Genomic DNA, 51143 nt, shown 5'->3' on the forward strand with positions numbered 1-51143 from the left:
GCCGCATTATCTGGGGCGGTCGTCACGCCGTGCGCAGGGTGGTCTATATGGCTGCCCTCACCGCCAGTCGCTCAAATCCCGTCCTCAAGGCCTTCCACCAGCGTCTCATCGCCAAGGGCAAGGAGCCGAAGGTCGCTCTCGTCGCCGTGGCACGAAAGATCCTGACCATCCTCAGCGCGATGATCCAAAACAACGAACCTTGGAATCCAAACAGGTCCTGACGAACACAGTTGCTCATCCGACCTCGCTTCGCGAGGCCACCTTCTCCCACAGGGGGAGAAGGTGAGTCCGCGCCTCACCCCTTCCCCATCCTCTCCACCTCCTGCGCCGACAGAAACCGCAGCACCACGTCCGACATGCCCAAGAGCGGCGTGAACGTCACGATCGTTATCCCGCCTGTCGCGTTGGTGCGCGTCAGGCCCTCGCTATAGATGTCCAGCGGCGGCTCCTCGTCGAACCAGACGCCGTGCAGGGTCTCGCCCTGCCATTTCTCGCGGCCCTTCTCGTAGGACTTGAAGGAGAGCACGCTCTCGGAGGCCTGGACGTCACCGCCGCCGCCCCAACGCACGACGACGCTGTCCAGCGCCCCCGGTGCGCCCCGTCCCATCACGGTATGGGCGATCGCGTCGGCGGGGATCATGCCGGTGCCCCAGTCGGCCTGCTGCTGCGGCGGGCCGATGAGCACGCGCTGCGGGTTGTCGCGCGTTCCCTCGCCGGTGACGCCGGCGGCCCAAAGCCGCACGGCCGTGTCGAACACCTTGCCACGCCACCAGTCCGGATAGCGTCCGGTGAGATGCACCGCCCATTCGGCGCCGCCTGCCCTGGTCTTGCCGAGCTGGTTGCCGGCCATGAACAGGCGCTCGCGGTTCAAGGCGCCCGCGGCATGGAACTCCGCCTGCCTGGGATACGGCCGGTAGGCGGCCAAAAGGTTAGCGCGGCGGCGGCGCTCCAGCTCCGTCAGCAGCGCCAGGTACTGCGTCCCCGAGGAACGGCCTGACGATCGCTTCGAGGGCGCGGATGCGGGCGCGGATCTGCTCATCGCTCAGCGTGTCCAGAGTGTTGGCATCGGGGTCCTTCGGGCCGGGCAGCACCGACAGCACGATCTTCAGATACTGGTCCGGCTTTTCCGCCCTGACCTTGGCGATGACCCCGGCGCCATGATCGCGAAAATCCTGGCGCAAAGCGGCGGTGAAATCATCGCCGATGGTTCTTTTCGTCCGCTTCGGGCGGCCAGCAACGCCCGCCGGCTCGCGCGCGCGGCGCGACCGCAACGGCGCATCAGCCATGGGACCCGTCCGGTTCGTTGCTGCCGGGCGCAGCTGCGACCGCCGGCTTGGCGGTTTTGCCGGCCGGCTTCCGGCGCTTGCCGGATTTGGCGCGCCTTGGCCTGGCCGGCTTGCGCACCGGCTTGGGCGCATCGCCCTCGGCAGATGCCGCCGCGCCGGTCGGCGCGGCTTCGATCGGGGCGGCGGCCGGCTCGCGCCTGTCGGGCCTCGCCATCCTGGCGATGCCGATCATTCGACCGCCCTGCGCCCCCAACGGAAAACCGAAACCGCCGACCGGGTCGACCGGCCCGCCGCGCACCATGCCGATCAGCACGCCCGGCGCGACTTCCTCGACGCATCCGGGGCGCAGCGGCCTGGCGGCGCCCTCGAAGATGCCGATGGCGCTGACGGTGTCGCTTCCGTCGTCGGCAGTGATGATGGTGGCGTAGCGGGGCATGGGGCGCTCGTGGGTGGTGTGGATTGATCTGAGAGGCGCGGTCCTTCGCACCCCCTCTGTCCTGCCGGCCATCTCCCCCACGGGTGGGAGATCAGCAATCATGACGGCCTTCGCCAACCTCCAAGGTCGCAAAGGTGAGAGCCGGCGGCAAAGCTGCCAATCTCCCCCCTCGTGGGGGAGATGTCCGGCAGGACAGAGGGGGGCGCTGTCCCGCCAGCTTTGACCCGGAGGGCTAAGATCGAGGAAGGCTGAAACACAAAACCCGCCTCGCGGCGGGTCGTTGGCGCAAATCAGCACCATGGACAAAAGAGTAGCATAGCTGCCTGCAGCGGGCAATAGGTTATGGGTAAATTTTCCTAGGAATAATTGCTCCCCCCTCACCGCCCCTGCTGGCACTGCGGTATTCACAACATGGTTTTGACCCCGTCTGGCCATTAGCCGGCGCTTATGGGATCATTTTGCCCCGGAGACTCGGGGGAAGCAGCATGGACAGACCCGCCATGGCATCCGTCTTCAGGATGCGGCATCAGCCGGCAATCATTTCTGGCGTTCGCAGTCTTGGCACGGGCCAGGCCGATCCGGTCTTCCACTCGAGGCCGCTCGGCGAGGCGATCCGCTTCATCGTCCGGTCCGACGGCCAGTACGACCTCAGCGCCGTCGCCATCTCCTACGGCGACCGCGCCACCCCGCCGCTCGGCGGCCGCGAGGTCAGGGCGCTCTGGCAGGAATATGGCGAGCGCCTGCTGGAGGCGTAGGGTGAGCCACCCACCCACATCGGATCGGAAACGCCCCTTCGCGCGTTAAAGCGCAAACCAATGGGGAGGAACCGCCATGAACGTCGCCAATCTGCAGCTCGAGGGCCTGTTGATGGCCGTCGCGTCGATCAACCAGGTGCTGGTGCGCAAGGGAGTGCTGACCGTCGATGAGATCGACATCGCCTTGCGCCGGGCCGAGGCCAGCGAGACCGGCGAGGAACGCTCCGAAGGCATGTCGGCATCGAGCCGCGATGCCGTCAACTTCCCGATCCGGCTCCTGGAGCTCGCCAACCGCTGCCAGCCGGAGGCGGACATGCCGTCCTTCTCGAAGCTCGCCCGCATGGTCGGCCAGATGAAGGAACCTTACAACGATCAGATGTGAGGGAGTGGGTGCATCTCGGGGCGGCCAACTGTCGATGCCGGCGCGGCCCCTCATCCGCCCTTCGGGCACCTTCTCCCCGTTAACGGGGAGAAGGAATGAGTTTCACGCCCTGCCCGGCCAGCCCTGGCGCAGCGAAAGCACGCTGCCCGGTCCGTGAACGGCGGCGAAGAGCAGGCCGGCGGCGAACGGGAAATGCGACATGAAGGCGCCGAACTCGGCCTGGTTGCCGGCCCAGTGCGAAGGGCCGTGGAAGGCAAAGCCGAGAAAGGTGACGTAGACCGCGCCGATCAGCGCCGCCGGGGTCAGCAAGGCGCCGGTCAGGAAGGCGATCACCAGCAGCGTCTCCAATATCGCCGCGCACCAGGCCAGGAACAGCGGGAACGGGAAGCCGGCGGCGGCGATGTAGCCGGCAGTGGCGCCGATATCCATGAGTTTGAAGGCCACGCCCATCGCGAACATGGCGGCGAAGATCAGGCGGGCGATGAGGATGACTGCGGTCTGCCAGGTCGATTGAACATTTTCCACGATAGTCCTCCGGATTGAAGCTTGTTGATGCTCCAAGGACGGAGGAAGGGCGATGGTTCCGACAGGGTCGGGAAATTTTGTTGCCCTTGAGGCCAAACAAGGCCGACGTCGGCGGGACAGCGCCCCCTCTGTCCTGCCGGACAGATCCCCCACAAGGGGGGAGATCAGATGTGACGCCAGCTTTCGCCAATCGCCAACGTTGCAGGACAAGCGGGGGCGCCGAAACAGCTAATCTCCCCCCAAGTGGGGGAGATGTCCGGCAGGACAGAGGGGGGCGCGAAGGAACTCGGCGTACGATCGTCTCGCGCCGCCGCCCTACCCCGCCTTCGCGTGCGGACAATGGCTGATCGACTCCCTGACCGTGCCGTACTCGGCGCCCCAGCGGTCGGTCATGTCGCAGCGTATATCCCACAGCTCGGGGAAGAAGCGGTGCCGGGCGCCGCCTTCCAGCATCTCCACCGGGCGGCCCTTCAGCGACCTGGAGCCGAGCCCGATCGAACGGTGGATAAGGTAGAGGTGGTTGGCGCGGAATTTCTGGAACAGTTCGTCGAACTCGATCAACGCCTCGGCGACGACATAGGCGTCGCCATGATCGTAACGCGCGTCATAGACATCCTCCACGGAAAGCCCGCGGCCGTCGAGATAAGCAGCCTTGAAGGCCCGCCAGAGGTCCGGCGGCATGCGCAAGAGCAGCTTGAAGCCGGGCGATTCCTGGCCGCTTCCATTGCCAAGCTGCAGGCGGATCTGCTGGTACTCCTTGGGCGACATGGTTTCGAGCACGTCGAGCTGCGCCGTCATCAGCCGCATCAGCCGGTGCACGCGGCCCATCAGGGTGACGATGCGGTGCGTGTCCGCCTTCTCCAGATAGTCGAGGACGTCGGCCAGCGTGTAGGCGATGAGCTTCATCCACAGCTCCTCGACCTGGTGCACGATCTGGAACTGCAGCTCGTCGGCATTGACCATTTCGGCCAGCGGCTTCTGGCATTGCAGAAGCTTGTCGCACTGCAGATAGACACCGTAGTCGCGCATCTCCGGCGTCTCGATGCGGGCGTGATATTCCGACTTCAGCATGGTTCTTCTCCCTGCCCGGCCCGGGGCATGTGTTGGATCCTTAGATCGAAGATAGACCCTTTGGGCTTGAACATTGTTCCTTTCTGTTATCCAAATAGCAAAAATTGAAGGACGAATGCCTTCAATCTGGCGATATCTGGAGAACGATCCATGCTGGATACCCTCGACCGCAAGATCGTCGCGGCGCTCGAGCGCGACGCACGCCTGTCCTTCGGCGAGCTGGCCGAGTCGGTGGGGCTGAGCAAGACGCCGTGCTGGAAGCGGGTCAAGGCGCTGGAGGAGGCCGGCGTCATCCGCGGCTATTCCACCCGCGTCGATCCGGCGGCAATCGGCTTCGGCATCGAGGCCTTCATCCAGGTGTCGATCGACTTCGAGGTGTCGGATGCCTTCGAGGCGGCGGTGAAGCGGCACCCCCTGATCCGCCGCTGCTACGCCACGACCGGCGAGGCCGACTATCTGTTGCAGATCGTGACCGTCGACATGATGGCGCTCGACCGCATGCTGCGCGAGGAGCTCAGCCGGCTGCCCGGCGTGCGCCGTACCATCACCTCGATGGCGATGCGCGAGATCAAGGGCGATATCTCGTTTGCCGATGCGGCGACGCATGCGCTGAGGAGATGAGCGCACAAACCAGATGACTTGAGAGCAGCATCCCCCTGTCCGCCAGGAAAATGGCCCAAGGCCGGCCTGAGGCCCGATCTCACCCCGGACCAGCCGCGGATGCCGGCCGCACGGGCCCGCGTCGAGCCCTGACTTTTTCTGGGAGGGTTTCGGAACGGGCGTTGAACCGGTCTATGTAGGGACGGGGATTCGCGGGTGGTGGATGTGATCTCGATCAGAATGAGTGCGGAGCCTGCCGGTCGGGCGATGACAGGACTGCCGCGGCTTTTCGCATTCAAGGCGAATGCCATCAACGCGCGCCGTGCACTGGCGGCGGCGCTGCTCGCGTCGACCATGCTGCTGCCGACGGCACCTCGGGCGGCGTCGGTCCTGCCGGGGCCGCGCGACGGATTCCAACGGTCGATGGATCAGGCTGCCCGGTTGCAGGAGGCCAAGCGCGCACTTCTGGCGCAAGCCGCAGGCGGTAATGGTGGCGACGCGGGTGGAAATGGCGGGAACGGCGGCAACGGTGGCTCCGCAGGTGGCAATGGCGGAAACGGTGGCAACGGCGGGAACGGCGGCTCCGGTGGAAACGGTGGTTCCGGCGGAAACGGTGGGTCCGGCGGCAACGGCGGTTCCGGAGGAAACGGCAGTTCCGGAGGAAACGGCGGCTCCAGCGGGAACGGTGGTTCCGGCGGTAATGGCAGCTCAGGAGGAAACGGCAGCTCGGGTGGCAACGGCAACTCCGGCGGCCATGGCGGCAGCCGTCACGATACCGGCCATTCGGATGGCGGCCCGCGTTCCTGCGCAACCTCCCAGGGATCGTCTTGCTGATCCGGCCTGTCCTTGACGGGCGTCGCGCGTAAGCGGGTGCGGATGACGCGCTTCAGGTTCCTGTTTTGATGCATGGCGCCCGTGCAGCCGCGCGACAAACATCAGGCTCCCGGAACCCGGGCGAACGTCGGAACGCGGCGGGTCGCTCCCTGGACCGCTAGCGACCCGTGCGGTAGGCGAAATCGTCGATCGCCGCCTGCCAGTAATGCAGTGTCCGGATCTCGAGCCGCGTGATGCGTCTGTAGTCGGCCGCGAAGTAGACCTGACCGTTCGCCGACAGCACGAACTGATCCTCATATGCGGGCTCATCGCCCCGCCAGGCCTTGACGATAAGCGTCTCGCCCTCCGCGTCGTCCCAGCCCACGCCGAAATAGGCGCCTGTGAAATCGAACGGCTTATCGCTGAACACCTGCGCCGGGTGCCCCGAGCTGTTGTAGGCGATGAATTCGCCCGACATGGTGGTGTTGATGTAGCCCGGGCCAGCGGTGAAGCTCTGGTGCATGGCAACGAGGTTGTACCAGTTGAGCCCGCCATAACCGGACGGAATTTCGAACACGCCGGGCGACGTCATCAGGTCGTCGAAGCCGACAATATGCTGGTTGGGCAGCGGCTCCTCCTCAGGTCCGCCTTTGCCCGAGACCGCTGAGATCACCACCGGCGCCGCGCCGACGACAATGCGCCGGCGCTGCGTCGCCCCGCCGACCGACACGTCGACCAGCCATTCGCCCGATGTCGCGGGTGCGCTGAAGCGCCCGTCTGGACCGACCTTGGCGGCGGCCGTGACGCCGTCCGGCCCTGTCAAGGAAACGCGCGATCCGGCGGCGACCGCGCCGCTGATCGTCAGATCCGCCGCGAGCCCGACCGGGTGTGTCGTGCGCAGCGCGATCATGTCGCCCGGCGATCCGGGCGAAACGACATAGTCGCTTTCCTGCGAGGCGTTGCCGGTGGTGACGGAGAAGCCCGGCGGAGGCACGACCCGGAACGCGTAATGTCCGGGGTCGACGACTTCGAGATCGCGCTGGATGACCGACATCCGGAAATTGGCGAAGCCGTCGACATTGGTCAACCGCATGATGGTGCTGCCGTTCGGCCTGTCGAGCTCGACGGCCGCGCGCGACATAGGCCGGTCGCCGAGATCGTAGACGCCGTTCCTGTTGAGGTCGCGGAACACGAGCAGCGACGTGTTCATCTGGCCGCCGTTGAAGGACCCCCACGCGCGCTTGGGATAATAGGCCTCAGCACTGCCGGCACGGGCCGCGCCGCAGATCATGGCCAGACCGATGGCCCCCGCGGCCACGAGAGCGCCCGAAAACAACAAACCACGCTTCACGAAATTTCCTCTCCGGCAGTCCTTGCCATTCCGATCCCCTCGAGACGCGCAATGACCTTGTCGACGGCATCGGCATCGAAATAGGCGAGATAGAGCAACGCCATGGTGGCGCTGAACGTATAGACCGGCAGCGTCAGATAGATGATGGCGTGAAAGGCCAGGCCCGGCAGGATCAGATAGCGCCTGCTGCGGCGAAACGGCAGGCCGAAGGCAAGGCAGTATTCGAGCGCGACCACGGCGACGGACACGATGATTGCGATCCAGGCAAGGCCGGCCGGATAGTCCGAGCCGGCGTAGTACCAGAGGAATATCTGCTCGATCCGCGCGCCGCTCAAAAAGGCGTAGCTCGACTTGTCGAAGGCGGCGAAGAAATAGAGCACCGAGAGCTGCACCACGATCAGCCGCAGCCCCCACAGATTGCCGCGTTCCGCCGGCGGTGGCAGGCCGGCGCGTTCGGCGCGCATCACCGCCAGGTAGCGGTCCAGCGAGTAGGAGCGGCCGCAGGGGGTGAGCGCGATCAGAAGGGCTGCGATGGCTAGCAGATAGACATGATGGTGGGTCCAGGGCTCGTGGCCAAGCTGGAAGCCGAAATAATAGTACATCGCCAGCCCGACCGAGCCGGCCCAGACGGCGGCGATGCGGCTGTGATAGCCAACGAAGAGCAGCGCTGTCGCCATGAAGAAGTTGACGGCCAGAAAGAGGCCGGCCGGCGATTGGTCGATGTAGAGCAGCAGTTCGCCCGCCCAGCGCGACCAGAACAGCATTGCCAGACCGATACGGATCAACGCGGACGAACGCGACGAGCCCTCGGTGTCGACCGCCCAGCCGACGAAGCGTGCCGCCACGGCATCGATCGGACGCCAGCCGGCGATGGCGTCAGTCGGCGCAGGCATTTTCGGCATCGGTATGGATGATCTGCCAGCCGCCGCGGGTGGCCTGGCGCGCGCGGACACGGATGTCGGCGCCCTGCCCGGCGGCCGTGCAGAGCCGCTTGATGACGGAAGCGAGTTCGTCACGGCTTTCGATCCGCTTAAGCCTGCCGTTGCGAGAGGCGCCGAGCATCTCGAAGCGGTCGAGCGGGACAAGCGCGCCGTCGGGCAGGCGGATTTCGAAGGAAGCGTCGATCACGCCCATCCCGATCGCGCTGAACATGGTCCAGGACCGCAGCCATGCCGATCGGACCCCGAAGACCTGCTCCGCTACCGGTCCGGCGATCATGAACGCGGCGATGGCGATGAATGCGAACAACCGCAAGCGCCCTGCCGACAGCCGCCCGGCAGGCTCCGCACTCACCCTGATCGAGACGATATCCGTCACCCGCGCACCCCCGCCCCGATATAGACCGGTTCGACGCCCGTTTTTCAACTCCCCCCAGAAAAAGTCAGGGCTCGAGGCCGCGTTTGTGGCCGATGCGCGGTGCGCCACTGGCGGCGGTAGACTGCACCTCGGCGCTCATCTCATGACCAGCTCCCGCCCCAGCCGCTTCGGCGGCTCGGCCCGCAGCACCACATTCGTGGTCACCGCGCCGTAGCGGCCGATGCCATCGACGATTGCCTCGAGATCGGGCGGCGACGGGACGAGCACCTTGACCAGGAAACAGTCCTCCCCGGTCACGCGCAGGACCTCGATCACCTCCGGCATCTGCGCGAATTTCTTCAGGCAGGCCTGGATGTGCTCATGCGTGGTGCGCAGGCGGATGACGGCCATGGTGCCGAGCCCGAGGGCGGTCGGGTCGACCACCGCGCGATAGCCGGAGACGATGCCGCGCTCTTCCAGCCGCTTCACCCGCTCGGAAGTAGCGGGCTGGGACAGGCCGACACGCCGGCCAAGCGCGGAAATGCCGATGCGGCCGTCCTCCTGCAGGATCTCCACGATCGCCATGTCGGTGGGGTCGAGCCTCGCTCTTGTCTCGCCGTTTGCCATGCCTGCCTTCAATCCATCGGGAAACCTGCCTGCTTTCCGATGATCTCTCATTCCGCCGGCTGGCGGAAGGCCTAGAATTGCCGGCATCGCATCGACAGGAATAGGCAGTCCATGAACGAATTCATCATCGTGCCCGGCATCGGCGGATCGGGCGAAGCACACTGGCAGACGCGCTGGCAGCGGGCGAACCCGGCCATGCGCCGCTTCAGCCCGGCAAGTTGGGAGCAGCCGGATCTCGACGACTGGATCGGCGCCCTCGACGCTGCGGTGGCGGCGGCGAATGCCCCGCCTGTGCTGATTTCCCACAGCCTCGGCTGCCTGCTGGTCGCGCATTGGCAGCTTGTCTCGAAGGATGCCTGCGCCGGCGCCTTCCTGGTCGCGGTTCCCGATCCGGCGAGCCAGGCCTTTCCGGCCTCGGTGCGCGGTTTTGCCGGCGCGCCGGCGGGACGGCTCCGCTTTCCCTCGCTCATCGTCGCCAGCAGCGACGACCCCTACGGCTCGCTCGATCATGCCGAGACAAAGGCCGCGCAATGGGGAAGCGGCCTCCATGTTGCGGGAGCGCTCGGCCACATCAATGGCGACAGCGGACTGGGTGATTGGGCCGAGGGAATGAAACTGTTGGCGGCTTTCGCGAGCGAGGCCGGGCGAACTGCGCTGCTGGATGCAGGCACGGATTGACCGGGCCGATGCTAGCCGGACGGGACCTTCGAATTCTGGGCCTCGCGCCTGGCAGCCTCCTCCTTCTGCTTCTCGGCATCGGCCTTGCGCTTCGGGCAATCCTCGAAATCGTGGTCGCGGCCGCCGCAGTAGGAGCAGCATTTCGCAGGCGTTTCGGGGTAGAGCATCGTGGCCATTCCCAAGAATGCACGAAAAGCTTTCCGGTTGCAGCAATTCGTGATGCGCACGAAGCTGCCCGCCCATGCTCCGATACTCTTGGAATTGCTTCAAAGGAGCTCGCCGCTCGCGCGGCGGGCTCCCAGTTAATCACCCGTCACGCATGCGCGTGCGGATGATGGACATCCCAGACCGCCCAGGCCGATGCGGCAACCACCAGAATGCCGAGGACAACATGGGTCGCCATCGCGTTGGCGTTTGCCATGAAGCCCAGCAGCCAGGGTGAGACGATCAGCCAAAGGCCGAGGACGAGATTGACCCATTCTTCCCACTCCGCGAACACCGAAAGCGTCGCCAAGGCCAGCGCGCCGAGCGCAACGCCTACGATCCAGGCGTTCCACGCGGGCATCGTCTCAGCGGCGAACCCGATGATCCAGGGGGAGATGAACAGGCAGATCGCGAGGACAAGATTGATCCAATCCTGGCCCCTCTTTCCTTCCATCATCATTGCCATAGACAACCTCCATGAAGATGAAGCTTGACCAAAGCACTACGTTTCGCGTGCAAGAGCACGCTTAGTCATTGATATAATTACGTTTCAAAATCCTTCAAGGTTTAGGCTACTTTTGCCTGACCCGCGGCCTCCGTGCCGCCGGCTGGAGATGCGTCGCTTTTTTGGAGGAGCCCTCGGGCCATCAGCACGTTCGCCCATGACCGCATTGCAAATAGCAAAAATTTGCATTGGCAAACAAAGTTGCCATATTAGCTGACTAAACGATTCGTGGTATCGTGAACCGATGGCCAAGAAGAAACCAAGACCGATGCTTTCCGCGATCCCGGCCGCCTCCGCGGCCGAGGCCTATGAGGCATCCTACTTCGCCCGCAAATGCGGCCTGACCCGCGACGAGGCGCTCCGGATAATGCGCGAGGCGCAGGTCGTCGTGAAGGCACCCTCCGAAGGCAAGGGCAAGGGTTAGGCCAGACGGCAATCCCCTCCCGAAACTTTTTCGATGCGCAGGCACCCGCGCTTGCCAGCGGCTGACCCCATCAATAGCCGCCGACGATCGGCAGGATCTCGCCGGTGATGTAGCTTGAGCATTGCGGCGAGGCGAGGAACACATAGGCCGGCGCGATCTCCTCCGGCTGGGCCGGCCGCTTCATCGGCGTCTTGGCGCCGAACTGGGCGACATCCTCGGCCTCCTTCTCCGAAGGGTTGAGCGGCGTCCAGACCGGGCCCGGCGCCACCGCGTTGACGCGGATGCCCTTGCCGATCAGGTTGCCCGACAGAGCGCGGGTGAAGGCGTGGATGCCGCCCTTGGTCATCGAATAGTCGACCAGATGCTTCGACCCCTCGATGCCGGTGACCGAACCGGTGTTGATGATGGCCGAGCCCGGCTTCATGCGCGGCACGGCCTCCTGCGCCATATGGAAATAGCCGTAGAGATTGGTCTTCAGCGTGGTGTCGAAATGCTCCTCGGTGAGGTCGGCGAAATCGGTCGAATGAATCTGGAAGGCAGCGTTGTTGACCAGCACGTCGAGGCCACCCAATGCCTTCACCGTCTGCTCGACCGCCTTGCGGCAGAAGGCGCGCTTGGCGACGTCGCCGCGCAGCGCCAGGCAGCGCCTGCCCTCGGCCTCGACGGCGCGCTTCGTCGTCTCCGCGTCGCGATCCTCGCTGAGATAGGCGATGGCGACGTCGGCGCCTTCGCGCGCGAACAGCACCGCCACGGCGCGACCGATGCCGGAATCGCCGCCGGTGATCAGCGCCACCTTGCCGTCGAGTTTCTTCGAGCCCTGCCAGAACGGCGCGTCGTAGAGCGGCGCCGGCTCGATCGCCCACTCCTGGCCGGGCTTCGGATGATGCTGCTTCGGAAAAGGCGGTTCGGGATAGCGGCGTGCGCCGGCCTGCATGGCGGCCGGCTCCTTAGCCTTCGGGCTGCGGCGGTCGCGGGCGTCGACCTTGCGCTGCACCCGGCGCTGCTTCTGGGCGGCTTTCGACGTGTCGGACCTTGTCAGCATCGGTTTCTCCTTCGGTTCGAAGGGACAACGCATGCCGGCCGAAAAGGTTGGCGGGCGAAAACCTGGTCGCAAATGAACCGGGTCCACCCGTCCGACGGATACATCAAAGTTAAATGCGGCCGACAGGCGTGAGGTGGTAGGTCACTGGCGGCGGGGGGCACTGGGAGGAGCCCATGGACGTTCGAAATCTGATCGGCAGATTGTCCTCCACCTTGCTGCGCCAGCGCGCGGCCGCGTCGCCGGCTGCCTTCAGGCCGAGCCGCGACGCGCTCGCCGACGTCCCGCTGAAGCCGCGACCGCGGCCACCATTTCGGCCGCAGCCGCCGATCCGGCCGGCAAGCAACATGTAGCCACCGACGCAGCCAAGGCGGAGACAAGCAGACCATGAAATGGGCAGGCATGAAATCGGCAGAGATGAAATCGGCAAACATGAGATCGCTTGAGATGACTCATCCGCTTCTGGTGCTTGGCATCGCCGCCTTCACGATCGCGCCCTTCGCGGGGCTGCTGTGGCGAACGAGGGAGTGGTTCGGCTGGTGAACGGCGATGAGCCGGTTCCTGCCCCTGACGATCAGGTTCGCCGACGGCGGCTCGATGGTCGTTTCATCCATCGCCGAGGCGAAGAAGGCACTCGCCAGGGCATGGAAGGACAAGGACGCGCCGGCCTATGTCGCAGCGGCGCGTCTGGTGGATGACGCGCTCGAAGGGATCTGCCGGCCCGCCGTCGCCTTCGCAGCGTTCAAGAAGGCCGCCGCCGAGCAAGGACTACTGAGGCCGGCCGCACCGAGTGCCGCGCTTACCATGCTGGACCAGTTGTGGTCGCCGGGCAGCAAGCCCGACCGAGAGCCCGATTGAACCACGCCATGGCCTGGGATGTACGGATCGGCGACGAAGTGATCGTGAACGCCACCGTGCTTACGCTGCTCGGCAGCGGTCGCGCGCGGGTCCGCATCCCGACTCACAATTATCCCTGTGCGATCGACCCGCCGGCCGGCGCCAAGGCCGGCGATCGGATCACCATCGCGGGTCACGTCACTGAGGTCGACCACGACAAAGGCAGGGTGACGTTCAAGGCGGGCGGCCTGGTCACCGTCGACATAGCGTCGGTCGCTGCCTGGAAGTCGGTGCTTCGCGATCCGCCCTGACGCCTATCGCGGCTCGCGGTTCATGCTGAGATAGGTCGGGTCGAACTCGGCCATCGCCACCAGCAGATCCCAGTCGAGGATGGTCACGGTATAGTTCGACCAGCTGACCAGGCCGATATTGCGCAGCATGCCGATGACCCGGTTCATATGGACGACCGAAAGCCCAAGCACGTCGGCCAGTTCGGCTTGCGACAAGGGAAGCTGGAAGCTCATCCCGGACGTGCGCTTGACGACCTGGAGGCGGACGAACAGCTCGCAGATGAGATGGGCGAGATGCGAGGTCTTCGAACGCCGGCCCATGGCGACGATCCACTCTCGGTGAATGGCGCCGTCGACGAGCGTGTCCAGCCACAGGAGCCGGGTGAGATGGGGCGCCTGCTCGGTGATGGCGCGCAGCTTGGCGTGGTCGGCGGCGGCGACATGGCAGGGCGAGAGCGCGATGATGCCATGGTCCATTGTCTTCAGCAGGAAGGCGTGAAGGTCGACGAAATCGCCGGGGACCTGCAGTGAGGTGAACTGCCGTCCGCCATCCTCCAGCACCTTGTAGCGCGCGGCGATGCCGTCGAGGATAAGGGTGCTGTGGATCGGCCTCGACCCTTCGGAAACGATGTCCTGCCCCGTGGCGACATGTCGTTCGGTCGAGATGGCACCCGCCAGCAATTCCTTTTCCGCCTCCGAGAGGAGGTCGTGCTGGCCAAGGTTCAGATAGAGGGATTCGAGCATTCGGTTCCGATCCTGCGTGCACCGCCAAGAGCAAACGCCGCAGCCGGCGCCTGGTTGCAGCCAGCGCGGCTGACGATCGGCAGGCGCGCCGGGAGACTTGCAGACAGGAGAGCCGTCCAGACCTGCGCGCCGGGCGCCGTCCACGACTTGGGTTCACGAAATATTTCGGATGGAACATCCGTTCCCGGCCGCGCTTATCGTGATGCAAGGAAACGGCGCTTGCGATTTCACGAGCGCCGTTTCTTTGCCCCCTCAAGTCGCATCAAACGATGGAGCAAAGTGATGGCAAGGAAGAATTCGTCTGGCGCGGCGAACGGCCTGGAGAGCCTGTTCGTGGACGGCCTGAAGGACATCTACTACGCGGAAAAGAAGATCCTGAAGACGTTGCCCAAGCTGGCGAAGGCCGCCCAGTCGAAGGAACTGAGCGCAGCCTTCGAGAAGCATCGCATGGAAACAGAGGGACAGGTCGATCGCCTGGAACAAGTGTTCGAGCTGATGGGCAAGGCTGCAAGGGGCAAGACCTGTCCGGCGATCGACGGCATCCTCGAAGAAGGCTCGGAAATCCTCGAGGAGTACCAGGACGAGCCGGCGCTCGACGCGGGCCTGGTGGCGGCCGCCCAGGCCGTCGAGCATTATGAAATAGCCCGCTACGGCACGCTGGTCGCCTGGGCGGAGCAACTGGGCCTCAAGGACGCAGTGCCGTTGCTGCGCGAAACGCTGGCGCAGGAGTCCGCCACCGACGAGGCGCTCAGCGCTTTGGGCGAAAGTGGCGCGAACCAGCGGGCGTTGCAGGCGGCCGCCTGAACCGCCGCGCACGCGATCGTCCGCAATTGCGGTCCCGGTCGGCGCCGGGGCCGCGTGCGATCACCAGGATTCCATGAACAACCGGGCGTATCGGCCGCAAACCTGCTGCCGACGGGCTCAAGCTTTGGCACGACGCCATCGAGCATGGCGCAGCAGGCGGAGGATTTAGGGTTGGAACGAATATTCAACCGTGTCGCGGAGGCGGTCGCCCATGCCGCGGGTCGCCCCTGGGCTTTCGCCTCATGCCTGGCCTGCGTGGTCGCCTGGGCCTTGTCCGGACCGGTGTTCGACTTTTCGGAGACCTGGCAACTCGTCATCAACACCGGGACCACCATCGTCACCTTTCTGATGGTGTTCCTGATCCAGAACACCCAGAACCGCGATGGTGCAGCCATACAGGCGAAGCTCGACGAACTCATACGGTCCGGACAGGGAAAGAACGACTTCATCGGCATCGAGCACCTCACGGAAGCCGAGGTGCAGGAATTCAGAAATCGGTGCGCCGAGGCCAAGCAGGCTCAACTGCGTTCTGAGGACGCCTACTGAAGAGACGGCCCTTTATACCACCAGCCTGGAAGAAGCCCTGACCATGGGGCTCGGCATGGCAAGGCCGGAGCGTCTGTGACGTCGGCCGACAATTTATTTAAGCAATCGCTAACGGAACACAACCGGCCGTGCGATATTGAATCAAATTCGAGCATCGCGCGGGGAGTCCCGATGCCTAAGCCCGCCGGCAGGGACCGGTTGTCATTCATCGAGCCGCTGATGCCGACGCTCGTCGACAAGCCACCGGAAGGCGACGGGTGGATTCATGAAGTGAAATTCGACGGCTATCGCTCCCAAATTGTTCGGGACGTAGACGGCGTGCGCATTTTCAGCCGCCGCGGTCTCGACTGGACTGCAAAATATCGCGACCTTGCCAAGGCCGCGAGCGAGCTCGACGCTGAGGACGCGATCATCGACGGCGAAGTGATCGTCACGAATGAGGCAGGGCTGTCCGACTTCAAGGCGCTGCGCAAGGCCATCACAAGTCGGCAACAGGACCTCTATTTCGTCGCCTTCGATCTTCTCCACCTCAATGGCCGCGACCTCCGCGACATCCCGCTGGAGGACCGGCGCGAGATCCTAGCCGAGATGATCCCGCCTGGCGGGCGCATCCAGTTCAGTCAATCGTTGCCGGGCGATGCCAAATCCATCTTCCATCTCATCGATCAAGCCGGCCTTGAGGGCATGGTTTCGAAGCGCAAGGAAAGCAAATATCGATCCGGCAATTCTACGGCCTGGCTCAAGGCTAAGTGCTACGCGATCGACGAATACGAGCTGCTCGGCGTCGAGCGCGAGGCGGGCAAGCCTGCCTTCGCCCTCCTGGCGGAGCGCGGCACCGGGCGCTATGTCGGCAGCGCCTTTATCACCCTGAATAGGGAAATGCGGGAACGCTTGTGGCAGCGCGCCCTGGAGCACGCAGGCACGGCGCCGAACGGCATGAAGCGGCCGGCGACGCAGTGGGTAAGGCCAGGGCTGATTGGCCGTGTGAAGCATCTGCGGGGCGAGGACGATCTGCGCCACGCGTCTTTGCAGGACTTCCGCGAGGTAGGGACACCCTAGAGGCGGTCATAGGGGAACAGGCTCTGAAGTATGGTGAGGCGACGTTGACCGCCGCCTCACCAGCTTAGACGTGCGAAGGCCGCACCTTCCAATAAGGCGGCGGCATATTTCCGTCCTCGATAAGGATGTCCTTCTTCCGGGCAAAGGCGGCAAAGATTCCCCTGGCCGTCTCCGCGTCGATGTCTCCGACCAGTGCCGCCTTGCACGCGCGGATGGCAGCTTTCTGCTCGGGACTGTTGCCGCACCAATCGGTGGCAAACTGGTATGCGTCAACCACGGTGTTGAGCTGACGGGGAAAACCCATTCCAACCCAAACTCGGATCGGCTTTTCGAATGGCTTTGAGAGCATCGCGACCTCCATCGCGCGACTTCAAGCGGCTAGCCCACCGCGGCCGCCGACGCTGGCCATCCATGGCGGCGGTGCGCTCAGTTCTTCAAGAACCTTGGCTGATTTTGCGAAACCGCAGAAGGCCTCCCTTGCGGCGTTTCGCGGGTAATCGCTGTCGAATGCCTTTTGGCAGGCTCGCAGCGCAGTGTCGTAAATCGGGCCGCGCCTATTTTTCGGCCATTCGTAGAGAAATTCCAGGGCGTCCTCGATGCATGCGATTTCCTGGATCAGGCTGTTTCCGCTCTTGACGAAAACAGGGCTGTCGAACATCCGGTCGTTCATAAGATCCTCCAAATCGAACGAACAATTGAGTGTCAGGAGGGCCGGGACCTACCGGCAGTGTCCCTGGCCCAGCGGCGATATGGGTTTGAGGACTTTTGTCGTCAAGAGTGCTCTGCAACCTCTATGAGCTTGCTGCATGGACCTCGCCCGAATAGGACCTCGCGAACCAGGCTCATCGCCAACGGGCGTGGCGACTTGGTTAGCAAGCGGATGCTAATATGGATCGCTTACCGTTGGCCCGCCGGGGTGGGTGTGTCGTTTGCGAGCCGACCTGCGACGTCAGGTAGGTCCGGCCTGCTCTGGACAAGGGTCATATTCGTCTCGCTGTCAGACACCGCATGTTGCTGGCAAAGCCAAGGCGCCCACCATGTTCGAAAGGTAAGCATGGCAGGCACCCCAAGATGACCGACGACGGAGTGGGTCGGATTTGTCGGCGGCCCCCGCAATCAATGGAGTAGCGGTTTGCCGGTTGCAGCCTCCAGCCCTTTGCCTTGGTCGCTGCGACTTCAGTCGCAGCGGGCTTGCGACTGCAGTCCCCCATCGGAACGAATGACATCAGGCCCCGTTTTGCGGAGCATTGAAGTCGGAGGGATTTGCATCATGAACCGGCGAGCAGTGTCGTCTTTCGACTGCGAGGTCCTTCGGTGTGCCTTCGTAAGATCGGTCATCGAAGACGGAATTCCTGAAGACAGATGGGCGGCCCACGCCGCGCTTTTGATCCGCGAGCTTACCGGCAAAAAGGATGTCGACCAGCGCCTGTTGGATTGGGTTTTGCAAAGCAGCAGCGTTCCCCGGTTCCAGGCGAAATGGCTCAAGGCTTAGACCTTGCGATCGGACCGACCAGGAGGTTCTGTTCGAGCCTGGAGCGCGATGGAATAAGCAACGGCCGGGCAATGGGAACATGGCGGCCAAACTGAACCCGCCATTCCGGGTTCGGGTGGCTGGCCTCTCCTCAGGATTTCAGAGTCAGATCCAAAAAGCCCGCCGCCAAGGAGTTAGCGGCGGGCAGTTCAGGGTTGCCGCAGATGGAGGGGATGATCTCCTGCGACTTCTACCAATGGACTGGCGGGCCGTTGTTTCCCGTGTTCGGACCTCTGCGTGCGGCCATCGGACCTCAGTCGCCATTACCGGATGCAGGGTTTGCTTCGGGCTGCTGCCGCAAGCGCCCACCATGCTGAAAGGGAAACATGGCGGGCACCCGTAATGACCGCCGATTAGGGGCTAGCTGTCGACGGTGCCTACCAATGTGTTGCCGGGATGTTGGTTGCCGCGCCTGGGCCCTTTGCCGCCGGAGCTGAGACCTCAGTCGGACCAAGCCATAGACCGTGGCCCGAGCCCGGGAACGAATGCAGGCAGGCACCGTTGCGCAACGGAGGGATGTCTATTTGGGAGAGGAACGATGGACGACAGAGATAACAGCGTTCTTGAGGCCCGATGGCTGCTCGCCGTGCCCGCTTCACTGGTTCTCACAGTGCTCATTGCCGGCTTCCTGCTGGTGTAAACGGCCCATGAATCGATCCATTTTCCAGCGCAATGTTGACAGACCCAATGTCGGGGAACCGTGCGGCGGGGCATGCGTTTAGTCACGTCCCAAAAATCCCGTCGCCACCCATCCTTCAGATGGCAGCGGGGTTGCTGGATAGCCCGGTTTCCCTAACTCCTGTCACTCCGTGGAGGAGCAAAGCCGGGCTATTCGGTTTCGCGCCGAATCCCCTCGCTAACGTCACTTTGCAGGAATATAATGACCTCGTCGTCCGCACCCAACCGAGGCGAGCGGATGCTTGAAAGAGCAGATCACGCCTTCGCCCGGGTGAGGGAGAAAGCGTCATGGCTTTCAAAAAATACAGCAGCATATTCACGCCCGTCGATCTGGAGATTCTCCAGAGGGTTTTTGACCAATTATGCGCGGAGCGCCGTCTGGCCCTTAAAGACCAGGAGCAGCGGGAGCAGCTTGCCTACGAAGTCATCCAGGCGTTCGAGAACGGCATCTGCGACGAAGTCGCGTTGCGCCGGCTGTTTTTAAAACGCCGCGCGGCCATGGCCGAGTGAGAGCTCTCTGAGGCGACTTCACCGGACGCCTCCCGTTCCGGAGTTGCCCTCTTCCATCTCATCCGACAGAAGCCTGGCCAGATGGTCACGGCTCAAGCCCAGCGTTTGCTTCAGAACCACCAGGAAGGCGCGCGCCCTCTCTGTCGGCAAGCCGCTCTGCTCGGCCTGGGCGATGACCTCGAGCTGATGCTCCAACCGCTGTTCAATCTCGCGGATGTGCTGCTCGACCCTGGCGATGTCGTCCTTGATGCTCATGCCGCGAACATAGCCCATTGGAGCTAGACTGACAGCCCTTCGTTCACGGAACGTCCGGCAGGCGTTCCTAGCTACGTTAGTTGTCGCTAAAGGCGCCGGGCTGGTCCTGTGCCGTTCCACCGGATGAACGCCACCTCCTTGCCGGTGACCTCCCGCACCGTCTTCAACAGCGCCTCATGCAGAAGCTGGAGCGAGCGGTAGTGATCGCATTGCGGCGATATCAGCGGACCGACGATGCTCTTATGCAGCGCCTCCGCTGCCTGTAGGAACCGCTCCAAATCCGGACCGGATAGCTGCCTGGGCTTGTTGCGCCTGACCATTGCGATCCCCCGAGCATCGCCTCATATAGGATAATAATCCTATATGAGTTCCAAACTGTAAAGAGGGCGGACACAACGGAACGGTTACGCAGGGGATGCGCAACCTCCGGTCACGCAGGTCGGTCGCAGCCTCGCCCGGGGATTTCAGGGAACACGAACGATAGTCAGAATTCGCGCTTGAGAAGTTGGAGAAGGGACTCCTCGTCCGATACGCCGCTGGTGAAAATGTCCATTATCTGCGCGGCAAGGGTATTCGCTTCGCGGGTGCCGGGCAGAATACCGAGTTCCTGGCAGATGCGATCATAGACCCTCTGCAGGAGGGCCATATCCTCCGGGTAAGCCACGCCGCTGGTTTTGGTGGGATCGAACATGGCTTCCTGCCTCGTGCTGGGCGGAAGCGCTCTGTTCGCTTGCTGTCGGCGATGCCCGTGTCAATTACCGCCGATGGTGGAGGATAGGCCGGTTGGGGGCCACGGCACTATAACAAATGATGGAGCGGACCGGACACCGGCCCTCTGCGCAGTTCGATCGGACTTCAGTCCAACTTCTCTTCCGGCGGCCGGGTCTGGGCAGCCGCGATGGCCGAGCGCAATGCCTCAATGGAACCAGTTCCGCCTCCCTCAGTTCCATTAGGACGTCTCTCGCGGGTTGCCGGCCAAAAATGGCTCGGCTGCACAAGGCCCGAGGACAGTTTTTTGCCGGAGGAACCGATGTCGCTGCACACCCTTCATCCCGAACATGTCGATGAAACCCGCATGAATGCCTATTCGACCTTCGCGCCTGCCCTTCTCAATTCGCTGGCGCTGCGGCTGGCCCGCTGCCAGGGAACGAAGGAACTGGCGGAGGTGGAGAAGTCGCTCATCCGCCTTGTCGAAGACTCCGACGTCGCCGCACCGCAGGTCGAGGCGATGAAGGAGTTCGCGATCGAACTGGTGGTGTCGACGATGAAGAACGTCCGCGACCACCCAGACTCCAAGAGCGATCTCGAGGAGATCGCCGGCCGCCGCACCCAGGGCCGTTCGGAAAGTCCGGACACGCTCGAGGAGCAGTTGGAGGCGGGCCTGGAGGACAGTTTTCCGGCCAGCGATCCGCCGGCCGTGGTCTCCACTGCCATTTCCGGCGGGGCCAAGGAGATTGTCGGCACCGATGAGGTGCTGCGGCAGAAGAAGGAGGCTGCCGCCCGGGAGGCGCAGAAGAACGAATAGCCGTTCCGCAAGTGGGTCAAGGCGAAGCGATATGGCGGTTCAGCCTAGCGCCAAAGCTCCAGGATGACCTCGACCGGAGCGACCTCGACATGATGTGAATATCTCTTGCTGAAAAGGCTGACGATGGCGTCGTAGGCCTCGTTCGAGGTGCTGCAGATCGCATCCTGAGCCAGGACCGTCCTGTAGCCGAAGTCGATCGCGCCTAGCAGCGTTGCCAGCACGCACATGTCGGCCTCGCCGCCACTCACGATCACCGTGTCGACGGCGTCCTGCGCCAGCGCCCGCTGCAGCCGGCCGCCAAACCAGGGAGAATAGACGAATTTGTCGAACTGGCGCGCGGGCGGAACGAACCGCCGCAGCTCCGGTGCAAGTTCGATGATGTCGGCGCCTGCGCGTTCGAGCGTCATATCGGCCCAGCGCAAATAGTAGTCGCGCCACTGGCCGGTGCCGTCGCCCGGCCTGCGGGCCGGAATGAACCGCGTGAAGACCGTTCTCGCAGGCTGCCTTTCCACAAGCTGGATCACCTTCGGCAATGTTTCGGGGAGCCAGTCGACCGCCCACGGGCCCGGCGGCATGAACATTTGCTGCATATCCACGCAGATGTGGATCGCATTTGCCGGGATCGGACGGAGGATCTCGTTCTTCGTATTCTCTTGCATCGCCTCTCCCGCGACCTGCGCGGCTTTCGACGGGTGCCGCAGTCCGGCTCGTGCGACCTGCCGGGCTTCGTTGCAATGCGACGGCGCGGGCAAAGTTCCTGCGGGGGAACCTGATGCTTCGCGAAGGGTTCTCCTCCCAACAGGAAGGAGCACGCGATGAACAAGGACGACAAGGATGCTCGCGACAATATTGGCGCCACCGGCGCCGTTCCGCGGCGGCCGGGTGCGGGCCATGCTCCCGAGTCGACGGGGCTGCCCACCAAGGGCGGCGACGATCCGCTGGTGCGGTTCCTGGCGGAGAACACCGACCTTTCGCCGAAACAGGCCCGGGAACTCATCCGCGAGCACGGCCACGACCGGCAGCGGCTGCTGGAGATAGCGCGCACGATGAAGGCTGAGGGCTGACCGAGGACCAGGCAAGGAAACAAGAGAATGAGCATGCTGTACCGCGCGGCCAGGATCGCGGAGGAGGCGCATCGGTCGCAGACCGACAAGACCGGCGAACCCTATATCGAGCACAGCCGGCGCGTCGCCGAACAGGTCGAGACGCTCGACCAGAAGATCGTCGCTTATCTGCATGACGTCGTCGAGAAAGGCGAAGGCTGGACCCTCGGCCGGTTAAGGACGGCCGGCTTCGGCTCGCCCGTCGTCGCCGCCGTCGATGCGCTGACGAGAAGGCTGGACGAGACCGAGCAAGGGTTCCTGTGCAGGGCCGCGTCGAACCGGCTTGCGCTGCCGGTCAAGCGGGCCGACCTGAACGACAATCTCTGGCAGGCGCGCCAGGCCGGTGTTTCGACCGCGAAATACGAAACCGGCCTGCGCGTCCTCAACCGGCTTCGCGGCGCCAAGACCATTCCACCAAAGAGACGTGCCGGGACGAGCAGAATCGGAACGAGGCTCGACGCCGGCCGTTCCCCTTGATCGGCATCTAATGGAGCAGAAAAATGCCACGCGGAGACAAATCGAAATACACCGACAAGCAGGAACGCAAGGCCGACCATATCGCCGAGGGGTACGAGCACCGCGGCGTGTCCGAGAAGGAGGCCGAGCGGCGCGCCTGGGCGACCGTCAACAAGGACGATGGCGGCGGCAAGAAGGAAGGCGGCTCGGGACGCGGCAAGCACACCGGCAACCCGGCCGCGCACAAGGGCGGCAGGATGGGCGGCAAGGCCTCCGGCGAGAGGCCGGCGGCCAGCCGGTCGGCCTCGGCCAAGAAGGCGGCGGCGACCCGCAAGCGCAACGACAGCCACACGCATCATTAGGGGCCGACGCCGAAGCTAAGGCCGGCGGGACAGCGCCCCCCTCTGCCCTGCCGGGCATCTCCCCCACAAGGGCGGAGATTGGCCGTTCCGCCCTAAAGCGGCATCTCGGAGGTCTGCTTGATCGTCTGGCTGGGCACCTCGGTCTTGACGTTCTGCACGCCCTTGATGCGGCTGAGATGCTCCGACTGGAAGCGGCGGTATTCGTCGATGCCGGCGGCCACAACACGCACCATGGCGTCGCAGTCGCCGAGCATCAGGTAGCACTCCATCACCTCGGGCAGCTTGGCGGCTTCGGCGGCGAAATGCTCGATCGTGTCCTCGTCCTGCTGCTTCAGCCAGATGCGGGTGAAGAAGGTGTGGCCGCGGCCGACCTTGGCCGGATTGAGCACGGCGACATAGCGGTCGATGACGCCGGCCTCCTCCAGCAGCTTGACCCGTCTCAGGCACGGCGAGGGCGACAGGCCGACTTCCCGCGCCAGATCGTTGTTGGCCATGCGCCCGTCGCGCTGCAGGGCGCGCAGGATGCGTTTGTCGATCTCATCCAGCTTCATGGCTCAGAATTCCATCTTTCTGCCTGATTGCGATATCCAATGCCAATTCCTGGCAGAAAAGGCGAATCTTCGCAACCAAATTGCTCGACGTTTGGCCTATGCTTACCGGCATATAGTCATCGACATCGGATGGTTCGGACGCAGGCGGACGCGAGGCGCGCCCGGCTTCGTTCGCGCAAGGAGTCCCATGAGCATCTCGCAAGCAAGCCTGACCCTGGACGAGGCGCCTTACCGCCAGCGGTCCGAATTCCGGCGCGGCGTGGCCGCCTCGACGCCGGTGCTGCTCGGCATCGTTCCCTATGCGCTGGTGCTCGGCGCGCAGGCCGCGCAGAAGGGCCTGAGCGTCGCCGAGGTTCCGCTGATGACCGGCATGAACTTCGCCGGCGGCTCTGAGTTCGCGGCGATCCAGCTCTGGACCTCGCCGCCGCATATCCTTCTGATCGCTGCCATCACCTTGCTGGTCAACAGCCGCCATTTCCTGATGGGGGCGGCACTCGCGCCGTTCCTGCGCGAGCTGCCCCTGCGCAAGGTGTTTCCGGCGCTGTTCCTGATGTGCGACGAGAGCTGGGCGCTGGGCCTGGCGGATGCAAGGCAGCGGGCGGCCGCGGGCCTGAACCCGGCCTTCAGCCTGCCCTACTATGCCGGCACCGCCCTGCCCTTCTACCTCGCCTGGGTGGCCTTCACCACCGCCGGCGCAGCACTCGGCCCGGTGCTCGGCAATGTCGAGGATTACGGTTTCGCCATGGCCTTCCCGGCGGTGTTCCTGGTGCTGATGCGCGGCATGTGGAAGGGCTTTGCCGCAGCGCGGCCGTGGCTGGTCAGCCTGGTGGTGGCGGCGCTCACCTATCTCATCGTTCCCGGCGCCTGGTATGTGGCGGCCGGCGCGCTTTCCGGCCTGGTCGCGGCCTATATGTTTTCGGGAGACCAGGCATGATCGATCCGGCCAACCTCATCGCCATCGTGCTGATGGCCAGCGTCACCTATCTGACCAGGATCGGCGGCTATGTCGTGCTGCGCAACCGCACGCTCGGCCGCCGCGCCACGGCGGTGATGGAAGCCGCGCCCGGCTGCGTGCTGATCTCGGTCATTGCGCCGGATTTCGTCTCGAAGAACCCCGCCGACCTGGCAGCGCTCGCCATCACGCTGCTCGCGGCGACCCGGCTGTCGATGCTGCCGACCGTGGTGATCGGCGTGGCGTCGTCCGGGGTGTTGCGGTGGTTGATGGGGTAGTCACCTAGGCTGGCGGGACAGCACCCTCTGCCCTGCCGGGCATCTCCCCACGAGGGGGAGATTGGCAGTTTCAGCGCCGTGACTCAGGCGTCGCCGCCGCCTTCATGGCTGCCGCCATCGCCGCCGCCGTCGCCGCCGCCACCGTCACCGCCGTCACCGCCGCTGCCGCCGTCACCGCCACCATCATGGCCATCGCCTTCATGATCGCCGCTCTCGTGATCACCATCGTGGTCGCCGTCGCCCTGGTCGCCCTCATGCGAGCCGGCGCCGGCGCCCTCGCCCTTATGATCGCCTTTGTGATCGCCCTTGTCGCCTTCATGGCTGGCGGTGGTGCCTTCGTCGACTTCGTCGGGCAGCGTCGCCGTCGCCGGGCCGCCATGGTCCGAGAACTCGCCCGCGAGGGATTGCTGCGCCGCGAGAATGCCGAACAGGCCGACCGAGGCGGCCAGCAGCAAAGGAAAAGGCTTCATCATCGTCTCCCACCCGGCACGCGGCCGCCATTGTCGATGGCGGATCATTTATTCGGCCGGATTACGGCGCCCTTAAATGCGTAGCTTCAATTTTAGCAGTCGCTTATTTTCGTGACCCGATGAGGAAGCCGGCACCAGGCCTGCCGTCCTTACGCGCAACCGTTCAGCGGCCGTAGAGACCGATCTCGTCCGGCTGGATCGGGCCGGCGGCTTTCCCCTCGCCCTTGGCGTGATCGCCCGCCTGCTTGCTCAGCGCCGCGTCCAGCCTGTCGCCATCGCTGCCTTGCGGATCGATGATCGCATTGACGAGCGTGTCGAGCGAAACGCCGAGCTGGTCCAACCCCAGCTTCTTTTCGATCGCGATAATCTCGGCAGCGGATTTCTGTTTCAACGCCTCGACCGCGTTCTTGACGGCCGTGCCGTAGGAAAACAGGGACTGGTAGTCGCCCTGGTCGATGCCGAATTCCTTGCCGACGCGCTCCATCAGCCGGACCTTCATTGCCGTGATGTTGAGGCTGTTCACGCTGAACATGGATCCGGAGATCCTGGCCTGCGCCTGCATCAGAGGCGAGCCCGAGCCGGAACCGTCGGGACTGGAAACGCCATTGATGCCGGCGACGAGACTGTCTTCAGCCACCGCCGATTGCGGGCGTTGCTGCTGCAGGACCAACAGGGCGGCGTTGTTCAGCGCGGACAGTGAGGACATTGCCGGTCTCTCGGGCACGCCCGTTCGTCATGCAACGGGGCACCGCACATCGAGCCAAGACATCATGCCTTGAGCGGAACAATCGGTCCGGCAGGGCATTAGCCTGACCCCGATTAAGAATTTCTTAGGCCGACCGGGTCAACCGAGCCGGAAGGGCCGCCTCGCCAACCGCCCTAGCGACGATCGCCTCCAGCGCCTCCGGCCGGTGCAGCAGAAAGCCCTGGCCGTAGGCGACGCCCATGTCGCGAAGGATGTCCATCGCCACCCGCTGTTCGACCTTCTCGGCCACGACGCTGCAGCCGAGGCTCCTGGCGATGCCGGAAATCGCCGAGACGATCTCGCGGTCGAAGCGGCTCTCGGCGATGTGCTCGACGAAGGAGCCGTCGATCTTGATGGCGTCGATCGGAAAGCGCCTGAGATATTCGAACGAGCTCATGCCGGCGCCGAAATCGTCGAGGCTGACCCGGCAATGCCGCTCGCGCGCCTTGCGCACGAAGGCCTCGGCGGCGTCGAAATTGGTGACGGCGGCGGTCTCGGTGATCTCGAAGCCGATGCCGGCCGGCGGCGCGCCGGTCTCGGCGATGACGGCATCGACGAACTCCCAGAGCTGCGGGTCGCTCAGCGTCTGCGCCGAAAGGTTGAAGCCGAGCGAAATGGCGCCCGAGCGCATCGCCGGACCGTGCATTTCCAGCGCCGCCCTGACGATCCAGCGGTCGAGCCTGGAAGCGATGCCGAAGCGCTCCGCCACCGAAATGAACTCGCCGGGCGGGATCATCTTGCCGTTGCGGGCGGAAAGCCTGGCCAGCACCTCGACCTGGCGGCTGTAGCGCCAGGGCTGGCCGAGCCGATGGATCTGCTGGCCGAACAGTTTCAGCCTGCCGTCCTCCATGGCATCGACGAGGTCGGCGGCAAGCCGCGCCGCGTTGAGGCCGCCGGAGCCGGAAGCCGTCTCGGCCGAGAACACCGCGAAGCGGTTGCGGCCGGCGGCCTTGGCCGCGTAGCAGGCGTCGTCGGCGCAGGCCAGTGCATCGGCTACCGTGGTGTCGCGATGGGCGACGAAGGCGATGCCGATGCTGGCCGCGAGCCTTCGCGTCGTGGCGCCGAGCTCGGCGTCGCGCACGGCGGCAAGCACCGCGCCGGCCAGCCGCTCGGCCTCGGCCTGGCCGCAGTTCGGCACCAGCAGCGCGAACTCGTCGCCGCCAAGGCGTGCAGCGTGCGCCGATGACGGCAGGCTGGCGAGGATGCCGGCGGCGATGCTCTTCAGCGCGAGGTCGCCGGCGGCATGGCCGGCGAAGTCGTTCAGCGCCTTGAAGTAGTCGAGGTCGACATAGAAGACGGCGAGCGGCAGCCGGCGCTGCGTGGCGATGTGGTCAGCCAGCAGCCGGTCGAAGGCGGCGCGGTTGAGCAGGCCGGTCAGGGCGTCGTGGTTGGCGGCGTAGGTGAGTTCCTGCGAGCGCTTCTTGTCCTCGGTGATGTCGCGCACGGTGCCGAGGATCTGGCCGGCGCCGCCGGCGCAGGCGATGAAGCGGACCAGCGATTCAAGGTGGCGGATCTCGCCGTCGCGCCTGATGATGCGGTATTGCGAGGCGGTTACCGCTTCCGATCCGGGCGGCGGCAGGTGCGCCCGCTCGGTGGCCTCCTTGTCATCGGGATGCAGATAGGTGTGCCAGAGGCCGGCCGAGACCTCGTCGGTATCGCTGACCAGGCCGAAGATCTCCCGGCTGCGGGCATCCCAGAAGCTCTTGTTGGTGGCGATGTCATAGTGCCAGATGCCGGTGCCGCTGGCGGCGAGCGCCAGGCGGAAGCGCACATTGACCTCATCGAGTGCCGCCTCGGCCTGTTTTCGCCGGGTGATATCGGTCTGCACGCCCATCAGCCGCAGCGCCCGGCCCTCGGCGTCGCGCTCGACGATGCCGCCGCGGTCGAGCACCCAGACCCAGTGGCCATCCTTGTGCCTGAGGCGCAGCTCCGTCTCGATGGACTCCGTCAGGCCGGCGATGTGGCGCTCGCCGCTGGCCAGTGCCCGCTCGCGGTCGTCGGGATGGGTGAGCGTCAGCCAGAGATCCGCCGTGGCGGCAAGCTCGCCCTCGGCGTAGCCGAGCATCTTCAACCAGGTCGGCGAGTAGTAGCAATCGCCGCTGGCGACGTTCCAGTCCCAGACGCCGAGATGAGCACGTTCCAGCGCCAGCGCCCAGAACTCCCCCTTGCGTGTCTTGTCGTCCGCCATGCCCGGTTTTTATCCGCCCTGTTGGAGGGCAGTGTGCACAAAACCAGAGAAGAAACCGTTACCGCCTGGATCAGGCCGGGCGCCGCCAGCGATAGGCCTCATCGACGACGCGCAGCGTGCCGAGGTTGTCCGCGAGCGCCGACAGCAGCGCGCTGTTGTCAAAACCGTAGGCGCTTGGCTGCAGCACGGCGCGATCGATGCCATAGGCCTCCATGACCCGGCGGTAGTCGGCGACCGTGACCATCGCCGGCGTGTAGCCGCGCGCCGGGTCGAGCGGACAGGCCGAGGCGAAGACATGGGCATGGGCGTCGCAACTGCCTTCCGGCAGGCGCAGGGCGGTACGCCGCGCCGGCGCAAGCGGCGGCAGGCACTGCCGGGGCTCCGTCCCCGCCGGGAGATGCGCGGCGCTCATTCGGGCCCCTCCCCGGCGGCGCCGGACGCGGTCAGGAAATCGAAGTCGCAGCCCTGGTCGGCCTGCAGCACGTGGTCGTGGTAGAGCCGGGCATAGCCTCGCGCCGGCCGCTCCACCGCCGGGCGGGCAATCGCCGCCCGGCGCGCCAGTTCGGCGTCGTCGACCAGCATGTCGATGCGCCGCGCCGGCACGTCAAGGCGGATCATGTCGCCATTCTGCAGCAAAGCGAGCGGACCGCCGGCGGCCGCCTCCGGCGAGACATGCAGCACCACCGTGCCGAAGGCGGTGCCGCTCATCCTGGCATCCGAGAGGCGCACCATGTCCTTCACCCCGAGCGCGGCCAGCTTCTTCGGGATCGGGATGTAGCCGGCCTCGGGCATGCCGGGCGCGCCGCGCGGTCCGGCATTGCGCAGCACAAGCACGTCGTCCGCGGTGACGTCGAGCGCCGGATCGTCGATGCGCTCGGCAAGGTCGGCGACGGATTCGAAGACGACGGCGCGCCCGCTGTGCTGCATCAGCGCCGGCGAGGCGGCGGAATGCTTGATGACCGCGCCGCGCGGACAGAGATTTCCCGACAGCACGGCCATGGCGCCCTGCCCGGTCACCGGCCGGCCGAGCGGCCGGATGACGTCCTGCGCATGCATGTCCTCGGGCTTCATGACGCGGTCGCCAAGCGTGCCGCCCTCGACCATGGGCGTCGTCAGGTCGAGGACGTCGACGAGCTCGGCCAACAGCCTGGGCACGCCGCCGGCCTGGTGGAAATGTTCCATGTAGTGTTCGCCAGACGGCTTCAGGTCGACCAGCACCGGCACCTCGCGGCCGATCCGGTCGAACTCGGCGAGATCGACCGGATGCCCGGCCCGGCCGGCGATCGCGGCGAGATGGATGATGCCGTTGGTCGAGCCGCCGATCGCCTGCGTGACGACCATGGCGTTGCGTATCGATGCCGGCGTGACGATGGCGCCGGGCAGCGGTGCGCCGGCGACGGCAAGCGTGGCGGCGGCGCGTCCGCTCGCTTCCGCCGAGCGGACGCGCTCGGCATGGGGCGCCGGAATGGAGGCGGCGAAAGACAGCGAGAAGCCCATCACCTCGGCGACGATCGCCATGGTGCTGGCGGTGCCCATGACCATGCAGGTGCCGACCGAGGGCGCCAGCCTGCCATTGACGAGGTCGATCTCGGCGGCGTCGATATCGCCGGCGCGGTGGCTCGACCACAGGCGCCGGCAGTCGGTGCAGGCGCCCAGCGTCTCGCCCTTGTGGTGGCCGGCGACCATCGAGCCGACCGGCACCACGACCGCCGGCAGGTCGGCGCTGATGGCGCCCATGATCTGCGCCGGCAATGTCTTGTCGCAGCCGCCGATGACGACAACCGCGTCCATCGGCTGCGCTCGGATCATCTCCTCGGTGTCCATCGCCATCAGGTTGCGCAACACCATGGAGGTCGGATGGGCGAAGGATTCGTGGATGGAGATGGTCGGGAACACCATCGGCAGCGCGCCCGAAAGCATGACGCCGCGCTTGACCGCCTCGATCAGCTGCGGCGCGTTGCCGTGGCAGGGATTGTAGTCGCTGGCGGTGTCGACGATGCCGACGATCGGCCGCTCCAGCGCATCGTCCGAATAGCCGGCCGCCTTGATGAAGGCCTTGCGCAGGAACAGCGAGAAGGCCGCGTCGCCGTAGCTGGTCACTCTCTTCCTGAGGCCGCGATACGGCAATCGGCACCTTTGGGCTGAATCTCACGCTGACTGCGGACGCCCGGGTGGGTCGCCGCTGACCGGAACCATAGGCGAACCGCTCATATTGTCAATAATCACGATCTATATTCCGGCGACAATACCCAAGATTCGGCGATTTCGACTTACAATGCGTGTAGTATTATCAATTATCGTGACCATTCGCTCCAGTTGCGGAAAGGCTCTGTCTGCGGCTAGAGTGACCGCAGAGGACGCGGCAAGGACAAGGAAATGCTCCACGTGGCAGACTATGGCGGCAAGGAAGCCGACGTCGTGCGGGCGCTGGAGGAGGACATCATCTTCGGCCGCCTGGCGCCCGGCACGCGTTTGGTCGAGGACGTGCTGCTTGGCCGCTTCCCGGTGTCGCGCCACACCATCCGCCAGGCGCTCTATCAGCTGGAGAAGCTCGGCGTCGTCACCCGCGAGCGCAACAAGGGCGCGATGGTGAGGCGGCTATCACAGGAAGAGGTGCGCCAGATCTACGAAGTGCGAGAGCTCTTGCAGCGGCAGGCGGCGCTGATGATCCCGCTGCCGGCAAGCGATGCGCTGATCGACGAGCTGATGGAGATCCACCGGATCTACAGCGCCCATGTCGACGCCCACTATTTGCGCGGCATCCACGAGGCCAACGACCGTTTCCACCTCACCATGTTCTCGGCCTGCGGCAACGACTATCTGGTGTCGTCGATCGACCATTACATGCGGCTCAGCCTGCCGGTGCGGGCGAACTCGCTCGCCGACCCGGACAAGCTCGAAGTCTCGCGCCAGCACCACTGGTTCATGATCGAGGCGATGAAGCGCCGGGACAATTGGGTGCTGGCGCAGCTCTGCGTCGACCATCTGCAGCCGAGCAAGATGTTTTATCTCGAGGAGATCGAGAAGGCGGATGGGGCGTAGGAGCCCCTATTACCCCGCCGCCAGCCGCCGCCGCGCCACTGCCGCATGGAACCGCGCGCCGTGCAGCAGGCCTTCGTCGTTGAAGTCGTAGGACGGATTGTGCAGCGGCGCGCTGGCGCCATTGCCGAGGAAGACGAAGCAGCCGGGCACGTGGGCGAGGAAGCGGGCGAAATCCTCCGAGCCGGTCATCGGCTCCGCCGCGACGCCGACGGCGTCGTGGGCCAGCACGCTTCGGGCCGCGACAAAAGCCTCGTCGACCAGGCCGGCGTCGTTAACCAGCGGCACGAACTCGCGCGTGTAAGTGACGTCGGCGGCAACGTTATAGGCCTGCGCCGTGCCCTCGGCGATGCAGCGCATCTCGCTTTCGATCGCCGCGCTCACCTCGGGGCGAAAGCTCCTGGCGTCGCCGAGGATGCGGGCAAGGCCGGGCAGCGCGTTGCGGGTGCCGTCGGTGATCAGCTCGGTGACCGAGACGACGCCGATGTCGGCAGGGCTCAAGCGGCGCGAGACGATGGTCTGCAGATTGACGACCAGCGCGCAGGCGGCGACCAGCGTCTCCTGGCCGGCATGCGGACGCGCGGCATGGCCGCCGACACCCTTCAGCACGATCTCGAAATTGTCCTCGGCCGACATGATCGGCCCGACGCGGGTCTCGAAATGGCCAATGGGCAGGCCAGGCATGTTGTGCAGGCCGAAGATCTCCTCGAAGGGGAAGCGCTCGAGGAGCCCGTCGTCCAGCATGGCGAGCGCACCTCTGCCCCACTCCTCGGCCGGCTGGAAGATGAAGCGCACCGTGCCGTCGAAGCCGCCTTCATTGGCGAGCAGCTTGGCCGCGCCGAGCAGCATCGAGGTGTGGCCGTCATGGCCGCAGGCATGCATGGTGCCGGGCGTCTGCGAGCGGTAGTCCATCGTGCCCTGCTCGGCGATGCGAAGCGCGTCCATGTCGGCGCGCAGCGCGATCGCGCGGTTGCCGCTGCCCCTGGTCAGCGTGCCGACGACGCCGGTGCCGCCAATACCCTCGGCGACCTCCAGCCCGAATTCGCGCAGTTTTTCGGCGACGAAAGCGGCGGTGCGCTTCTCCTCGAAACCGAACTCGGGATGGGTGTGGAGATCATGCCGCCACGCCGTCATCTCGCGGTGCAGTGCCTGTTCGTCGAGCTTGGCCATCTTCGTCCTAAGTCTGTTCTCTACGCATCCGGACGGAAAGCTACTGCCAAGTCGCCAAGCCTGCTACCGCGAAGTCGCCGAGCCTGCTACGGCGAGTCGCCAAGCCTGCTAGGCGAAGCTTCAGGCAAGCTGCATCAGCACGTCGTCCGGCCTCACGCCGACCAGTTCGGCATAGCGGCCGGCGTCGGTCGCTCCTTCCGAGTTGACGACGAGCACGCGCGAATGGCTGTCGAGGCCGAGCGCCGCCCGCATACGCCTGTCCCCTGCCGCGCGGATCAGTCCGGCGAGCCCCGCACCGCCGCTCTCGCCGGAGATGATTGCCGGATCGTTGCCCAAAGGTCGCGCCAGCCGCCTCATCACGGCGACCGCATCCTCTTCCTCCACCGTCATGAAGGCATCGCCGACGCGCGCCAGCACGCGCCAGGCGACCAGGGACGGCTCAGCGCATTCGAGCATCGCCATCACCGTCGACTGCTGATGCGCGATCGTTGCCGGACGTCCGGCTTCGGCCGAGGCGTAGACGCAAGCCGAGCGCACCGGCTCGACCACCACGGCCTTCGGCCGCCGCCCGCCAAGCATGATCGCCATATGGCCGGCGATCGCCGCGGCGAAGCCGCCGACACCGGCTTGCAGAAAGACATGCGTGGGCGGCTCGGCCATGTGCCGCAGCGTCTCGCGCACGATCACCGTATAGCCCTGCATGACCAGGCCGGGGACCCGTTCATAGCCCGGCCAGGACGTGTTGGAGACGATCTTCCAGCCGCGCTCGGCGCCGACGCGGGCGACTTCGCGCACCGCATGATCGTAGCCGCCCTCGACCTGGACGATCTCGGCGCCGAAGCGGGCGATGGCAGCGACACGCTCACGGCTTACGCCAGCATGGACGAAGATCACAGAGCGCGCGCCGACCAGGCCGGCGCCCTGCGCGACCGAGCGGCCATGATTGCCGTCGGTGGCGCAGACAAAGATCATGCTGGACGCGATCTCCCGCACCTTGGCGTCGTTGATCTCGCCGATATCGACGGTGCGACCGAGCCATTTGCCTGCCTCCTCCAGCACCAGCCGGATGACGGCATAGGCGCCACCCAGCGCCTTGAAGGAGCCGAGGCCGAGACGCTGGCCCTCGTCCTTGACGTGCAGTGCCGCGATGCCGAGCTCATCAGCCAGTGCCGGCAAGGCGTGCAGCGGGGTTTCGGCATGGTTGTGCCGCGCCTTGAGATAGTGCTCGGCCCGCTCGCTTCCCGCCACGCCGAGGGACTCGGCATCGGCCGCAACCAACGGCTGGTTGTGTTCGGGTCGTTGGTTGAGCAGCAGCATGGCATTCTTTCTTCGAGGCACTGAACTTATTGGCGCGCGCGAAAATTCGCCGTCTAAACTCGCTGAATGATTGAAGTTTGTTTCGGCCCGATGTCGCCGGATGCGAACCCCTGCGAGACTCGACGCCTTCGGCCTGACTATTTTTGGTGGTGTCATGGCTTGGCAACACTGTGCCGCCGAAGCCGGCGATCCGCGTTTTCTGCTGCTCAATCGGCCGCCAATCGCGCGGCGACGCCGAGCAGAATGTTGGCGCCGGCAACCAGTTCGCCGGCGGCGGTGAACTCTGCCGGGTTGTGGCTGATGCCGCCGCGGCTCGGCACGAAGATCATCGCGGACGGCGCGATGCGCGCAATCATCTGTGCGTCGTGGCCGGCGCCCGAGGTGATGCGCCGGCAGGAAAGGCCGGCGGCTCCGGCAATCTCCTCGATCAGCGAGACGATGCCGGCATCGAAGGTCACCGGCTCGAAACGCGCCAGGCTTTCGGCCTGGACGGTGACGCCGGCGCCTGCTGCAAGGTCGTCGAGAAGGGCGGCGAGCGCCGCCTCTTCCTCGCGAAGGTGCGTTTCGTCGGGATCGCGGAGATCGACGGTGAAGGTCGCCCGCGACGGAATGACGTTGATGGCGTTGGGCTCGAAGGCGATGGTGCCGACAGTGGCGACCGTCGGCGTCGGCGAGGCGCCGGCGCGGTCCGCCAGGAAGCCGATCACCCGCGCGGCGGCGACGCCGGCATCGCGGCGCATCGACATCGGCGTGGTGCCGGCGTGGTTGGCCTGGCCTTCGATCGTGATGCGCTGCCAGGAAATGCCCTGCAGGTTCTCGACCGCGCCGATGGCGATGCCTTCGCGCTCCAACACCGGCCCCTGCTCGACATGCAGCTCGACATAGGACTGCGGCTTGAGGAATCCCGGCTGATGCCGGCCGGCATAGCCGATGCGCTCCAGCTCCTTGCCCAGCACCGAGCCGTCGGTGCCGACTGCCGCGAGCGCTTCGTCCACCCCGATGCCGCCGGCAAACACCAGCGAACCCATCATGTCAGGCGAATAGCGCACGCCCTCCTCGTTGGTGAAGGCGGCGACGGCGAGCGGGCGCGCCGGCGCGAAACCTGCCTCCTTCAGGCTCTCGATCGCCTCGAGCGCCGAGAGCACGCCATAGCAGCCGTCATAGATGCCGGCGTCGATCACGGTGTCGATGTGCGAGCCGAGCATGACCGGCAGCTGGCCGGCATTGGCATCGCCCTGCCAGATGCCGAAAATGTTGCCGATGCGGTCGACGGCGACTTCGAGCCCTGCCTCATGCAGCCAGCCGACGAGGCGGTCGCGGCCGAGCCTGTCCATATCGGAAGCGGCGACGCGGACGAGCCGGCCCTGCGCATCGCGGCCGATGCTGCCGAGCTCATCGATACGGCGCAGAAGACGGTCGGCGTTTATCGTCAGATTGCTCATGCCGGCTGCCTCGCCCTGCCAACCTCCTCCGGCGCCATCCCGACCAGGTCGGCATAGCGGCCGGGATCGGTCGCGCCTTCGGAATTGACGATGAGCACGCGCGAACCGGCATCGAGCCCGAGGGCGGCCCGCAGCTTCTTATCGCCGGCAGCGCGGATCAGCCCGGCGAGCCCTGCCCCGCCGCTCTCGCCGGAGACGATCGCCGGATCATCGCCTGAAGGCCGCGCCAGGCGGCTCATCACCGAAACCGCCTCGTCCTCGTCCACGGTCATGAAAGCATCGCCGATCCGCGACAGCACCCGCCAGGCGACGAGCGACGGCTCATAGCATTCGAGCATCGCCATTACAGTGGGCTTGCTGTGCGCTATCGCGATGGGATGTCCTGCCTTTGCGGTTTCATAGAGGCAGGCCGCCCGCGCGGGCTCGACCACGATTGCCCGCGGGCGATCCTCGCCAAGCACGATGGCGAAATGGCCGGCCACCGCCGCGGCGAAGCCGCCGACGCCGGCCTGCAGAAAGATATGTGTGGGCGGCTGGGCCAAGCGCTTCAGCGCCTCGCGCACGATCACGGTATAGCCCTGCATCACCAGTCCCGGTATGCGCTCGTAGCCCGGCCAGGATGTGTCGGAGACGACCGTCCAATCGCGCTCGGCGGCGACGCGGGCGGCTTCCTTGACCGACTGGTCGTAGTCACCGGCGATGCGCACGATCTCGGCGCCGAAGCGGGCAATGGCCGCCACGCGTTCGTTGCTGACTCCCGAATGGACGAAGATGACCGAACGCGCGCCGACCAGGCCGGCGCCCTGCGCGACCGAGCGTCCATGATTGCCGTCGGTCGCGCAGGCGAAAGTCATGCCGGCGGCAATCGCTCTCACGTCCGGCCTCTGCAGGTCCGCGACATCGACGGTGCGGCCAAGCCGCCTGCCCGCCTCCTCCAGCACCAGCTGCATCACGGCATAGGCGCCGCCCAGCGCCTTGAAACTGCCGAGGCCGAGGCGTTGCCCCTCGTCCTTCACGTGCAGGGCGCCGATGCCCAGTTCGCCGGCGAGCGCCGGCAGGGCGTGCAGCGGCGTCTCGGCATGGTTGTCACGCGCGGCGAGGAAGCGTTCCGCTTCGACGGCCCCGGCCGTGCCGAGCGTCGCGGCGTCTTCCTCGGTCAGCGGCTGGCGATGATCCGGGTGGCGGTTGAGCAGGAACATGGGGCGGTTTCCTCCGTCTTGATGGCTGAAATTTATTGCAAGGAGGGCGAGAAAGGCGCTCTGTTTTGCTGCCTGAAATGCAAGTTTGTTTCGTTTGGAACCCTCGCCATGTCCGCCTCACCCGATCTCGACGCTTTCGACCGCGCGATCCTCGCCATCCTGCAGAAGAACAACACGACGCCGCAGCGGGTGATCGGCGAGGCCGTCAACCTGTCGGCGCCGGCGGTGCAGCGGCGCATAAAGCGCCTGCAAGAAACCGGCGTCATCCGCGCCAATGTCGCGCTGGTCGATCCGGCCAAGGTCGGCCATCCGATCACGATCTTCGTCGAGGTCGAGGTGGAGAGCGAGCGCGCCGAACTGATCGACGCGGCCAAGCGCGGCTTCGCCGAAGTGCCTGAGGTGCAGCAGTGCTATTACGTGACCGGCGAGGCCGACTTCATCCTCGTCGTCACCGTGGCGACCATGGCCGACTACGAGACGCTGACCAGGCGGCTGTTCTTCGCAAACAACAACGTCAAGCGGTTTCGCACGTTTGTGGCGATGGACCGGGTGAAGGTCGGGCTCGAGGTGCCGGTGGGCTGAGCATATCCGCTCACCACGGCAGCCTTTTGCCGTCGCGGAACAGGCCGCCGGTCGGGCCATCGTCCGGCAATGTCGCGGCCCAGACGATGCCGGCCGCCCCTGGCGCGACCGGACGGCCGTCGGGCTTGCCCTTGTCGGCCACCCAGTCAGAGCTGATCGCGTTAACCAGGACGCCGGCGCCGCGCAATTCGTCCGCCAGGATCCGGGTGAGCGCATTGAGCGTCGCCCTGCCGGTCGAATAGGCCGGCGCGCCGACGTCCGTCGAGGCCGAGGAACCGGCCTCGGGAGAGACGATGACCAGCCGGCCATGACCGGAGGCGCCGAGCAGCGGCCCGAATGCGAACGCCACCCGCCAGGCGCCGACGACATAGGTCTCGAAGGCCTTGCGGCCCAACGTCCGGTGGGGCAGCAAGGCCCGAGCGGACAGGTCGTAGCGGATGGCGCCGTTGTTGACGAGCACGTCGAGCCGACCGAAACGGCGCTCCACTTCGGCCGCGGCAAGGGCCGGTCCATCAAGCGCGGCAAGGTCCAGCGCGATCGCCTCGACATTGCCCGCGAGCTTCTTCGCCACCGCCCCGCTCTTGGCGAGGTCGCGCACGCCGACGAGCACAGTGAAGCCGAGCGCCGCGAGCCGGCGGCCGGTTTCCAACGCGATATGGCGATTGCCGCCGGTGACGAGGGCGACCTTGCCGGAGTGTGCTGTCGTGCCGGTCATGTTGTTCCCTCAACGTCCTCACAACCAGAATGCGACATTCCAACTGCCGCGCCCAGTTGATTAGAGAAAAGATTTCGTTCGTTGCGCCAGTTCCGGCTGGACTGCCGCGAACATCTGGCGCCAGCGGTGGCCCCGCCCGGCGGAAACAATCCAGAAACAAGATTCAACAGTTGGGAAAAACTCGCGAAAAAACCGGGTGGCATAACCATTCCCGGAGCAGCCGGGTGCGGCCAGCGACATATCGATCTTCGAAAAGGAAATGCCGATTATGAAAAAGACCCTTCTCTCCGTTCTCGGCCTGGCCGTCGCGCTCGCTTTCGCGGTGCCGGCGCTCGGCACCAGCGCCGCCAACGCGGGCACCACCACCCCTGCCGCGACGACGACCACCACCACGACCACTGCTGCTCCGGCCGCGACCACCGAGACGGCGAAGCCCGCCGCCAAGGCCACCCATCACAAGAAGCATCACAAGCATCACGCCCGCAAGCATCACCTGAAGAAGCACCGCAAGCATCACGCCAAGAAGCATCACGTGAAGAAGCACCATGTGAAGAAGCACGTCGCCAAGAAGGCGGCCTAAGTCCCGATCTCCTCCCACCGGGATTGCTTTTTCATGGCCGGATGGTCCCGACCCCCCTGGACCATCCCACCCCGGAAACGCCGCCTCCGACCCGAGGCGGCGTTTTCCGTTGATGCCGGGCTGCGCCGGCCGAGCTATTTCTTGCCCTGCGGATGGATCGTCTCGCCGCGCTTCAGCATCTCGACGAGGTCGGCGATTTTCTTCCTGCGGCCGGCCTCGGTCTTCATGTTGTGGGTGCGGAAGGTGAGCGCGAAGCGGTTCTGGGCGTTGAGCCCGGCCAGCATCGCCTTCGCCTTCGGCTCGGCGTCGATGGCGGCCTGCAGGTCGGGCGGGATGGTCATTTCCTTGGCCGAATAGGCGCGCGCCCAGCGGCCGTCGGCCTTGGCCGCCTCGACTTGCCGCAGCCCATCTTCGGTCATGCGACCCGCCTCGACCAGGCGGGCGACATTGTCGACGTTGATCCTGCTCCAGGTGCTCTTGTTGCCGCGCGGCGTGTAGCGCTGCAGGTAGCTCTTGTCGTCCAGGCTCTTGCGCACCGCGTCGATCCAGCCGAAGCACAGCGCGACGTCGATGGCCTCTTTCGGCGTGATCGAGGGCAGGCCGGAACCGACCTTGTGGATATTGATCCAGACCTCGGTCTCGCTGGCGTGGTGACGGGCGAGCCAGGCACGGAAGCGCTCGGCATCGGCGAATTCATGCAACCTTGCCGGGATCGACTTTTACGGGCGGCATCAGACGGGTCCTCGTTGCGCAGCGCCGAAACCGCCGATCTCCCCCCTTGTGGGGAGATGGCCGGCAGGCCAGAGGGGGGCGCTGTCCCGCCAGCCTATCAGCGAGTTACATCTCGGCTTCGTTCATGATTCTCTGTAGAGAATAGATCAAAGGATGCGATCCTTCGCGCCCCCTCTGCCCTGCCGGGCATCTCCCCCACAAGGGGGGAGATCGGCAGCTTCAACCTCACTGCAGATGCGGCTTCCTGAGAAAGCTGTTGCGGTCGGCGGATTTCACGCGGAGCCAGGTCTCGCGACCGTCGCGCACCACGCGCAGCGGGATTTCGGAGCCGGCCGGGTTTTGCCAGAGCTTGCGGTAGAAATCGGCAAGGCCGTCGACCTCCCCGTCCCTGACGTCGGAGATGATGTCGCCCTGGCGCAGGCCGGCCTTGGCGGCGGGGCCGCCTTCGGTGACGCTCATCACCACCACCACGCCGTTCGACTCGGCCGAGAAGGCGCCGAGCCACGGGCGCGGCGGCTTGACCACCTGGCCGCGCGTTAGCAGGTCGTCGAGGATCGGCGGCAGAAGGTTGATCGGCACAATCATGTTGATGTCGGCGACTTCGCCGGCGCGGCTCATCTGCAGGCGCAGCGAGCCGACCCCCAGCAGGTTGCCGTCCTTGCCGAACAGCGCCGCGCCGCCCCATGAGGGATGGGCGGGCGCGATGAAGATCGCCTCGTCGAGCAGATACTCCCAGTAGCCGGCGAATTCCTGCTTGGTGACGATATGAGAGCGCACGCTCTGGCCGATGCCGTCGACGAGCGTCACGGCGTCGCCGACCTTGGCCTTGTGGGCGTCGCCCAACGCCACCGCCGGCAGGCCGAGCGGCGACAGCGCCTGGACCAGGCCGAAACCCGATTCCTGGTCGTAGGCCAGCGCATGCGCGGGCACGACGCGGCCGTCCTGGTCGGTCAGCCAGACCTCCTCGGCTTCGGTGATGAGATAGCCGATGGTCAGCACCAGCCCGTCGTCGCGGATGACGACGCCACTGCCCTCGCGGCGCGTGCCTAGCGTGTTGGCGGTGAAGGCATCGTCGGGAACCGTGGCGCGGACGGCCACGACGGAGCGTGAAATCTGGTCGATGGTCATCGGTTCATCCTGGCAAGATCGTTTCCTCTATAGGTATGGCGGATGGGGGGAGGCGCAAGGGTTGCTCTCCCCTTCCCCTTGCGGGTGAGAACGGAAATGGCTGCGCCTCGACAATAGTTCAACAAATTTTGGACTTCCCTATTTGACGCGCGCTCGGTCGCACCTAAGTTTAGCTCGAACCGACCGATCAACCCGCACCCCGCCAAACCCCATAAGGCCTCCCGATGAACCAATACACACCGCCGAAAGTCTGGACCTGGAGCAAGCCCAATGGCGGCACCTTCGCCAGCATCAACCGGCCGATCGCCGGCCCGACGCATGAGAAGGAACTGCCTGTCGGCAAGCATCCGCTGCAGCTCTATTCGCTGGCCACGCCCAACGGCCAGAAGGTGACGATCATGCTTGAGGAGCTTCTGGCGCGCGGCCACAAGGGTGCCGAATACGATGCCTGGCTGATCCGCATCAACGAAGGCGACCAGTTCGGCTCAGGCTTCGTCGAGGTCAATCCCAATTCCAAGATCCCGGCGCTGATGGACCGTAGCGGCGAGAAGCCGATCCGCGTCTTCGAATCCGGCGCGATCCTGACCTATCTGGCGGAAAAGTTCGGCGAATTCCTGCCGAAGGATCCGGCGGCGCGGGCCGAAACCTTCTCCTGGCTGTTCTGGCAGATGGGGTCTGCCCCCTATCTCGGCGGCGGCTTCGGCCATTTCTACGCCTATGCGCCCGAGAAGATCGAATATGCGATCGACCGCTTCGCCATGGAGACCAAGAGGCAGATGGACGTGCTCGACCGCAGGCTGGCAGAGAGCGAATACCTCGCCGGGCCGGACTATACGATCGCCGACATGGCGGTGTGGCCGTGGTATGGCGGCCTGGCCAAGGGCCGCAGCTACAACGATGCCCACCAGTTCCTGTCGGTGCATGAGTATGAACATGTGCAGCGCTGGGCCGACGCCATCGACGCGAGGCCGGCGGTGAAGCGCGGCCGCATGGTCAACCGCCTCTCCGGCGACCCGGCCTTCCAGTTGCACGAGCGCCACGACGCCAGCGACTTCGAGACGAAGACGCAGGACAAGCTTCTGGCCAAGGCAAGCTGAGGGATGAGGAGCCAATCTCCGGGATTGGAGTTTGGCCCAGCAATTCCAGGAAGTGTGTTCAGTCTCAGCGTTTCCCTGAAACGCTGAGACGCCTCAAAGCATCGCCGACAGCAGCAGCATGGCGCCGACGCCCGCCATCAGCAGGCCCGGCCAGTTCCGCGACAGACCGAGGAAACCGAGTCCGCGCCGCCGCGGCTCGAGTGTCGGCGCGGCCAATCTTGACGCCGTCCGGTCGGTGGCTGTGCCGAGCGGTGTCGGCTCGCTGAGCCGCCCGCGCCCGAGCGCCGCGCCGGCCATATAGACGACGCCGGCAACGACCAGCAGCGCACCGATGAGGATCATCGTCATCCCTGCTCTCCTTGGGTTCAGAGCCCGGTGCGAATGAAACGCCAGGACGCCCCTGCAGGTTCCGGTGTCGCTGCCCCGCTACCCCAGCAGCTTCGCCAGCCGCGGAATGCCCTCGCCCACGGCGCGGCTGTCGGCGAGCGTGAAGCTCAGCCTGAGCGTGTTGCGGCCGGTGCCGTCGGCATGGAACGCATTGCCCGGCACGAAGGCGACGCGCGCTTCCTTGACGGCGCGGGCAAGCAGCGCCGTGGCGTCGCTGCCCTCGGGCAAGGTGACCCAGACGAACATGCCGCCATCCGGCCGGCTCCACGTCACGCCCTCGGGCATATGGGCCTCCAGCGCGCCGAGCAGGCCGTCGCGGCGGGCGCGATAGGCGCCGATCAGCTTGTCGACCTGCTGGTCGAAGATCGCCTCGGCGGCGCGATGCATGGCCACCTGGTTGATCGAGGGGCTGTGGAGGTCGGAGGCCTGCTTCATCAGCACCAGGCGCTCCACCACGCGGCGCGGCGCGCAGACCCAGCCGACGCGCATGCCCGGCGAGAGGATCTTCGAGAACGAACCGCAATAGAGCGTGCGGGCATTGTCGATGCCGCCCGAGCGCTGGCAGTCAAGCGCCAGTATCGGCGGCACGCCTTCGCCGTCATAGCGCAGCGCGCGGTAGGCGGCGTCCTCGATGACGGCGATGTCGAGTTCGCCGGCGAGGTCGAGCACCGCTTCGCGCTGTTTCAGGCTGAGCGTCTCGCCGGTCGGGTTGGCGAAGTCCGGCACCAGATAGGCAAACTTCACTTTGCCGCCGGCGGCGGCTGCCGCTGCGTGGTAGGCAGCGGGCGTCATGTTGCCGCCATCTGGGGTCAACCGGTCGTAGCGCGGCTCATAGGCGTTGAAGGCCTGCAGCGCGCCGAGATAGGTCGGCCAGGTGACGAGCGCGGTGTCGCCCGGCGAAAGAAACAGCTTGCCGAGATAATCCAGCGCCTGCTGCGAGCCGGAGGTGATGAAGATGTTGTGCTCATCGCAGGCGACGCCGAGCTTGCCCATCTGGCCCGCCAGCCATTTCCTGAGCGGCAGGTAGCCCTCGCTCACCTGGTACTGCAGCGCCGCGCCCGCCTCCGGGCCGCCGAGCACCGAGGCATAGGCATCGCTGATGGCGTCGGCCGGAAACAGCGCCGGATCCGGAATGCCGCCGGCAAAGGAGATGATGTCTGGCTGGTCGAGCAGTTTCAGCAGCTCGCGGATTTCTGACGCCTTCATGCGCGAAGCGCGCGACGCCAACAGGTTCATCAGGGTCAAGGCCCACCTCCCAGTGGATGGTCATTCTTGCTCGGGCATGATCTTGTGCAAATCCGGGTTCCCGGTTTCCGCGATCATGCGCATTTAGGTCAATGTAGCTGACCTATTATCAGGCTCCATCGCCGGTTGGAATAGGCAGAAGGGCGTTCCGCGTGGCCCAGGGAGAAAAAAGCATATCAGCGACGATGCATGGAAAGTTGTTGCGCTTCATGACCGTCGATGCAACCGCGCCTTGGGCGGGATTGTCGTCATATTAGAATAGGCGCATATTGCTGAAGGCCGAAGCGTCGCTCCGGTTGCAAGGCGCTGTCGGCATGGCTGCCGGGCGGTCGAGGCCACGTCAAATGTCAGTGAAAGGACAAGCAACTCGGGTGCTGCTCAAACAATCCGGCAGCCCGGGACAATGATATTTGGAGGAGATACCCATGAAGGTCACCGTGTTGGCAAATTATGCATCCCACGCCGCCAAAGGACTGATGCAGGGCTCGGACCGGCAAGCTGCAGTCAAGGCGCTTTTTGAAAGCGTCGGCGGCAAGATGACCGGCTTGATGTTCACGCGCGGCGCCTATGACGTCGTCGTCAATGGTGAGGTGCCGGACCAGGCTGCCGGGATGGGCATCGCCCTTGCCGTGCGGGCAAGCGGCTCGTTGAGCGACTTTGTCATCCTCGAAGAACTCGACATGAAGGCCGTGCTCGCGGCCGCCAACAAGGCTGCCGGCGCCTACAAGCCAGCCGGCTGACCGCAACCGATCGGAGCAAGCCATGACCGCCTACAACGTCGTCCGCTTTCGCACCAAGCCAGGCAAAGAGAAGGCCTTCGTCGATGCGCATGAGAAGATCTCACTGACGGCCAAGGGTTTTCGCAAGGGCGCCCTGATCAAGACCGGCGAGCGCACGTTCTGCATGGTCGGCGAATGGGACGACATGGACAGCCTCGCGGCGGCGCGCCCGTCGATGATCGGCGTCCTCGACACGTTTCGCGATATGCTTGAAGACCTCGGCGGCGATCTCGGCGTGACCGACCCGGTGTCGGGGACGGTCGTCGCGGAAATAAACTAGGGCGCGTCGCCAATCTGCGATGGCCGGGCCGCCGGGCGCTCGGCCGTCGCCGTTCGGCTGGACGCGCGGCGGCATGTCGATCGCCGCGCGCCGGCCTCCTAGAACGGCAGCCGTATTTCGTGGGGCTGAACCGATTCCGTCCAGCCGATATCCTTCTGGGTCTCAGGCGGCAATTCGTTCAATTCACGCATTGTTTCTTTGTGCCTGGAGGCTCGCTTGAGAGCAGCTCCAAGCCTGCGAAGGGTTTTGAACATCGATATCCTCCGTATCGCTGCGGCGCAAAGAGCGATGCTGCCCTCTCACGCCGCACCGGTTTTGCGCCGCGTGTGTATCCGATCGATTGCACGAGAACGGTGAAAGACTTCACAAAACAGGCCAGCGCGAAACATTTGCATACAAATTGATTTGGAGTACGCGCGGCCTACAACACCGCCCCATCTTTCGCCACCACCCTGCCCGCCCGGTACACCGTACGCTCCCCTGGCACCGCCACCACCGCCTCCGGCACATGTTCGGCTTTGAGCACCACGAAATCTGCTCTGGCGCCGACTTCGATGCCGTAGCCTTCGAGCCCAAGCGCCTTCGCGCCGGCATAACTCACCACGTCATAGGCGGCTTCCAGCTCCCAATCCTCGTAGAAGCCGGAGCGGTAGCCGATCATGCTGGCGCGGTTCAGCATGTCGCCATCGCCATAGGGCCACCAGGAATCGCGGATGTTGTCGGAGCCGCTGAAGACGGTGACACCGGCCTTGCGCAGTGCCGCCACCGGCGGGAAGGCGTGGTTGCCGGGCGCGTCGGTCATGATGGCGACGCCTGAGGCGGCGAGCATGTCGCCGGCCCTGGCCAGCGCGTCGGCCGGGATGTCGCCCAGCGCGTAGGCGTGGCTGACGGCGACGTTGCCGCCCATGCCCAATGCCGTGGTCCGCGCCGCGATCTCCTCGATCTGGAACAGGCCGAGCGTGCCGCCATCGTGCAGATGGATGTCGACGCCGACGCCATGCTTTCCGGCGAGGCCGAACACCACGTCGAGATGGGCCTTCACATCGCGGTCGAAGCTCGCCGGGTCGAGCCCGCCGACGAGGTCGCAGCCGAGCCTTAGAGCTTCGTCCAAGAACTCCGGCGTGCCGGGCGACGACAGAATGCCGCTCTGCGGGAAGGCGACGAGCTGGATGTCGATCAGCTCGCGATATTTCTCGCATATGGCGAGGATCACTTCGAGATGCTTCAAGCCGACCGAACCGTCGACCATGACGTGACTGCGCATGGCGAGGCTGCCGTGGCCGATGCACAGCTCGAGCTGGTTTTTCGCGCGCTCTGCCATCGGTGCGGCCGCGCTGAGGTTGCGCGCCTGGAAGGCAACGCGCTCGCGCACGTCGAAGCCGTTGGTGCAGGGAATGTGCGGTCGCCAGGCATCGCCGTAGAAGGAGGTGTCGAGATGGATATGCCCCTCGACGAAGCCCGGCAGCACGAGCTGGCCGCCGAGATCCGTGCCCGCCGACAGGCCGGCCGCTGAGGCGGGCGTGATGGCGTTGAAGCGCCCGTCCATAACATGGAGGTCGACCAGCGAGCCATCGGCCAGCCTGGCTTTGCGGAAAATCGTCTGTTCGGTCAAGGGCGCCGTCCGGTCTGGTTGCTGCGCCAGTCGTCGCCGCTCGGCCGGCCAAGGTCAATGCGAGCCGGCCGAGAAACTGTTTCTTGCCGATGACGCAACCGGCGATCGCCATTTTCGCGCCAGGGTGGCAACTTCCAGGCCCGAATCCGCACAATCCCGCCGGCATATTCCGCTATCGCGGAAGTTCCGCTTCGTTGCCGATATGCGATGGTGTTTTCGCGGCGGTACGAGCCGCCCTGGTCGACGCGGGCCCGAAAGCACCCCAACATGCGCCCCCGCGGCCCCGTCGACCACGGCCGGCTCTCTTCAAAACGGCCCGCGCCATTGGCATGGCGCGGTCGTAGAGGGTTTTGGTTTCGATTGGTTCACGGAATGTCCGCTGGACGTTCCGCAATATTATCCAATTCGAAAATGCTGCTGTTCGAAAAATGCCAAGGGCAGCATCGACGAGATTGAGTGGTGGCAGCCCCCCGCTCCGCCGGTTAAGGCGCCAACAATGCGCTCAGCCGGCGGAGCCACCAGCTGCAAAAGCCTCCTTCGCGAGAGCCTGGGCAAACTCAGCCATCAGCGCGCCGTATTCCTCCATCGCCGGCAACGCCGCGTAGCTGTGCACGGCGGGCGTCGCCGCAAAGGGCAGTCTCTCGCTGGTCCAGGTCTCGACAAAGGGCGTGAACCAGCCTGGATCGTCGAGCATGGTCGGGCGCAGGTTGACGAACCAGTCGAGCCCCTCCGGCCGGGTGAACATCCAACTCATGCAATGCGGGCAGAAATAGTGGTGCGATGCGCCGTGCAGTCCGCCAATGACCGGCTCGCCTTCGGTGACCACGAAGGCCTCGCTCGGGATCGCCGCACTCAGCGAATAGGCGCTGGCCGCCATGCGCTGGCAGCCGGTGCAATGGCAGGCCATGGTCAACAGCGGCGGGGCGGTGACCCGCAGCCGAACGCGGCCGCAGCGGCATCCGCCTTCGGCGGGCAGGTTGAGGCTTGGCATGGTGGGGCCTCCCCGGGTTGGTTGAAGGGCGCCTGCCTTCTCCCTTCCGGGAGAGGGTTCAGCGTCCGCTCAGCGTCGCCGCCGTCGCCAGCTTCGCGCCGGCCTCTTCGAAAGCCGCGTTGTGGCGGGCGATGATCGCTGCGGCGCTCTCGGCAGGCGTATCCAGCGTCGAGTGCGCGTCGGACACCACGGTGACGCCGAGACCTCGCGCCATCGCGCCCTTCAGGGTCGCCGCGACGCAGAAGTCGCTCTGGGCGCCGAGCAGGATGACAGCGCCGGCGCCCTGGCCGGCCACCCACTCGCCAAGTGCGGCATTGGAGAAGGCATCGCCGACACGCTTGCCGAAGGTCGGCTCGTCATCGGCCTGGCCGAGCCCCGGCCATACCGGCCAGCCGCTCGCGCCCGGCGCCAGCGGATCGCCTTGCGGGCCGTCATGGCGGATGAAAGCGACCTTGCGGCCGGATTCTCGCGCCCAGTCGATCACCGCGCGGGCACGGGCGACAATACCCTCCGCGTCATGGATCGGCGGCTCGAAGCGGCCGTCGAACATGCCGGTCTGGAGATCGATGACAATGAGCGGAGCAAGGCTGGATTCTGGCATGGGCGGGAAGATAGCGTGGGTGGAGGGTGGGTCAAGGATGGATGCTTCACCCGAAGGCGGAGATTGGCGAAAGCGGCGATGACAAATGATCTCCCCCCTTGTGGGGGAGATGCCCGGCAGGGCAGAGGGGGGCGCGAAAGATCGCGGCCTTCGATCACTTGTTCCTCAGAACCCTAAATCGTGCGCCGTAAGATTAGCTGAGAAGTCGGCGGGGCAGCGCCCCCCTCTGGCCTGCCGGCCATCTCCCCCACAAGGGGGGAGATTGGCAGCTTCAACCCCTCACCCGATCCCGCCCGCCACAGCATAGGAGCCAGCGCTGCGCCCATCCGGCAGCCGCACCACGACCGTGACGATCGACCCATAAGCGCCGCGCCAGACGCTGTGGAAGCCCTGATGCGTGGCGGCGGGCACGGAGACGCGGCCGGTGTAGCGGTTGCCGTCCCGCCGCATCGCCATCGGCTCGCCGTTGACGTGAACCTTGACGTTTGCCCCATCGGCAGCGCCGGCATCCAGCGTGACGACGATCTCGGCGGTGTCGCCGGCAGGAATGGTCTCGGCGGTGAGCGTGATGGCGAGTGGCGTGTCGCCGGACCGTGCTGGAATGACGCCGCCACCCGCAAACACATCGTCCGCCAACGCCGGCGTACGTGGCGCGGTGGTGCGGCGCCTCGTGGCGCGCTCGTAGTCGCCGGCCATCGAGAGCAGCGCCACATCCTCATAGGCCTTGCCGGCGAAGGTCAGCCCGACCGGCATGCCGATGTCGGCCATGGTGCCCATCGGCACGGTGACCGTCGGGATGCCGAGATGCCGCCACACCAGATTGCCGTTGGCGACCCAGGTGCCGTTGCGCCAGGCCAGCAGCGCGGAGGCTTCGTTGACGTCGGCATCGGCCGGGCCGACATCGGCGGCGGCGGGCAGCACCACGGCGTCGAAGCTGTTGGCGCCCAGCCAGTCCTCGAAATCGACGCGCCTCGTCGCCTCCAGCCCCTCGAGGCCGGCTTGCATTGTCGGGATGCGCTCGAACGGCGTCACGCCCTGCTTCGCCCGCTCGACATAGTCGGCGAGGTCGAAGCCGTCATCGCCGTAGCGGTCGGGCAGCGCGCCCGGCGGCTGCGGGAAGATTTTTGCGCCGTCGACCGAAGCGAGATCGGGAATCGCCGGATCGGCGTTGGCGCGCAGGAAATCGTCCCAGGACCAGATGCAAAGATCCCAGATCTCGCGCTCGGCGAAATCCTGCGGGACCAGCCCGCGCTCGACCATGGTCTTCGCGCCGGGGCGGTCGCGCTCATAGTTGGAGACGACAGGGAAGTCGACCTCGACCACCTCGGCGCCGAGCGCCTCAAGATCCGCCGCCGCCTGCCGCCAGAGGTCGAGCACCGAGGCGCGCGTCTCGATCGGCTTCGCCGCTTGCGCGTCGCGCCCGATGTACATTTTGGGCACGCCGAGCCGCTTGCCCTTGAGCGCTCCCGCCAGGGGAAGCCCGGCGTAGCTCGCCGGCCTCAGCGCCGAGGCTTTCGGAATCGGCACCCAGGGCTGCACCCGCCAGAAATCTCCCCTCGCCTCGGCATCGTCGGCGACGATCACGTCGAGCAGTTCCAGCATGTCGGCGACGGAGCGTGTGTGCGGCACCACCACGTCCATGGTCGGCACCAGCGGCCAGTTGCCCCTGACGGAGATGACGCCGCGCGACGGCGTGTAGGCGACCAGCGCGTTGTTGGAGGCCGGCGCGCGGCCGGACGACCAGGTTTCCTCGCCGAGCCCGAAGGCGGCGAAGCTGGCAGCCGTGGCGGTGCCGGAGCCGTTAGAGGAGCCTGAGCCGAAAGCGGCGGTGAGATAGTCCTTGTTGTAGGGGCTTTCAGCGCGGCCATAGACCCCGCGCTGCATGCCGCCATTGGCCATCGGCGGCATGTTGGTGAGTCCGACCAGCACGGCGCCGCCGGCGCGCAGGCGCGCTATGGTGAAGGCGTCCTCATTGGCGACGAGATGCTCGAAGGCCGGCGAGCCGGCGGCGACCGTCAGGCCCCTCACCTTGTAGCTGTCCTTGGCGGTGTAGGGGATGCCGTCGAGCGGCCCGAGTGCCTTGCCCTCACGCCGCCGCCGGTCGGAAGCCTCCGCCTCCGCGAACATGTCGGGATTGAGCACCGGCACGGCGTTGAGCGCGATGCCATGGCGATCGTAATGCGCGATGCGCCGCAAGTGGGCGCCGACCAGTTCGACACTGGTGACGGTCCCTTCCTCCAGCGCGCGGCGCAGGTCGGCGATCGAGGCTTCGACGAGGTGGAAGTCGGTCATGGGTGAATTGCGGCTCGTCATGTTCATTGCTGCATAGCAGGCATACATTTGCAGGTCGCGTTCCGTCACACCCCCCTCTGCCCTGCCGGGCATCTCCCCCGCAAGGGGGGAGATCGGATGTCGCTATGCTTTCGCCAATCACCTACGGTGCAAGAAAGGCGCCGCCGCCAGCACTGCCGATCTCCCCCCTTGCGGGGGAGATGGCCGGCAGGCCAGAGGGGGGTGCCTAGGCGCCGAGCAGCAAAGCCTCACTCCTGCGGCGCCCCCGCAAACAGCACCACCCCCTCCCCGCCGGCTGCCGGCCAGTCGCGGATGGTGCGGTCGTAGCCGCCGGTCAGCAGTGTGCCGTCGGCGGCGAAGGCGACCGCATAGATCGGGCCGGTGCCGGGGTCGAACTCGGCGATCTGATTGCCGGTGTCCATGTCCCAGATCCGCGCCGTGCCGTCGAGCGAGACCGATGCCAGCCGCTTGCCGTCGGCGGACAGCGCGATCTCATAGACGGTGCCGGAATGGCCTTCGAAGCGGCGCACTTCCCTGAAGCTGTCGAGGTCCCAGAGCTTGATCGTATAGTCGCCGCTGCCAGTGATCGCATGGTGCCCGTCGGCGGTGAAGAGGGCGCCATAGGCGCCCTGTTCGTGCCCGTGCCAGCTGCGCAGCTGCTTGCCCGAAACGATGTCCCAGAGTTTCAGCTCGCCATCGATGCTGCCCGACAGGGCTTTCGTGCCGTCGGGCGAGACGGCGACCGAGCTCACCGACCAGTCATGGCCGGGCAGCACGTGCAGCACGTCGCCCTTCTCGAGATCCCAGACGATGACGGCGCCAGTGTCGTGGCCGCTGACGGCCAGCTTGCCGTCGGGGCTGATCGCCATGTTCCTGACGCCGCCGTTCTGGCCGGCGGAAAAGACGTGCAGCACGGCGCCGTCGGCAAGCTGGCGCAGCACGATCTCGCCGTCGTCGCCAGCGGTCAGCGCCGTCTTGCCGTCGGGCATGAACAGCGCCGTGCGCGCCATGTCCTTGTGCTCACCCAGATTGCGGATCAGCCGCTTGCCGTCGATGTCCCAGAGCTTGATCATGCGGTCGGTGCTGGCGCTCATCACCTCGCGCCCGTCTTGCGAGACCGCCAGCCAGACGACGGCGTCGCGGTGGCCCTCAGCCTGGGTCGGCAGCGGCGGCGGCGCGGGCGGCAGCGGAGCGACGGTCTCGGGCGGTGAGGCCGTCGCGGGTGGCGGTGCCAGTTGCGGTGGCGAAGGAGCCTCGGGTGGCGCGGCGGGAGGCGCCAGCACGGTCTTCGGCGGCTCGGCAGGCGCGGCAGGCGGCGAAGCCGGCACGGCCAAACTTGCCGGCGCTGGCTCAGCCGCAGGCGGCGTCTTTACCGCCTGCTCCGGTGGCGCGGGCGCTAGAGCCAGCTCCGCCGGCGGCGTTGCGAGGGCCGGCGGCGCGCTGACGACATCCTGTCCGACCTTCGGTTCGTTCGCCGCCTCGCCGCCCCGCCAAGGCTGGTCGGCGAGCAGCGCCAGCACAGTGACCGCCGGCAGGACCTGGAAGAAGCGCCTGAGATGCGGCCGGCCGAGCTCCTGCACCTCCGCCGCACGGCCGAACAGTGGCGCTCCGGCCTGATGCGCCGGCCGTCCCGGCAGAAGGCCGGCGAGGAACAGCAACGCGCCGACCACCAGAGCGAGCGCCGCCACCAGGAAGCCGGTCAGCCGCATCGAGGCGGAATCGGCCAGCGGATGCGCGAGGCTCCCGGCTCCGGTGGCCAGAAACGGCCAGGCATGCATGACGCAGGCGATGGCCGCCGCCAGCAAGGGAAGCGAGAGCAACCTGTCCGTCGATCTGTTCATATGATGCCCCCCGGCCACCCTCTCCGCGCATGGAGAAGACCATCTCGACATCCTAGCCCAGCTTTCCGCGCAGGCTAAGTGTCGGAAATCACACGTGCAGGATTAAAATTGTGATCCGTGCATCCGCTCGGCAGAACAGTGCCCCAGCCGGCAGACCTTCGCGCCAGCCGACGTGACTATCCGGGTTCACGGAGTGTCTTTGATGCAACGCAACTGGGATAACGACAGAAGAAACGCC

General features: G+C 65.6%; 66 protein-coding genes and 2 pseudogenes. 28 read left to right on the forward strand and 40 right to left on the reverse strand.

Features of this window, described 5'->3' with window-relative positions; translation table 11 throughout:
- Window positions 1-221 (forward strand): transposase (locus EN846_RS32230; protein ID WP_135859019.1); only part of this gene is annotated, 221 nt, incomplete at its 5' end.
- A 74-nt stretch (window positions 222-295) separates the two neighbouring features.
- On the opposite strand, the gene EN846_RS32235 is transcribed toward EN846_RS32230, so the two are convergent.
- From EN846_RS32235 to EN846_RS36215, 3 genes are read right to left on the reverse strand one after another with little or no spacing between them, the layout of a single operon-like run.
- The gene (locus EN846_RS32235; RefSeq protein ID WP_127312059.1) at window positions 296-1039 is read right to left on the reverse strand and encodes a terminase family protein; all 744 of its coding nucleotides are present in this window, start codon (window positions 1037-1039) and stop codon (window positions 296-298) included.
- The gene (locus EN846_RS32240; RefSeq protein WP_245493556.1) at window positions 930-1286 is read right to left on the reverse strand and encodes a hypothetical protein; all 357 of its coding nucleotides are present in this window, start codon (window positions 1284-1286) and stop codon (window positions 930-932) included. Before EN846_RS32240 ends, EN846_RS32235 begins: the two co-directional genes overlap by 110 nt.
- On the reverse strand, window positions 1279-1722 hold the full coding sequence (locus EN846_RS36215) for a hypothetical protein (RefSeq protein ID WP_189340417.1): 444 nt from the start codon (window positions 1720-1722) through the stop codon (window positions 1279-1281). The genes EN846_RS32240 and EN846_RS36215 overlap by 8 nt, the downstream gene beginning before the upstream one ends.
- Window positions 1723-2207: 485 nt before the next feature.
- Here EN846_RS36215 and EN846_RS32245 point away from each other — a divergent pair, with 485 nt between their 5' ends.
- Both EN846_RS32245 and EN846_RS32250 read left to right on the forward strand, forming a co-directional pair.
- Window positions 2208-2477: a hypothetical protein gene (locus EN846_RS32245; protein ID WP_127286844.1), complete on the forward strand. Its 270-nt coding sequence runs from the start codon at window positions 2208-2210 to the stop codon at window positions 2475-2477.
- Between the two features lie 76 nt (window positions 2478-2553).
- A complete protein-coding gene (locus EN846_RS32250) occupies window positions 2554-2859 on the forward strand; it encodes a hypothetical protein (protein WP_127286845.1) in 306 nt (101 codons plus the stop codon).
- A 102-nt stretch (window positions 2860-2961) separates the two neighbouring features.
- Here the strand turns inward: EN846_RS32250 and EN846_RS32255 are convergent, their stop codons facing one another.
- Window positions 2962-3384 (reverse strand): DoxX family protein, encoded by a 423-nt coding sequence (locus EN846_RS32255; protein ID WP_187331521.1) that lies wholly within the window; start codon window positions 3382-3384, stop codon window positions 2962-2964.
- Between the two features lie 315 nt (window positions 3385-3699).
- The gene (locus EN846_RS32265; protein WP_127286846.1) at window positions 3700-4455 is read right to left on the reverse strand and encodes a tryptophan 2,3-dioxygenase family protein; all 756 of its coding nucleotides are present in this window, start codon (window positions 4453-4455) and stop codon (window positions 3700-3702) included.
- Window positions 4456-4605: 150 nt separating this feature from the next.
- Here EN846_RS32265 and EN846_RS32270 point away from each other — a divergent pair, with 150 nt between their 5' ends.
- On the forward strand, window positions 4606-5076 hold the full coding sequence (locus EN846_RS32270; RefSeq protein WP_127392006.1) for an Lrp/AsnC family transcriptional regulator: 471 nt from the start codon (window positions 4606-4608) through the stop codon (window positions 5074-5076).
- Between the two features lie 195 nt (window positions 5077-5271).
- Window positions 5272-5889 carry a hypothetical protein gene (locus EN846_RS35435; RefSeq protein WP_189523726.1) on the forward strand — a complete coding sequence of 206 codons (618 nt, stop codon included), beginning with the start codon at window positions 5272-5274 and terminating at the stop codon, window positions 5887-5889.
- 157 nt (window positions 5890-6046) lie between these two features.
- On the opposite strand, the gene EN846_RS32280 is transcribed toward EN846_RS35435, so the two are convergent.
- From EN846_RS32280 to EN846_RS32295, 4 genes are all read right to left on the reverse strand, one after another.
- Window positions 6047-7219 carry a hypothetical protein gene (locus tag EN846_RS32280; RefSeq protein ID WP_127285769.1) on the reverse strand — a complete coding sequence of 391 codons (1173 nt, stop codon included), beginning with the start codon at window positions 7217-7219 and terminating at the stop codon, window positions 6047-6049.
- Window positions 7216-8112: an HTTM domain-containing protein gene (locus EN846_RS32285; protein ID WP_187331519.1), complete on the reverse strand. Its 897-nt coding sequence runs from the start codon at window positions 8110-8112 to the stop codon at window positions 7216-7218. The genes EN846_RS32280 and EN846_RS32285 overlap by 4 nt, the downstream gene beginning before the upstream one ends.
- Entirely contained in the window at window positions 8096-8536 is a 441-nt protein-coding gene (locus EN846_RS32290) for a hypothetical protein (protein WP_135859574.1), read from the reverse strand. Before EN846_RS32290 ends, EN846_RS32285 begins: the two co-directional genes overlap by 17 nt.
- 135 nt (window positions 8537-8671) lie before the next feature.
- On the reverse strand, window positions 8672-9142 hold the full coding sequence (locus EN846_RS32295) for an Lrp/AsnC family transcriptional regulator (RefSeq protein ID WP_127285772.1): 471 nt from the start codon (window positions 9140-9142) through the stop codon (window positions 8672-8674).
- Window positions 9143-9253: 111 nt separating this feature from the next.
- Here EN846_RS32295 and EN846_RS32300 point away from each other — a divergent pair, with 111 nt between their 5' ends.
- Window positions 9254-9820, forward strand: coding sequence for an alpha/beta hydrolase (locus EN846_RS32300; RefSeq protein WP_127285773.1), 567 nt, complete (start codon window positions 9254-9256; stop codon window positions 9818-9820).
- Window positions 9821-9831: 11 nt separating this feature from the next.
- Here EN846_RS32300 and EN846_RS35440 read toward each other — a convergent pair whose 3' ends face one another.
- Entirely contained in the window at window positions 9832-9987 is a 156-nt protein-coding gene (locus EN846_RS35440) for a hypothetical protein (protein ID WP_187331518.1), read from the reverse strand.
- A gap of 146 nt (window positions 9988-10133) precedes the next feature.
- The gene (locus EN846_RS32305) at window positions 10134-10490 is read right to left on the reverse strand and encodes an SPW repeat protein (protein WP_127285774.1); all 357 of its coding nucleotides are present in this window, start codon (window positions 10488-10490) and stop codon (window positions 10134-10136) included.
- Window positions 10491-10773: 283 nt separating this feature from the next.
- Between EN846_RS32305 and EN846_RS35445 the strand changes: the two genes are divergently transcribed.
- On the forward strand, window positions 10774-10953 hold the full coding sequence (locus EN846_RS35445) for a hypothetical protein (RefSeq protein WP_145968469.1): 180 nt from the start codon (window positions 10774-10776) through the stop codon (window positions 10951-10953).
- A 70-nt stretch (window positions 10954-11023) separates the two neighbouring features.
- Here EN846_RS35445 and EN846_RS32310 read toward each other — a convergent pair whose 3' ends face one another.
- Entirely contained in the window at window positions 11024-11995 is a 972-nt protein-coding gene (locus EN846_RS32310) for an SDR family oxidoreductase (RefSeq protein WP_127285775.1), read from the reverse strand.
- 173 nt (window positions 11996-12168) lie between these two features.
- Here EN846_RS32310 and EN846_RS35450 point away from each other — a divergent pair, with 173 nt between their 5' ends.
- From EN846_RS35450 to EN846_RS32320, 4 genes are read left to right on the forward strand one after another with little or no spacing between them, the layout of a single operon-like run.
- A complete protein-coding gene (locus EN846_RS35450; RefSeq protein WP_189340408.1) occupies window positions 12169-12345 on the forward strand; it encodes a hypothetical protein in 177 nt (58 codons plus the stop codon).
- Window positions 12346-12379: 34 nt separating this feature from the next.
- Complete coding sequence (locus tag EN846_RS35455) at window positions 12380-12535, forward strand: hypothetical protein (protein ID WP_187331517.1); 156 nt, start codon at window positions 12380-12382, stop codon at window positions 12533-12535.
- Between the two features lie 6 nt (window positions 12536-12541).
- Window positions 12542-12850, forward strand: a complete 309-nt coding sequence (locus EN846_RS32315) for a DUF982 domain-containing protein (protein WP_127285776.1) — start codon at window positions 12542-12544, stop codon at window positions 12848-12850.
- Window positions 12847-13140: a hypothetical protein gene (locus EN846_RS32320; RefSeq protein ID WP_127285777.1), complete on the forward strand. Its 294-nt coding sequence runs from the start codon at window positions 12847-12849 to the stop codon at window positions 13138-13140. The genes EN846_RS32315 and EN846_RS32320 overlap by 4 nt, the downstream gene beginning before the upstream one ends.
- 3 nt (window positions 13141-13143) lie before the next feature.
- On the opposite strand, the gene EN846_RS32325 is transcribed toward EN846_RS32320, so the two are convergent.
- Window positions 13144-13863: a Crp/Fnr family transcriptional regulator gene (locus EN846_RS32325; RefSeq protein ID WP_127285778.1), complete on the reverse strand. Its 720-nt coding sequence runs from the start codon at window positions 13861-13863 to the stop codon at window positions 13144-13146.
- 282 nt (window positions 13864-14145) lie between these two features.
- On the opposite strand from EN846_RS32325, the gene EN846_RS32330 reads away from it, so the two are divergent.
- The 3 genes from EN846_RS32330 (at window position 14146) to EN846_RS32340 (ending at window position 16272) form a co-directional block, all read left to right on the forward strand.
- A complete protein-coding gene (locus EN846_RS32330) occupies window positions 14146-14667 on the forward strand; it encodes a ferritin-like domain-containing protein (protein WP_127285780.1) in 522 nt (173 codons plus the stop codon).
- 144 nt (window positions 14668-14811) lie between these two features.
- The gene (locus tag EN846_RS32335; protein WP_127285779.1) at window positions 14812-15213 is read left to right on the forward strand and encodes a low affinity iron permease family protein; all 402 of its coding nucleotides are present in this window, start codon (window positions 14812-14814) and stop codon (window positions 15211-15213) included.
- 219 nt (window positions 15214-15432) lie between these two features.
- Window positions 15433-16272 (forward strand): ATP-dependent DNA ligase, encoded by an 840-nt coding sequence (locus EN846_RS32340; RefSeq protein WP_187331522.1) that lies wholly within the window; start codon window positions 15433-15435, stop codon window positions 16270-16272.
- A 64-nt stretch (window positions 16273-16336) separates the two neighbouring features.
- Here EN846_RS32340 and EN846_RS32345 read toward each other — a convergent pair whose 3' ends face one another.
- Together EN846_RS32345 and EN846_RS32350 are read right to left on the reverse strand one after the other, a co-directional pair.
- Window positions 16337-16633, reverse strand: coding sequence for a DUF982 domain-containing protein (locus EN846_RS32345; RefSeq protein ID WP_245493456.1), 297 nt, complete (start codon window positions 16631-16633; stop codon window positions 16337-16339).
- Window positions 16634-16642: 9 nt separating this feature from the next.
- Window positions 16643-16942, reverse strand: a complete 300-nt coding sequence (locus tag EN846_RS32350) for a DUF982 domain-containing protein (RefSeq protein ID WP_127284591.1) — start codon at window positions 16940-16942, stop codon at window positions 16643-16645.
- A 600-nt stretch (window positions 16943-17542) separates the two neighbouring features.
- On the opposite strand from EN846_RS32350, the gene EN846_RS32355 reads away from it, so the two are divergent.
- Window positions 17543-17764, forward strand: a complete 222-nt coding sequence (locus EN846_RS32355; protein ID WP_135859573.1) for a hypothetical protein — start codon at window positions 17543-17545, stop codon at window positions 17762-17764.
- 1005 nt (window positions 17765-18769) lie between these two features.
- On the forward strand, window positions 18770-18991 hold the full coding sequence (locus EN846_RS32360; RefSeq protein ID WP_187331516.1) for a hypothetical protein: 222 nt from the start codon (window positions 18770-18772) through the stop codon (window positions 18989-18991).
- Between the two features lie 18 nt (window positions 18992-19009).
- Here the strand turns inward: EN846_RS32360 and EN846_RS32365 are convergent, their stop codons facing one another.
- From EN846_RS32365 to EN846_RS32375, 3 genes are all read right to left on the reverse strand, one after another.
- The gene (locus EN846_RS32365; protein ID WP_127393308.1) at window positions 19010-19246 is read right to left on the reverse strand and encodes a hypothetical protein; all 237 of its coding nucleotides are present in this window, start codon (window positions 19244-19246) and stop codon (window positions 19010-19012) included.
- An 86-nt stretch (window positions 19247-19332) separates the two neighbouring features.
- Window positions 19333-19566: a hypothetical protein gene (locus EN846_RS32370; RefSeq protein WP_127393307.1), complete on the reverse strand. Its 234-nt coding sequence runs from the start codon at window positions 19564-19566 to the stop codon at window positions 19333-19335.
- 164 nt (window positions 19567-19730) lie between these two features.
- Entirely contained in the window at window positions 19731-19937 is a 207-nt protein-coding gene (locus EN846_RS32375; RefSeq protein ID WP_127393306.1) for a hypothetical protein, read from the reverse strand.
- A 207-nt stretch (window positions 19938-20144) separates the two neighbouring features.
- Between EN846_RS32375 and EN846_RS32380 the strand changes: the two genes are divergently transcribed.
- On the forward strand, window positions 20145-20771 hold the full coding sequence (locus tag EN846_RS32380) for a hypothetical protein (RefSeq protein ID WP_245493455.1): 627 nt from the start codon (window positions 20145-20147) through the stop codon (window positions 20769-20771).
- A 44-nt stretch (window positions 20772-20815) separates the two neighbouring features.
- Here EN846_RS32380 and EN846_RS32385 read toward each other — a convergent pair whose 3' ends face one another.
- Window positions 20816-21523, reverse strand: coding sequence for an isochorismatase family cysteine hydrolase (locus EN846_RS32385; protein ID WP_245493454.1), 708 nt, complete (start codon window positions 21521-21523; stop codon window positions 20816-20818).
- A 63-nt stretch (window positions 21524-21586) separates the two neighbouring features.
- Here EN846_RS32385 and EN846_RS32390 point away from each other — a divergent pair, with 63 nt between their 5' ends.
- The 3 genes and pseudogenes from EN846_RS32390 to EN846_RS32400 all read left to right on the forward strand — a co-directional run bounded on the left by EN846_RS32390 (window position 21587) and on the right by EN846_RS32400 (window position 22692).
- Entirely contained in the window at window positions 21587-21835 is a 249-nt protein-coding gene (locus EN846_RS32390; protein WP_127393305.1) for a hypothetical protein, read from the forward strand.
- Between the two features lie 27 nt (window positions 21836-21862).
- Window positions 21863-22279 (forward strand): annotated as a pseudogene (locus tag EN846_RS32395) (HD domain-containing protein); the annotation flags it as partial.
- Window positions 22280-22374: 95 nt separating this feature from the next.
- Complete coding sequence (locus EN846_RS32400) at window positions 22375-22692, forward strand: plasmid stabilization protein (RefSeq protein ID WP_127284585.1); 318 nt, start codon at window positions 22375-22377, stop codon at window positions 22690-22692.
- A gap of 92 nt (window positions 22693-22784) precedes the next feature.
- Here the strand turns inward: EN846_RS32400 and EN846_RS32405 are convergent, their stop codons facing one another.
- Window positions 22785-23243, reverse strand: a complete 459-nt coding sequence (locus EN846_RS32405) for an Lrp/AsnC family transcriptional regulator (RefSeq protein ID WP_127284584.1) — start codon at window positions 23241-23243, stop codon at window positions 22785-22787.
- Between the two features lie 187 nt (window positions 23244-23430).
- On the opposite strand from EN846_RS32405, the gene EN846_RS32410 reads away from it, so the two are divergent.
- Window positions 23431-24177 carry an AzlC family ABC transporter permease gene (locus tag EN846_RS32410; RefSeq protein ID WP_127393303.1) on the forward strand — a complete coding sequence of 249 codons (747 nt, stop codon included), beginning with the start codon at window positions 23431-23433 and terminating at the stop codon, window positions 24175-24177.
- Window positions 24174-24473, forward strand: a complete 300-nt coding sequence (locus tag EN846_RS32415) for an AzlD family protein (RefSeq protein ID WP_127311682.1) — start codon at window positions 24174-24176, stop codon at window positions 24471-24473. Before EN846_RS32410 ends, EN846_RS32415 begins: the two co-directional genes overlap by 4 nt.
- Window positions 24474-24556: 83 nt before the next feature.
- Here EN846_RS32415 and EN846_RS35460 read toward each other — a convergent pair whose 3' ends face one another.
- The 5 genes from EN846_RS35460 to EN846_RS32445 all read right to left on the reverse strand — a co-directional run bounded on the left by EN846_RS35460 (window position 24557) and on the right by EN846_RS32445 (window position 29976).
- Complete coding sequence (locus EN846_RS35460) at window positions 24557-24946, reverse strand: hypothetical protein (RefSeq protein ID WP_189521672.1); 390 nt, start codon at window positions 24944-24946, stop codon at window positions 24557-24559.
- Window positions 24947-25106: 160 nt separating this feature from the next.
- Window positions 25107-25649: a hypothetical protein gene (locus EN846_RS32430; protein ID WP_128347141.1), complete on the reverse strand. Its 543-nt coding sequence runs from the start codon at window positions 25647-25649 to the stop codon at window positions 25107-25109.
- Between the two features lie 124 nt (window positions 25650-25773).
- Window positions 25774-27876, reverse strand: coding sequence for an EAL domain-containing protein (locus EN846_RS32435; protein ID WP_135859571.1), 2103 nt, complete (start codon window positions 27874-27876; stop codon window positions 25774-25776).
- 70 nt (window positions 27877-27946) lie between these two features.
- On the reverse strand, window positions 27947-28288 hold the full coding sequence (locus EN846_RS32440) for a hypothetical protein (RefSeq protein ID WP_127392598.1): 342 nt from the start codon (window positions 28286-28288) through the stop codon (window positions 27947-27949).
- Window positions 28285-29976, reverse strand: a complete 1692-nt coding sequence (locus EN846_RS32445) for an IlvD/Edd family dehydratase (RefSeq protein ID WP_127392597.1) — start codon at window positions 29974-29976, stop codon at window positions 28285-28287. The genes EN846_RS32440 and EN846_RS32445 overlap by 4 nt, the downstream gene beginning before the upstream one ends.
- A gap of 276 nt (window positions 29977-30252) precedes the next feature.
- Between EN846_RS32445 and EN846_RS32450 the strand changes: the two genes are divergently transcribed.
- Window positions 30253-30918 carry a GntR family transcriptional regulator gene (locus tag EN846_RS32450; RefSeq protein ID WP_127392596.1) on the forward strand — a complete coding sequence of 222 codons (666 nt, stop codon included), beginning with the start codon at window positions 30253-30255 and terminating at the stop codon, window positions 30916-30918.
- A 9-nt stretch (window positions 30919-30927) separates the two neighbouring features.
- Here EN846_RS32450 and EN846_RS32455 read toward each other — a convergent pair whose 3' ends face one another.
- From EN846_RS32455 to EN846_RS32470, 4 genes are all read right to left on the reverse strand, one after another.
- The gene (locus tag EN846_RS32455; RefSeq protein ID WP_127392595.1) at window positions 30928-32085 is read right to left on the reverse strand and encodes a M20 aminoacylase family protein; all 1158 of its coding nucleotides are present in this window, start codon (window positions 32083-32085) and stop codon (window positions 30928-30930) included.
- A gap of 120 nt (window positions 32086-32205) precedes the next feature.
- Window positions 32206-33402 (reverse strand): diaminopropionate ammonia-lyase, encoded by a 1197-nt coding sequence (locus EN846_RS32460; protein WP_127392594.1) that lies wholly within the window; start codon window positions 33400-33402, stop codon window positions 32206-32208.
- Between the two features lie 206 nt (window positions 33403-33608).
- Complete coding sequence (locus EN846_RS32465) at window positions 33609-34844, reverse strand: Zn-dependent hydrolase (RefSeq protein WP_127392593.1); 1236 nt, start codon at window positions 34842-34844, stop codon at window positions 33609-33611.
- The gene (locus EN846_RS32470) at window positions 34841-36043 is read right to left on the reverse strand and encodes a diaminopropionate ammonia-lyase (protein ID WP_127392592.1); all 1203 of its coding nucleotides are present in this window, start codon (window positions 36041-36043) and stop codon (window positions 34841-34843) included. The genes EN846_RS32465 and EN846_RS32470 overlap by 4 nt, the downstream gene beginning before the upstream one ends.
- Before the next feature lie 108 nt (window positions 36044-36151).
- Here EN846_RS32470 and EN846_RS32475 point away from each other — a divergent pair, with 108 nt between their 5' ends.
- Complete coding sequence (locus EN846_RS32475) at window positions 36152-36625, forward strand: Lrp/AsnC family transcriptional regulator (RefSeq protein WP_127392591.1); 474 nt, start codon at window positions 36152-36154, stop codon at window positions 36623-36625.
- A gap of 10 nt (window positions 36626-36635) precedes the next feature.
- Here EN846_RS32475 and EN846_RS32480 read toward each other — a convergent pair whose 3' ends face one another.
- Both EN846_RS32480 and EN846_RS32485 read right to left on the reverse strand, forming a co-directional pair.
- Window positions 36636-37340 carry an SDR family NAD(P)-dependent oxidoreductase gene (locus tag EN846_RS32480; RefSeq protein ID WP_127392590.1) on the reverse strand — a complete coding sequence of 235 codons (705 nt, stop codon included), beginning with the start codon at window positions 37338-37340 and terminating at the stop codon, window positions 36636-36638.
- Between the two features lie 60 nt (window positions 37341-37400).
- Entirely contained in the window at window positions 37401-37580 is a 180-nt protein-coding gene (locus EN846_RS32485; protein WP_127286283.1) for a hypothetical protein, read from the reverse strand.
- A gap of 28 nt (window positions 37581-37608) precedes the next feature.
- On the opposite strand from EN846_RS32485, the gene EN846_RS32490 reads away from it, so the two are divergent.
- Window positions 37609-37920 carry a hypothetical protein gene (locus tag EN846_RS32490; protein ID WP_127286282.1) on the forward strand — a complete coding sequence of 104 codons (312 nt, stop codon included), beginning with the start codon at window positions 37609-37611 and terminating at the stop codon, window positions 37918-37920.
- A 134-nt stretch (window positions 37921-38054) separates the two neighbouring features.
- Here the strand turns inward: EN846_RS32490 and EN846_RS32495 are convergent.
- Window positions 38055-38652, reverse strand: a pseudogene (locus EN846_RS32495) (YdeI/OmpD-associated family protein).
- 225 nt (window positions 38653-38877) lie between these two features.
- The gene (locus EN846_RS32500) at window positions 38878-39780 is read right to left on the reverse strand and encodes a S1C family serine protease (RefSeq protein ID WP_127286280.1); all 903 of its coding nucleotides are present in this window, start codon (window positions 39778-39780) and stop codon (window positions 38878-38880) included.
- Between the two features lie 224 nt (window positions 39781-40004).
- On the opposite strand from EN846_RS32500, the gene yghU reads away from it, so the two are divergent.
- Window positions 40005-40877 carry a glutathione-dependent disulfide-bond oxidoreductase gene (gene yghU / locus EN846_RS32505; protein WP_127286279.1) on the forward strand — a complete coding sequence of 291 codons (873 nt, stop codon included), beginning with the start codon at window positions 40005-40007 and terminating at the stop codon, window positions 40875-40877.
- A gap of 93 nt (window positions 40878-40970) precedes the next feature.
- Here the strand turns inward: yghU and EN846_RS32510 are convergent, their stop codons facing one another.
- Both EN846_RS32510 and EN846_RS32515 read right to left on the reverse strand, forming a co-directional pair.
- Window positions 40971-41225 carry a hypothetical protein gene (locus tag EN846_RS32510; protein WP_127286278.1) on the reverse strand — a complete coding sequence of 85 codons (255 nt, stop codon included), beginning with the start codon at window positions 41223-41225 and terminating at the stop codon, window positions 40971-40973.
- A 78-nt stretch (window positions 41226-41303) separates the two neighbouring features.
- The gene (locus EN846_RS32515; protein ID WP_189379645.1) at window positions 41304-42500 is read right to left on the reverse strand and encodes a PLP-dependent aminotransferase family protein; all 1197 of its coding nucleotides are present in this window, start codon (window positions 42498-42500) and stop codon (window positions 41304-41306) included.
- Between the two features lie 434 nt (window positions 42501-42934).
- Here EN846_RS32515 and EN846_RS32520 point away from each other — a divergent pair, with 434 nt between their 5' ends.
- Complete coding sequence (locus tag EN846_RS32520; RefSeq protein WP_127286276.1) at window positions 42935-43249, forward strand: GYD domain-containing protein; 315 nt, start codon at window positions 42935-42937, stop codon at window positions 43247-43249.
- Between the two features lie 22 nt (window positions 43250-43271).
- Window positions 43272-43568, forward strand: coding sequence for an antibiotic biosynthesis monooxygenase (locus EN846_RS32525; RefSeq protein WP_127286275.1), 297 nt, complete (start codon window positions 43272-43274; stop codon window positions 43566-43568).
- A gap of 421 nt (window positions 43569-43989) precedes the next feature.
- On the opposite strand, the gene EN846_RS32530 is transcribed toward EN846_RS32525, so the two are convergent.
- The 5 genes from EN846_RS32530 to EN846_RS32555 form a co-directional block, all read right to left on the reverse strand.
- Entirely contained in the window at window positions 43990-45180 is a 1191-nt protein-coding gene (locus EN846_RS32530) for an amidohydrolase family protein (protein WP_127393082.1), read from the reverse strand.
- Window positions 45181-45682: 502 nt separating this feature from the next.
- Window positions 45683-46171: a GFA family protein gene (locus EN846_RS32535; protein WP_127287335.1), complete on the reverse strand. Its 489-nt coding sequence runs from the start codon at window positions 46169-46171 to the stop codon at window positions 45683-45685.
- A gap of 58 nt (window positions 46172-46229) precedes the next feature.
- Window positions 46230-46772: an isochorismatase family protein gene (locus EN846_RS32540; protein ID WP_127287336.1), complete on the reverse strand. Its 543-nt coding sequence runs from the start codon at window positions 46770-46772 to the stop codon at window positions 46230-46232.
- Between the two features lie 279 nt (window positions 46773-47051).
- Entirely contained in the window at window positions 47052-49064 is a 2013-nt protein-coding gene (locus EN846_RS32545; protein WP_135859568.1) for an amidase, read from the reverse strand.
- A gap of 248 nt (window positions 49065-49312) precedes the next feature.
- The gene (locus tag EN846_RS32555) at window positions 49313-50905 is read right to left on the reverse strand and encodes a WD40 repeat domain-containing protein (protein WP_135914095.1); all 1593 of its coding nucleotides are present in this window, start codon (window positions 50903-50905) and stop codon (window positions 49313-49315) included.
- Window positions 50906-51143 lie beyond the last annotated feature (238 nt).

It is taken from the genome of Mesorhizobium sp. M4B.F.Ca.ET.203.01.1.1, assembly GCF_004791025.1.
Classification (GTDB): domain Bacteria; phylum Pseudomonadota; class Alphaproteobacteria; order Rhizobiales; family Rhizobiaceae; genus Mesorhizobium; species Mesorhizobium abyssinicae.

What these genes read in the sequence shown, in the direction of transcription:
- EN846_RS32340 (WP_187331522.1), top strand. Translation starts at nt 15,433, where the DNA reads ATGCCGACGCTCGTCGACAAGCCACCGGAAGGCGACGGGTGGATTCAT.
- EN846_RS32515 (WP_189379645.1), bottom strand. Translation starts at nt 42,500, where the DNA reads ATGAACCTGTTGGCGTCGCGCGCTTCGCGCATGAAGGCGTCAGAAATC.
- EN846_RS35460 (WP_189521672.1), bottom strand. Translation starts at nt 24,946, where the DNA reads ATGATGAAGCCTTTTCCTTTGCTGCTGGCCGCCTCGGTCGGCCTGTTC.
- EN846_RS32555 (WP_135914095.1), bottom strand. Translation starts at nt 50,905, where the DNA reads ATGAACAGATCGACGGACAGGTTGCTCTCGCTTCCCTTGCTGGCGGCG.
- EN846_RS32375 (WP_127393306.1), bottom strand. Translation starts at nt 19,937, where the DNA reads ATGTTCGATCCCACCAAAACCAGCGGCGTGGCTTACCCGGAGGATATG.
- EN846_RS32325 (WP_127285778.1), bottom strand. Translation starts at nt 13,863, where the DNA reads ATGCTCGAATCCCTCTATCTGAACCTTGGCCAGCACGACCTCCTCTCG.
- yghU (WP_127286279.1), top strand. Translation starts at nt 40,005, where the DNA reads ATGAACCAATACACACCGCCGAAAGTCTGGACCTGGAGCAAGCCCAAT.
- EN846_RS32415 (WP_127311682.1), top strand. Translation starts at nt 24,174, where the DNA reads ATGATCGATCCGGCCAACCTCATCGCCATCGTGCTGATGGCCAGCGTC.
- EN846_RS32285 (WP_187331519.1), bottom strand. Translation starts at nt 8,112, where the DNA reads ATGCCTGCGCCGACTGACGCCATCGCCGGCTGGCGTCCGATCGATGCC.
- EN846_RS36215 (WP_189340417.1), bottom strand. Translation starts at nt 1,722, where the DNA reads ATGCCCCGCTACGCCACCATCATCACTGCCGACGACGGAAGCGACACC.
- EN846_RS35445 (WP_145968469.1), top strand. Translation starts at nt 10,774, where the DNA reads ATGGCCAAGAAGAAACCAAGACCGATGCTTTCCGCGATCCCGGCCGCC.
- EN846_RS32475 (WP_127392591.1), top strand. Translation starts at nt 36,152, where the DNA reads ATGTCCGCCTCACCCGATCTCGACGCTTTCGACCGCGCGATCCTCGCC.
- EN846_RS32240 (WP_245493556.1), bottom strand. Translation starts at nt 1,286, where the DNA reads ATGGCTGATGCGCCGTTGCGGTCGCGCCGCGCGCGCGAGCCGGCGGGC.
- EN846_RS35455 (WP_187331517.1), top strand. Translation starts at nt 12,380, where the DNA reads ATGAAATGGGCAGGCATGAAATCGGCAGAGATGAAATCGGCAAACATG.
- EN846_RS32235 (WP_127312059.1), bottom strand. Translation starts at nt 1,039, where the DNA reads ATGAGCAGATCCGCGCCCGCATCCGCGCCCTCGAAGCGATCGTCAGGC.
- EN846_RS32400 (WP_127284585.1), top strand. Translation starts at nt 22,375, where the DNA reads ATGCCACGCGGAGACAAATCGAAATACACCGACAAGCAGGAACGCAAG.
- EN846_RS32350 (WP_127284591.1), bottom strand. Translation starts at nt 16,942, where the DNA reads ATGAACGACCGGATGTTCGACAGCCCTGTTTTCGTCAAGAGCGGAAAC.
- EN846_RS32270 (WP_127392006.1), top strand. Translation starts at nt 4,606, where the DNA reads ATGCTGGATACCCTCGACCGCAAGATCGTCGCGGCGCTCGAGCGCGAC.
- EN846_RS32355 (WP_135859573.1), top strand. Translation starts at nt 17,543, where the DNA reads ATGAACCGGCGAGCAGTGTCGTCTTTCGACTGCGAGGTCCTTCGGTGT.
- EN846_RS32500 (WP_127286280.1), bottom strand. Translation starts at nt 39,780, where the DNA reads ATGACCATCGACCAGATTTCACGCTCCGTCGTGGCCGTCCGCGCCACG.
- EN846_RS32470 (WP_127392592.1), bottom strand. Translation starts at nt 36,043, where the DNA reads ATGTTCCTGCTCAACCGCCACCCGGATCATCGCCAGCCGCTGACCGAG.
- EN846_RS32545 (WP_135859568.1), bottom strand. Translation starts at nt 49,064, where the DNA reads ATGACCGACTTCCACCTCGTCGAAGCCTCGATCGCCGACCTGCGCCGC.
- EN846_RS32245 (WP_127286844.1), top strand. Translation starts at nt 2,208, where the DNA reads ATGGACAGACCCGCCATGGCATCCGTCTTCAGGATGCGGCATCAGCCG.
- EN846_RS32335 (WP_127285779.1), top strand. Translation starts at nt 14,812, where the DNA reads ATGGCGCAGCAGGCGGAGGATTTAGGGTTGGAACGAATATTCAACCGT.
- EN846_RS32460 (WP_127392594.1), bottom strand. Translation starts at nt 33,402, where the DNA reads ATGCTGCTGCTCAACCAACGACCCGAACACAACCAGCCGTTGGTTGCG.
- EN846_RS32330 (WP_127285780.1), top strand. Translation starts at nt 14,146, where the DNA reads ATGGCAAGGAAGAATTCGTCTGGCGCGGCGAACGGCCTGGAGAGCCTG.
- EN846_RS32440 (WP_127392598.1), bottom strand. Translation starts at nt 28,288, where the DNA reads ATGAGCGCCGCGCATCTCCCGGCGGGGACGGAGCCCCGGCAGTGCCTG.
- EN846_RS32410 (WP_127393303.1), top strand. Translation starts at nt 23,431, where the DNA reads ATGAGCATCTCGCAAGCAAGCCTGACCCTGGACGAGGCGCCTTACCGC.
- EN846_RS32480 (WP_127392590.1), bottom strand. Translation starts at nt 37,340, where the DNA reads ATGACCGGCACGACAGCACACTCCGGCAAGGTCGCCCTCGTCACCGGC.
- EN846_RS32540 (WP_127287336.1), bottom strand. Translation starts at nt 46,772, where the DNA reads ATGCCAGAATCCAGCCTTGCTCCGCTCATTGTCATCGATCTCCAGACC.
- EN846_RS32295 (WP_127285772.1), bottom strand. Translation starts at nt 9,142, where the DNA reads ATGGCAAACGGCGAGACAAGAGCGAGGCTCGACCCCACCGACATGGCG.
- EN846_RS35440 (WP_187331518.1), bottom strand. Translation starts at nt 9,987, where the DNA reads ATGCTCTACCCCGAAACGCCTGCGAAATGCTGCTCCTACTGCGGCGGC.
- EN846_RS32430 (WP_128347141.1), bottom strand. Translation starts at nt 25,649, where the DNA reads ATGTCCTCACTGTCCGCGCTGAACAACGCCGCCCTGTTGGTCCTGCAG.
- EN846_RS32365 (WP_127393308.1), bottom strand. Translation starts at nt 19,246, where the DNA reads ATGAGCATCAAGGACGACATCGCCAGGGTCGAGCAGCACATCCGCGAG.
- EN846_RS32300 (WP_127285773.1), top strand. Translation starts at nt 9,254, where the DNA reads ATGAACGAATTCATCATCGTGCCCGGCATCGGCGGATCGGGCGAAGCA.
- EN846_RS32405 (WP_127284584.1), bottom strand. Translation starts at nt 23,243, where the DNA reads ATGAAGCTGGATGAGATCGACAAACGCATCCTGCGCGCCCTGCAGCGC.
- EN846_RS32510 (WP_127286278.1), bottom strand. Translation starts at nt 41,225, where the DNA reads ATGACGATGATCCTCATCGGTGCGCTGCTGGTCGTTGCCGGCGTCGTC.
- EN846_RS32465 (WP_127392593.1), bottom strand. Translation starts at nt 34,844, where the DNA reads ATGAGCAATCTGACGATAAACGCCGACCGTCTTCTGCGCCGTATCGAT.
- EN846_RS32535 (WP_127287335.1), bottom strand. Translation starts at nt 46,171, where the DNA reads ATGCCAAGCCTCAACCTGCCCGCCGAAGGCGGATGCCGCTGCGGCCGC.
- EN846_RS32370 (WP_127393307.1), bottom strand. Translation starts at nt 19,566, where the DNA reads ATGGTCAGGCGCAACAAGCCCAGGCAGCTATCCGGTCCGGATTTGGAG.
- EN846_RS32525 (WP_127286275.1), top strand. Translation starts at nt 43,272, where the DNA reads ATGACCGCCTACAACGTCGTCCGCTTTCGCACCAAGCCAGGCAAAGAG.
- EN846_RS32455 (WP_127392595.1), bottom strand. Translation starts at nt 32,085, where the DNA reads ATGGCCAAGCTCGACGAACAGGCACTGCACCGCGAGATGACGGCGTGG.
- EN846_RS32345 (WP_245493456.1), bottom strand. Translation starts at nt 16,633, where the DNA reads ATGGAGGTCGCGATGCTCTCAAAGCCATTCGAAAAGCCGATCCGAGTT.
- EN846_RS32310 (WP_127285775.1), bottom strand. Translation starts at nt 11,995, where the DNA reads ATGCTGACAAGGTCCGACACGTCGAAAGCCGCCCAGAAGCAGCGCCGG.
- EN846_RS32265 (WP_127286846.1), bottom strand. Translation starts at nt 4,455, where the DNA reads ATGCTGAAGTCGGAATATCACGCCCGCATCGAGACGCCGGAGATGCGC.
- EN846_RS32390 (WP_127393305.1), top strand. Translation starts at nt 21,587, where the DNA reads ATGAACAAGGACGACAAGGATGCTCGCGACAATATTGGCGCCACCGGC.
- EN846_RS32520 (WP_127286276.1), top strand. Translation starts at nt 42,935, where the DNA reads ATGAAGGTCACCGTGTTGGCAAATTATGCATCCCACGCCGCCAAAGGA.
- EN846_RS32315 (WP_127285776.1), top strand. Translation starts at nt 12,542, where the DNA reads ATGAGCCGGTTCCTGCCCCTGACGATCAGGTTCGCCGACGGCGGCTCG.
- EN846_RS32450 (WP_127392596.1), top strand. Translation starts at nt 30,253, where the DNA reads ATGCTCCACGTGGCAGACTATGGCGGCAAGGAAGCCGACGTCGTGCGG.
- EN846_RS32485 (WP_127286283.1), bottom strand. Translation starts at nt 37,580, where the DNA reads ATGTCGCTGGCCGCACCCGGCTGCTCCGGGAATGGTTATGCCACCCGG.
- EN846_RS35450 (WP_189340408.1), top strand. Translation starts at nt 12,169, where the DNA reads ATGGACGTTCGAAATCTGATCGGCAGATTGTCCTCCACCTTGCTGCGC.
- EN846_RS32435 (WP_135859571.1), bottom strand. Translation starts at nt 27,876, where the DNA reads ATGGCGGACGACAAGACACGCAAGGGGGAGTTCTGGGCGCTGGCGCTG.
- EN846_RS32250 (WP_127286845.1), top strand. Translation starts at nt 2,554, where the DNA reads ATGAACGTCGCCAATCTGCAGCTCGAGGGCCTGTTGATGGCCGTCGCG.
- EN846_RS32360 (WP_187331516.1), top strand. Translation starts at nt 18,770, where the DNA reads ATGGCTTTCAAAAAATACAGCAGCATATTCACGCCCGTCGATCTGGAG.
- EN846_RS32490 (WP_127286282.1), top strand. Translation starts at nt 37,609, where the DNA reads ATGAAAAAGACCCTTCTCTCCGTTCTCGGCCTGGCCGTCGCGCTCGCT.
- EN846_RS32305 (WP_127285774.1), bottom strand. Translation starts at nt 10,490, where the DNA reads ATGGCAATGATGATGGAAGGAAAGAGGGGCCAGGATTGGATCAATCTT.
- EN846_RS32380 (WP_245493455.1), top strand. Translation starts at nt 20,145, where the DNA reads ATGGCCGAGCGCAATGCCTCAATGGAACCAGTTCCGCCTCCCTCAGTT.